General features: G+C 71.6%; 42 protein-coding genes and 4 pseudogenes (2 of these 46 running past the window's edge). 21 read left to right on the top strand and 25 right to left on the bottom strand.

All coding sequences use genetic code 11. From position 1 onward, the window contains the following. The 3 genes from M2271_RS17245 to M2271_RS17235 all read left to right on the top strand — a co-directional run. Positions 1 to 5,789: the 3' portion of a hypothetical protein gene (locus M2271_RS17245; protein ID WP_280888111.1), read on the top strand. Its footprint begins 3,703 nt before the window's first position; 5,789 of the gene's 9,492 nt are visible here — the last part of the coding sequence; its start codon lies off the left edge, out of view; the stop codon is at positions 5,787 to 5,789. Between the two features lie 198 nt (positions 5,790 to 5,987). After that, entirely contained in the window at positions 5,988 to 6,236 is a 249-nt protein-coding gene (locus M2271_RS17240; protein ID WP_280888109.1) for a Smr/MutS family protein, read from the top strand. After that, on the top strand, positions 6,233 to 6,376 hold the full coding sequence (locus tag M2271_RS17235; RefSeq protein WP_280888119.1) for a hypothetical protein: 144 nt from the start codon (positions 6,233 to 6,235) through the stop codon (positions 6,374 to 6,376). The genes M2271_RS17240 and M2271_RS17235 overlap by 4 nt, the downstream gene beginning before the upstream one ends. On the opposite strand, the pseudogene M2271_RS17230 reads toward M2271_RS17235, so the two are convergent. After that, positions 6,313 to 6,499: pseudogene (locus M2271_RS17230) on the bottom strand (hypothetical protein); the annotation flags it as partial. The gene M2271_RS17235 and the pseudogene M2271_RS17230 overlap by 64 nt on opposite strands. 908 nt (positions 6,500 to 7,407) lie before the next feature. On the opposite strand from M2271_RS17230, the gene M2271_RS17225 reads away from it, so the two are divergent. Next, positions 7,408 to 8,019, top strand: coding sequence for a hypothetical protein (locus M2271_RS17225; RefSeq protein WP_280888118.1), 612 nt, complete (start codon positions 7,408 to 7,410; stop codon positions 8,017 to 8,019). Between the two features lie 237 nt (positions 8,020 to 8,256). On the opposite strand, the pseudogene M2271_RS17220 reads toward M2271_RS17225, so the two are convergent. Continuing rightward, positions 8,257 to 8,385: pseudogene (locus M2271_RS17220) on the bottom strand (transposase); the annotation flags it as partial. Between the two features lie 583 nt (positions 8,386 to 8,968). Between M2271_RS17220 and M2271_RS17215 the strand changes: the two are divergent. After that, positions 8,969 to 9,238 (top strand): annotated as a pseudogene (locus M2271_RS17215) (helix-turn-helix domain-containing protein); the annotation flags it as partial. Positions 9,239 to 9,741: 503 nt separating this feature from the next. On the opposite strand, the gene M2271_RS17210 reads toward M2271_RS17215, so the two are convergent. Then, complete coding sequence (locus tag M2271_RS17210; RefSeq protein ID WP_280888108.1) at positions 9,742 to 10,560, bottom strand: rhomboid family intramembrane serine protease; 819 nt, start codon at positions 10,558 to 10,560, stop codon at positions 9,742 to 9,744. Between the two features lie 119 nt (positions 10,561 to 10,679). Here M2271_RS17210 and M2271_RS17205 point away from each other — a divergent pair, with 119 nt between their 5' ends. Further along, a complete protein-coding gene (locus M2271_RS17205) occupies positions 10,680 to 11,006 on the top strand; it encodes a hypothetical protein (protein ID WP_280888107.1) in 327 nt (108 codons plus the stop codon). Between the two features lie 189 nt (positions 11,007 to 11,195). Here M2271_RS17205 and M2271_RS17200 read toward each other — a convergent pair whose 3' ends face one another. Beyond that, positions 11,196 to 12,593, bottom strand: a complete 1,398-nt coding sequence (locus tag M2271_RS17200) for an FAD-dependent oxidoreductase (RefSeq protein ID WP_280888106.1) — start codon at positions 12,591 to 12,593, stop codon at positions 11,196 to 11,198. Between the two features lie 121 nt (positions 12,594 to 12,714). Beyond that, positions 12,715 to 13,722 carry a DUF4349 domain-containing protein gene (locus M2271_RS17195; protein ID WP_280888105.1) on the bottom strand — a complete coding sequence of 336 codons (1,008 nt, stop codon included), beginning with the start codon at positions 13,720 to 13,722 and terminating at the stop codon, positions 12,715 to 12,717. A 173-nt stretch (positions 13,723 to 13,895) separates the two neighbouring features. Here M2271_RS17195 and hemG point away from each other — a divergent pair, with 173 nt between their 5' ends. Together hemG and hemQ are read left to right on the top strand one after the other, a co-directional pair. Beyond that, positions 13,896 to 15,365: a protoporphyrinogen oxidase gene (gene hemG, locus M2271_RS17190; RefSeq protein ID WP_280888104.1), complete on the top strand. Its 1,470-nt coding sequence runs from the start codon at positions 13,896 to 13,898 to the stop codon at positions 15,363 to 15,365. Between the two features lie 5 nt (positions 15,366 to 15,370). Then, entirely contained in the window at positions 15,371 to 16,102 is a 732-nt protein-coding gene (gene hemQ / locus M2271_RS17185) for a hydrogen peroxide-dependent heme synthase (RefSeq protein ID WP_280888103.1), read from the top strand. Here the strand turns inward: hemQ and M2271_RS17180 are convergent, their stop codons facing one another. Next, on the bottom strand, positions 16,103 to 17,842 hold the full coding sequence (locus M2271_RS17180) for an alpha/beta fold hydrolase (protein ID WP_280888102.1): 1,740 nt from the start codon (positions 17,840 to 17,842) through the stop codon (positions 16,103 to 16,105). It abuts the gene before it with no gap. 402 nt (positions 17,843 to 18,244) lie between these two features. On the opposite strand from M2271_RS17180, the gene M2271_RS17175 reads away from it, so the two are divergent. Further along, positions 18,245 to 20,146: a fibronectin type III domain-containing protein gene (locus M2271_RS17175; protein ID WP_280888101.1), complete on the top strand. Its 1,902-nt coding sequence runs from the start codon at positions 18,245 to 18,247 to the stop codon at positions 20,144 to 20,146. Between the two features lie 217 nt (positions 20,147 to 20,363). On the opposite strand, the gene M2271_RS17170 is transcribed toward M2271_RS17175, so the two are convergent. After that, positions 20,364 to 21,098 carry a heparin lyase I family protein gene (locus M2271_RS17170; RefSeq protein ID WP_280888100.1) on the bottom strand — a complete coding sequence of 245 codons (735 nt, stop codon included), beginning with the start codon at positions 21,096 to 21,098 and terminating at the stop codon, positions 20,364 to 20,366. A 409-nt stretch (positions 21,099 to 21,507) separates the two neighbouring features. Between M2271_RS17170 and M2271_RS17165 the strand changes: the two are divergent. Then, positions 21,508 to 23,963 (top strand): annotated as a pseudogene (locus tag M2271_RS17165) (glycoside hydrolase family 2 TIM barrel-domain containing protein). Positions 23,964 to 24,054: 91 nt separating this feature from the next. Here the strand turns inward: M2271_RS17165 and M2271_RS17160 are convergent. The 3 genes from M2271_RS17160 to M2271_RS17150 form a co-directional block, all read right to left on the bottom strand. Continuing rightward, a complete protein-coding gene (locus M2271_RS17160) occupies positions 24,055 to 24,861 on the bottom strand; it encodes a DUF4142 domain-containing protein (protein ID WP_280888099.1) in 807 nt (268 codons plus the stop codon). A 231-nt stretch (positions 24,862 to 25,092) separates the two neighbouring features. After that, positions 25,093 to 26,637: a DUF692 domain-containing protein gene (locus M2271_RS17155; protein ID WP_280888098.1), complete on the bottom strand. Its 1,545-nt coding sequence runs from the start codon at positions 26,635 to 26,637 to the stop codon at positions 25,093 to 25,095. Positions 26,638 to 26,899: 262 nt separating this feature from the next. Next, the gene (locus M2271_RS17150; protein WP_280888097.1) at positions 26,900 to 27,619 is read right to left on the bottom strand and encodes a peptidyl-tRNA hydrolase; all 720 of its coding nucleotides are present in this window, start codon (positions 27,617 to 27,619) and stop codon (positions 26,900 to 26,902) included. 449 nt (positions 27,620 to 28,068) lie between these two features. On the opposite strand from M2271_RS17150, the gene M2271_RS17145 reads away from it, so the two are divergent. Next, positions 28,069 to 29,619 carry an IS200/IS605 family accessory protein TnpB-related protein gene (locus M2271_RS17145; protein WP_280888096.1) on the top strand — a complete coding sequence of 517 codons (1,551 nt, stop codon included), beginning with the start codon at positions 28,069 to 28,071 and terminating at the stop codon, positions 29,617 to 29,619. Positions 29,620 to 29,744: 125 nt separating this feature from the next. Here the strand turns inward: M2271_RS17145 and M2271_RS17140 are convergent, their stop codons facing one another. The 7 genes from M2271_RS17140 to zapE all read right to left on the bottom strand — a co-directional run bounded on the left by M2271_RS17140 (position 29,745) and on the right by zapE (position 37,404). Beyond that, positions 29,745 to 30,644 carry a polysaccharide deacetylase family protein gene (locus tag M2271_RS17140; protein WP_280888095.1) on the bottom strand — a complete coding sequence of 300 codons (900 nt, stop codon included), beginning with the start codon at positions 30,642 to 30,644 and terminating at the stop codon, positions 29,745 to 29,747. A gap of 63 nt (positions 30,645 to 30,707) precedes the next feature. Continuing rightward, positions 30,708 to 32,222 carry an FAD-dependent oxidoreductase gene (locus M2271_RS17135; RefSeq protein WP_280888094.1) on the bottom strand — a complete coding sequence of 505 codons (1,515 nt, stop codon included), beginning with the start codon at positions 32,220 to 32,222 and terminating at the stop codon, positions 30,708 to 30,710. A gap of 261 nt (positions 32,223 to 32,483) precedes the next feature. Beyond that, positions 32,484 to 33,260, bottom strand: coding sequence for a slipin family protein (locus M2271_RS17130; RefSeq protein ID WP_280888093.1), 777 nt, complete (start codon positions 33,258 to 33,260; stop codon positions 32,484 to 32,486). Between the two features lie 142 nt (positions 33,261 to 33,402). Beyond that, positions 33,403 to 34,911 (bottom strand): SulP family inorganic anion transporter, encoded by a 1,509-nt coding sequence (locus M2271_RS17125; protein ID WP_280888092.1) that lies wholly within the window; start codon positions 34,909 to 34,911, stop codon positions 33,403 to 33,405. An 8-nt stretch (positions 34,912 to 34,919) separates the two neighbouring features. Then, positions 34,920 to 35,498: a carbonic anhydrase gene (locus M2271_RS17120; protein ID WP_280888091.1), complete on the bottom strand. Its 579-nt coding sequence runs from the start codon at positions 35,496 to 35,498 to the stop codon at positions 34,920 to 34,922. A gap of 74 nt (positions 35,499 to 35,572) precedes the next feature. After that, on the bottom strand, positions 35,573 to 35,974 hold the full coding sequence (locus M2271_RS17115; RefSeq protein WP_280888090.1) for a hypothetical protein: 402 nt from the start codon (positions 35,972 to 35,974) through the stop codon (positions 35,573 to 35,575). Between the two features lie 314 nt (positions 35,975 to 36,288). Continuing rightward, positions 36,289 to 37,404 carry a cell division protein ZapE gene (gene zapE, locus M2271_RS17110; RefSeq protein WP_280888089.1) on the bottom strand — a complete coding sequence of 372 codons (1,116 nt, stop codon included), beginning with the start codon at positions 37,402 to 37,404 and terminating at the stop codon, positions 36,289 to 36,291. Between the two features lie 159 nt (positions 37,405 to 37,563). Between zapE and M2271_RS17105 the strand changes: the two genes are divergently transcribed. The 6 genes from M2271_RS17105 to M2271_RS17080 all read left to right on the top strand — a co-directional run bounded on the left by M2271_RS17105 (position 37,564) and on the right by M2271_RS17080 (position 42,061). Then, positions 37,564 to 38,352 (top strand): pyrimidine reductase family protein, encoded by a 789-nt coding sequence (locus M2271_RS17105; protein ID WP_280888088.1) that lies wholly within the window; start codon positions 37,564 to 37,566, stop codon positions 38,350 to 38,352. 253 nt (positions 38,353 to 38,605) lie between these two features. Continuing rightward, the gene (locus M2271_RS17100; protein WP_280888087.1) at positions 38,606 to 39,079 is read left to right on the top strand and encodes an indole-3-glycerol phosphate synthase; all 474 of its coding nucleotides are present in this window, start codon (positions 38,606 to 38,608) and stop codon (positions 39,077 to 39,079) included. Positions 39,080 to 39,195: 116 nt separating this feature from the next. Beyond that, complete coding sequence (murC, locus tag M2271_RS17095; RefSeq protein WP_280888086.1) at positions 39,196 to 40,623, top strand: UDP-N-acetylmuramate--L-alanine ligase; 1,428 nt, start codon at positions 39,196 to 39,198, stop codon at positions 40,621 to 40,623. 23 nt (positions 40,624 to 40,646) lie between these two features. Continuing rightward, positions 40,647 to 41,054, top strand: a complete 408-nt coding sequence (gene msrB / locus M2271_RS17090; RefSeq protein ID WP_280888085.1) for a peptide-methionine (R)-S-oxide reductase MsrB — start codon at positions 40,647 to 40,649, stop codon at positions 41,052 to 41,054. A gap of 198 nt (positions 41,055 to 41,252) precedes the next feature. Then, complete coding sequence (locus M2271_RS17085) at positions 41,253 to 41,579, top strand: ribbon-helix-helix protein, CopG family (RefSeq protein ID WP_280888084.1); 327 nt, start codon at positions 41,253 to 41,255, stop codon at positions 41,577 to 41,579. A 29-nt stretch (positions 41,580 to 41,608) separates the two neighbouring features. Further along, a complete protein-coding gene (locus M2271_RS17080; protein WP_280888083.1) occupies positions 41,609 to 42,061 on the top strand; it encodes a hypothetical protein in 453 nt (150 codons plus the stop codon). 103 nt (positions 42,062 to 42,164) lie between these two features. Here the strand turns inward: M2271_RS17080 and M2271_RS17075 are convergent, their stop codons facing one another. The 4 genes from M2271_RS17075 to M2271_RS17060 are packed head-to-tail and all read right to left on the bottom strand — an operon-like array spanning position 42,165 to position 45,993. Then, complete coding sequence (locus M2271_RS17075; protein ID WP_280888082.1) at positions 42,165 to 43,463, bottom strand: FAD-dependent oxidoreductase; 1,299 nt, start codon at positions 43,461 to 43,463, stop codon at positions 42,165 to 42,167. Continuing rightward, positions 43,460 to 44,254, bottom strand: coding sequence for an amino acid ABC transporter ATP-binding protein (locus M2271_RS17070; RefSeq protein ID WP_280888081.1), 795 nt, complete (start codon positions 44,252 to 44,254; stop codon positions 43,460 to 43,462). The genes M2271_RS17075 and M2271_RS17070 overlap by 4 nt, the downstream gene beginning before the upstream one ends. After that, positions 44,251 to 45,042, bottom strand: coding sequence for an amino acid ABC transporter permease (locus tag M2271_RS17065; RefSeq protein WP_280888080.1), 792 nt, complete (start codon positions 45,040 to 45,042; stop codon positions 44,251 to 44,253). The genes M2271_RS17070 and M2271_RS17065 overlap by 4 nt, the downstream gene beginning before the upstream one ends. A 9-nt stretch (positions 45,043 to 45,051) precedes the next feature. Beyond that, the gene (locus tag M2271_RS17060; protein WP_280888079.1) at positions 45,052 to 45,993 is read right to left on the bottom strand and encodes a transporter substrate-binding domain-containing protein; all 942 of its coding nucleotides are present in this window, start codon (positions 45,991 to 45,993) and stop codon (positions 45,052 to 45,054) included. Positions 45,994 to 46,209: 216 nt separating this feature from the next. On the opposite strand from M2271_RS17060, the gene M2271_RS17055 reads away from it, so the two are divergent. Beyond that, complete coding sequence (locus M2271_RS17055) at positions 46,210 to 47,562, top strand: sugar diacid recognition domain-containing protein (protein ID WP_280888078.1); 1,353 nt, start codon at positions 46,210 to 46,212, stop codon at positions 47,560 to 47,562. On the opposite strand, the gene M2271_RS17050 is transcribed toward M2271_RS17055, so the two are convergent. The 3 genes from M2271_RS17050 to M2271_RS17040 are packed head-to-tail and all read right to left on the bottom strand — an operon-like array spanning position 47,499 to position 52,455. After that, a complete protein-coding gene (locus M2271_RS17050; RefSeq protein WP_280888077.1) occupies positions 47,499 to 48,782 on the bottom strand; it encodes an extracellular solute-binding protein in 1,284 nt (427 codons plus the stop codon). The genes M2271_RS17055 and M2271_RS17050 overlap by 64 nt on opposite strands. After that, positions 48,779 to 50,020, bottom strand: a complete 1,242-nt coding sequence (locus M2271_RS17045) for a hypothetical protein (protein WP_280888076.1) — start codon at positions 50,018 to 50,020, stop codon at positions 48,779 to 48,781. The genes M2271_RS17050 and M2271_RS17045 overlap by 4 nt, the downstream gene beginning before the upstream one ends. Beyond that, positions 50,017 to 52,455 (bottom strand): serine/threonine protein kinase, encoded by a 2,439-nt coding sequence (locus M2271_RS17040; protein ID WP_280888075.1) that lies wholly within the window; start codon positions 52,453 to 52,455, stop codon positions 50,017 to 50,019. The genes M2271_RS17045 and M2271_RS17040 overlap by 4 nt, the downstream gene beginning before the upstream one ends. Positions 52,456 to 52,668: 213 nt before the next feature. Here M2271_RS17040 and M2271_RS17035 point away from each other — a divergent pair, with 213 nt between their 5' ends. Next, complete coding sequence (locus M2271_RS17035; RefSeq protein WP_280888074.1) at positions 52,669 to 54,141, top strand: glycoside hydrolase family 3 N-terminal domain-containing protein; 1,473 nt, start codon at positions 52,669 to 52,671, stop codon at positions 54,139 to 54,141. 125 nt (positions 54,142 to 54,266) lie between these two features. On the opposite strand, the gene M2271_RS17030 is transcribed toward M2271_RS17035, so the two are convergent. Next, positions 54,267 to 55,517: a cellulase family glycosylhydrolase gene (locus tag M2271_RS17030; RefSeq protein ID WP_280888073.1), complete on the bottom strand. Its 1,251-nt coding sequence runs from the start codon at positions 55,515 to 55,517 to the stop codon at positions 54,267 to 54,269. A 152-nt stretch (positions 55,518 to 55,669) separates the two neighbouring features. Between M2271_RS17030 and M2271_RS17025 the strand changes: the two genes are divergently transcribed. Both M2271_RS17025 and M2271_RS17020 read left to right on the top strand, forming a co-directional pair. Further along, on the top strand, positions 55,670 to 56,710 hold the full coding sequence (locus tag M2271_RS17025) for a BadF/BadG/BcrA/BcrD ATPase family protein (RefSeq protein WP_280888072.1): 1,041 nt from the start codon (positions 55,670 to 55,672) through the stop codon (positions 56,708 to 56,710). Between the two features lie 89 nt (positions 56,711 to 56,799). Further along, positions 56,800 to 57,671 carry the 5' end (the start) of a glycoside hydrolase family 3 N-terminal domain-containing protein gene (locus tag M2271_RS17020; protein ID WP_280888117.1) on the top strand. Its footprint extends 1,339 nt past the window's final position, so 872 of the gene's 2,211 nt are visible here — the first part of the coding sequence; the start codon lies at positions 56,800 to 56,802; the stop codon falls past the right edge of the window.

Raw genomic sequence — 57,671 nt, 5'->3', positions numbered from 1 at the left:
ACCATCCGCCCACGTTGGGCATGCACCGGGTGGAGGAGTTCTCGCATGACGACGGCCGGCGCGTCCGCGACATCGACGGCGGCGGCAGCACACTGCTGGACCACTTCGCCGACCGGGTGCTCGCGGCCGTCGCCGAGGCGTATCCGGGACTGGTGGCGCCCCTCGACCGGCTCGCCCCGCCGGCCACGGTGAACCTGGGCGGCCGCATCCGCGCCGCACTCGCGTCCGGCGTCCCGCGGCAGGCGGACGACGGCCCGGTGTCCTCGCCGTGGAGCGACGCGCAGGCGTACCAGACGGCGCTGTCGAACACGCTGGAGGTGCTGAGCGTCCTGTCGCACCAGAGCATGTCCGGCGCCCTGGAGGCGCTCACCACGACCGGCATCCGGATCCGGCTGAACGAACCGGGCACCATCGGCCAGGGCCACCGCTACGTCTGGCTGCACGGTGATCTGACCAACCGGAGCTACCGGGGTATACAGAAGGACGTCAAACTGCGGTACGGCGCCCCGGGCATCGAGCGTCGCGACGGGCAGACGGGCAGGAAGCGCGGGCTCGAATACGGCGTCGAGGGCTCGCTGATATTCCGCGACCCGAGCAAGGACGCCGTCCCGGCCATCGGCGCCCCGGACAACGCCGGGACACTGCTCGCGGGCTGGCGTTCGGGGCGGCAGACGGAGAACGAGTCCGGCTTCGGCCCGACCCTCGGCAACGAGCCGATGTCGGTGAGTCTCACGCCGTCCCACCTGTACCGCTACGACCTGTCCCTCACCGTCAGCACGGGTGGCTACTGGCGGTTCCGCGGCCTGGTGCGCGGCTTGGCCTCCGCCGGGCTGCTGGGCACCCAGCCCTTCGTCGTCAGCCGGCCCGAAGGGACGCTGATCGGCACCGGTCCGGACGGCAGGCCGGTGGGTCACGGCCCGGTGCTCGGCCGGGTGCTGATCAGCATCCCGGACCAGCACGCGCCGGCCGTCGATCCCCACCGGCCCGGGACGCCCAACCCTTATGCGGGCCTCCGCGACCGGATCGAGTCCGTGCCCATGGCGCCCGAGCAGGCCTTGGCGCTGGCGAAGGGCCACTTGTGGCGTCCAGGTGGCGCGGGAAGGCCTGGCGCGCGGCATGGGCAAGCCTTTCTCGACCTCCAGCAGCACCCGTTCGCGACCATCACCGTGGTGGCGACGCCCGGCCTCATCAAGGCCGCGAGCGAGGTGCTGCGCTCCGCGTCGGGCGGCGCCTGGCAGCTGACCGAGGAGGGCGCTCCCGCCCGGGAAGCCGTCTTGCGCGGCTTCCAGCCCCAGTATCTGACGGCCAACTTCGACCAGAGCTCCGGGCCGCTGGGCTGGAGCAGCACAGGGCTGTTGGGCAAGGGCCCCTACGCGTCACTGCGGGCGGACTTCCGGCACTTCACCACGGTGGACGGCCTCCAGGCGCTGACCGGTTCGGTGCCGATGGACAGCGAGCTGACGCTGGGCAGTACCCACCAGGCCGCCGGCAAGACGGGCAAGTCCACCACGCTCTTCTTCGGCGGACAGGTGTCCTACACCAAGCCCCAGCGGGTCGGGCCCGGGGTGATGGGCAACTACGGCGTCGTGATCAGCCCCTGGTCGAGTTCGGCGGCGAAGAGCCGGACCGTCGTCCGGACTGTCCAGGCGGACACGAACCGCAAGGAGTTCGGCAACCAGGTACTGGTCGGAGGCACGGCGGAGCACCGGATGGTGACGGTTTCCAGCCTTGTCGGGAGGCGGTTGGCAGGCCGGACGTTCATGCCGGCCGCACTCGCCGGAGCGGCCGGGCGGACCACCTCGGTGCCGGGCGGCTGGCTCGGGCACGTGCCGGAGAAGAGCGCCTACCGGCTGCGGTTGATCGACGACGCGATGGGGGAGGTGCCCCGCTACACGGGCCGCACCTGGCTGCCCCAGCCGTGGCTGAAACACAACAGGTTCGGCACCTACCCCGTCAACGTGCTGGACCCCACGGACGTGCTCGCCGCGTTCGAGCGTGCCGCGCAGCGCAGGCTGGGGCTGGACGAGGCGGGCCTGGAGAGCGTGCGCGCACTGGTGACGTCCCGCGCCCTGCGGGCCCTCAGCAAGGAGATGACCGGTGTCGGCTCGTCCACTCCGGTGCGGACCGGCGCCCTCGGCTGGGGGAGCGCACGGATCGGCGGCCGGACGGTCCGGGCGAGGGCCGAGCTGATCCCCGGAGACCCCGACTTCGAGATGCTCGACCACAGCACCGAGTTCGAGGAGAACCGGCGCGGCATGGAGACCGTCCACGAAGGCTCGGACTTCACCTCGGGCGCCGACCTGGGGGTCACCGTCAGCGAGGGCACGTCCACCCACGGCGCGGCGGTCGTGGCGGCCGGGCCGACGTACGGCGAGACCGGCTCAGCTCGCCGCACGCGTTCCTCCGGCCACACCAACACCAGCATCACCATCCACCGGGCCGCGTCCACCGAACCGTACGCCGAGGTCACCACCCCGTACCGGCTGCGCCTCACCCTGGAGGCGGACGACGACCCGGCGCCTCGGACGGGCCCGGCCGAGGCGGGCGCAGTAAGGGAGCGGCCGCCGCGCGGGCGGCTGGCCGAGGCGTGGCGAAACGCCGTCGGCAGGACGACGCTCACCGAGGAAGGCGACGTCGGCAGCGTGCGCGAGCACGTACCGCTCAGCCTCATGGCCCCGGTGCGCACCGCAGGCATGCCCGCCGCGGACCCCCGGCTGAGCCCGCCCCGGCTCCTCCCCGACCCTCGGCTGCGGCTGGACCGGACAGCGCTGGTGATGGACCAGGCCACCCGTCACGGGGACGGCACCCTGAAGCCGTTCACCTTCCCGGAGAACGGGTTCCAGGTCCGCAGGATCGTCGGGCAGGAGAACATCCAGGCGGCGAACAACGCGGCGATCGCCAGGTCCTACCAGCACGGATTCCACTGGGAGGAGCGGGACAGCCCGCACGACATCGTCCGGCGGGCGACGCACACCAGCCTCACCCGGCCGGGCTCCGGTTCCGCGCAGACGCTGGAGGACGGCACCGCCAACGCGTCGCTCACCACCTTCTGGGACCGCACCGTCACCAGCACCGGCTATGCGGTGCCGGGCCTCGCGGAGAAGCACCTGGCCGGTACGGACACCGCGGCGCTGGCGCTGTACTCCAAGCCCGACTTCGGCGGCGCCGTGCTGCTCACGGTGGCCGACGGCATGAAACTGGAGGCGCTCCACCGGGTCACCGAGGGCGGCGGCTCCTCGGTGGCGCACGAGAGCGTCCAGGACTCGGCGCTCGGCGGCGGGTTCCTCGTCGACTCCGCCCTCGGCCAGAACCAGTACAGCGCCACCACGACCGGCCCGTACACCTCGGACGGTGACGGGACCACGATCGGCGGGGAACACCTGGGCTCGATCAACGTCAAACCGGAAACCGGCCGGACGTTCCTGTTCGCCATCCCCACCACCTGGCTCAGCGTGGCCGATGTGCACCGCGGCATCAAGGACTCGGCGCTCGGCGCATGGGCCCAGGGCGTCTTCGGGCACGCCAGGCCGGGGCAGCAGGAGGTCGGCTCCCAGGCCTACACGGTCGCCTGGGTCCGGGAGGACATCGCCCGCGAACTGGGCATGGTGAGCGACAGGAACTTCCCCGGCCGGGTGGGGAAGGCATGGGACGCTGTCGCGGGCTCGGGCAAGGCCTGGGTCGACGCGGACAAGGCCTACTGGGCCAAGCGCCGCACCGCCGTCGGCCTGCGCGAGGCGGTCGACGCCGCCCTGCGCGGCGTGGCCGCGGCCCGGACCGCGGCCGACGCCACCTCCCGCTCCCTGAACCTTGCCCGGGACGCGGCCGCCGCGGCGGCCGACGGGGTGCGGCAGGCGGGGACCGCCGCGCCGGTGACCCGTCGGGATCCGGCCGACGACGCCGGACCCGGCCGGGACATAGGCCACGACCCGCACGCGGCCGCTGCCCGTCCGGACCGGCCCGCGCCCGGGGACAGTGGCCCGGCGCGGGACGGCCGTCCGGGCGCGGCGCCCGCCCCGCGGCGGGGCGCGGAGCAGGCGAAGGCCGCCGCGCGGCGTGACGCGGCCGACCTGTCCCACCGGGCCGCCACCCGGCGGCTCGACGCCGCGACCGCGCGACTGGACGCCGCCCGCCGGAACTTCCACGCGCGGAGTGTTGAGCTGACCGCGCTGCGCGGTACGGCGGACCGCGCCGCACACGAGTACCACCGGGTACGCGTCGGCGCGGACGAACTCACCCGATGGCATCAGCTGAACGCCACCGAGGAGGGCCGTCGGCAGCTCGACGGGCTCGCCGAGCCCCCCGAGGTCACCTTCACCCCGCCGCCCGAAGCCGTCGGCCCGGCCGTTTCGGCCCGGCCCGTCTACACGCGGAGCGGCGGCACCGGCCCCGGCGCCGGGCTCACCTCCCCGGACCACGTCACGTACACCCTGCACGACGTGGACAGGGACAAGTCCTTCTACCGCGCCCTCGCCGAGGGGCTGCGGCGTACGGCCCCACGGCTGCTGGTGGACGCGGGTGTGGACCTCGCCGACCCGGAAGCAGCCGTCGCCGGGCTGAGGCAGCTGATGGCCGCCAGGCTCACCGACCCGGCCGACGCCGACCTGCTGGCCTTCGCCGCCCCGGACGCCGCCGACACCTTCACCGCCGCCGAGATCGCTGAGGCGGGGCTCGATCTCGGCCGGGACACCCCGGCGCGCCGTGAGTTCGACGGGCTCGGCGGTCTGATCCCGCACGCGCTGAACCTGGCCGAGGACGTCCGCGCGGCCCTTGCCACCGCCCAACTCCGGCGCCCCGCCGACGCGGACGCCGACACCGGCTGGGACCACTCCGGCGCCGACCTGCTGCCCGTGCTGGCCGCCCGCGTCTTCGGCGCCCGGGTCACTGTGGTGCGTGACGACGGCAGCTTCCAGGACTTCGCCGGCTTCCGTGACGGTCCCGGAACCGGCGATACGTCCGGCACGCTCGCCGGCCTTCTCGACGGCGCCGAGCGACCGCGCCCGCACATCGTCCTCAGCCTCGCCGACCACCACTACCGGCTCGCCGTCCCGGACGGCGCCGCCGAGGACACCGCGTCGGGCACCGCGTCGGGCGGGCCGGACACACCGGTCGTGGTGGAGGGCGCGGACGTGGCCGCGGCGCACTCCTTCTCCTCGCGGACCGGTGAGCTCTACCGGCGGACCGGCGAGCGGACCGCGATGTTCGAGGAGGTCCCGCTCGACCTGCACCGGGTGGCCGACGGCGCGGACGGGCTCGGGTCCGCGCTGGTCCATGCGATGCGCAGCGGCGTCTTCGATCTGACGCGCCTGCCGGATGGCCTCCGTGGCCTGCTCGACGGCGGGTCTGACCCGGCCACGGCGGTGGACGCCCTGCACCGTTGGATCGCCGAGCGGGCGACGCGGGACGATCTGTCCGCCGGCTCACCGCTGATCGACGGTGAGCGGCCCGTGCCCATCCGGGCGTTCGCACGGGCCGGGGTCGTCCTGACGGACACACAGTCGATGCGGGCGATCATCGAGGGCGGTGCGCTGCCGGCCGGGGAGGTGGATCTCACTTCGGTGCAGCGACTCCGATTGGCTCTGGCGCTCACCCCCCGCGCGGCATCGTCCATGGCCCTGGCCGCGACGGTGGTCGCCCGGGAACTGGACGAAGTCGTGGTGCTCATCGGACCGGAGGGCAAGGCCCACTGCTTCGGTCCGGGTGACACGCCGCCGGTGGTCGTGGTTCAGGAGAACGGGGACTTCCTCTTCGGTGTTCCGCGCACCAGAGAGTTGCCCGTCCTCGGCCGGTGAGCACCTCCGTGGCGCGGTACGCGTCCTGCCCTTCCGTACGTTGCCGACTGTCCGTAGGTACGAGTTTCCGGCTTTTCCGGCCCCCAGTGCCCGCTGGGCTGCCGACTGGACACGAGGCATACGGTATTTTCGGCCGCGCCACTGCGCTGTGCCACAGTGCTGCGGCTTAGGTGGGAAACGCCTGGACGGGAGACACTCGTGACGCTCACGCTCGATCTGCATCCGCTGTTCCGCAACGAACGCGACATTGACCGCGCCGTTCGCGAGATCATCTTCAAGGCGGCGGCGACAAAGGCGGATCTGGTGGAGATCATCCCGGGGAAGGGCGCCGGCAAGCTCAAGGCACGCGTGCTGGCGATGCTGGGCCAGCCCCATCTGAAGAAGCTCTACGAGCGGTACGAGGTGGATCCCTCCAACGAGGGCCGCGTCTTCGTCCACTTCAAGTGAGCCGCGGACAACCTCCACGACGGCTCGTACCGCCCGGGGGCCGCGGCGAGGCCGACGAGGCCGACGAGGCCGACGACTACATGGACATCGCCCGCCTCAACCAGGGCAAGATGCAGCGGACGTGTGGTCCGCCGAAGTAGCCGCGTACGATGTGCGGCTGGCGTTGGCGGCGGTGGAAGAACCTGCGGGTCTCGGCGGCGAGTTGGGACTGGGGCGCGGGCCCGGCTGTGCATCGGAAGGCTCCGTTTGAGGTTGGCGTTGACCGCACAGAATCTGACCAACCATCACCAAACGGACAGAGCGGAAAAAGTCGGGGCCGTGTACTACAGCCTCAGATCTTGATGTTGTGATTGGTTCTGCTCGGGTTGTCGCCAGGGGCGGAGGCGGGCGGGCAGAGGGCCGCCGCGCCGTTTGTAGTGCCTGACGGTGGCCCGGGTCTGGTGCAGGGTTCGCGCTTTTCCCTCGTCTGCCGGGTCCGGGCCGGTGGGCTGCCCAGGGAAGCCAGTTCCTCCGCCCAACCCTCAAGGTTCTGCGGACTCACATTCATCAGCATGACCGGACAACGGTCAGCACCGATCATCGGTCACAAGATCTGAGGCTGTAGTACTCGTCCGCCTCGCCATGAAAGGACGCGGTCCTATCCGCCCTCGTGGCCGCCGGGCGCCATCCCGCCTCATGTCACAGCATCAGGTCGAAATCACCGGCGGCGACACGTGCAAGGGCACCGGTCCGTACGAACAGGACGACGCAGGTGCCCTTGCGTGCAGCTCTTGCTCTGCGCCAGCCCGGTTCGGCAAGCCATTCCTATACTCGTCGAAGGCGCCACCAGCGCAGTGCTCCTGCCGTGCGCGCTCCCACCCCCGGCTTTCCATGGAGAAGCGACGCCATGAGCGCACTCGGCGAGTCCGTCGGCACGGGCCCCGATCCCGGCTCGGAATTCTTTTCGCGGCGGACGCGGCGAGGTCCCGATATTAAGGTGCAATCAGTCCCGCGCGCTGCCGCCCGGATCATATCGACGGGTGGACGAGGCGTCGCCCGAGACCGGCTCTGGCTACGGATGATGTACGGCTGGCGATACCGGCAGGCGATGGCGGTCATGACACGAGCACTGCCGGAATCCCAAAGTCCTCGGGGTGGTCCTCGTCGCGATCGTGTCAGTGCGCTTGCCGACTTGGCTGCCGTGTACCTGTACCTGGACCGGGAATGGGAATGGCTCGATCCGGCAATACTCGAAGGGACGGTGGGTGCGCATTTACCGCTTGCCCGTTGCGCGGCGTCGGGCCTACGAAGACTGCCGTCCTATCGCGGCCCCGCAATTGTGCACACGAGCAGTGTCGGGATGGTGGCGGATTGGTACCGCGAGAACCAATTCGTCGTCGACCACGGCTTCTGGACCGCTTCTACGTCGGCCTCCGCGCTGAGCGAGGGTGGTCCTGGGTTCTTGGTGTGGTCGCTGACCGGGCGTCTTACGAGAGCGGTAGATCCGTACGCTCCTGGGCGTCTGGTCTTCTCTCCCCGCACCCGTTTCAAAGTACTGCAGGTCAACGCAGGTCGGCAGCCCCGCGTGCTGATGCGGGAGTTGTTTCCGCTGGAGCCCTCTGAGCACCCTGTGGGCTCCGGCGGCGAGCACACCGAATGGCTGGACGAGGGCACGGTGACAGAGCTGGAACGGGCGGCGGCGGAGAGCTCAGGACGAGACGCCGTCGATATCATCACGGGGCCGCGCGAGCGACTTCCCGGAATGATCGTCACGACCAAGTCGGCTAGGCAAGCCGGACGATAAAACCCCGTTCGACCAGCTCAAAAGCCCTGTGGCCAGCGCTGATTGCGCTGGTTCCTGGTGGGCGGGGCTACGCACGGCGGCCTGCGACGGCACCGGCTGCAGATCGGGGACACCGCGGAGACCGCCCGCTTCTTCGGCCGCAAGGTCAGCTGCCACGGACCCGACGACGCCTGAGGCTTCCTCAACCGTGTCACCGCGGCTCTCTCGGGCTTCTCGACTTGGGGGGTAGGCGGCGGTCACCACGCTGATGAGGGCCTGTTCTGCACGACGGCGCTCCAGCAGCCATAGTAGGAAGTAATTGACGGTCCGAAGCCTGGGAATGGCAAGTTCGATCGTTGTCGCACGGGCGTCCCCCTCTCGGGGGCGGAGCCGTTGTGGTGGTTGGTTCTCTCGTCGTTGACATGGCCGTATTCGGGTTTGCGGGCATGCAAAAATAGACGAAATGCAAATTCCTCCCTCCGCGGATATGTTCACGAGATGTGAGTCCTGCCTGCCCGTTAAGGAAAGGGGTTGTCATGCCGTCAAGGTTCACCGCCAAACAAAAGATAGGTCACCTGCTCGAATGGGCGACCGAGTGGAGTGGAGGCGGTCAGGGGAGAAGTATGTGGCTTTACTCGCTAAACCTAGGGGGTTCTCATGCCCTTCTGAATGATTGGATCAAAAATCAAAGAATTCTCAACACTCTCACCCGAGAAGAGAAGGACATTATAGATGCGGCGCGTAAAAGGTCATCAGAGTCCCCGCGTCAAATGAGACCTGTCAAATATTTCGGTTCCCGTGAGGTCGACTCAAGGGGCTAGTGTGATGCGCCAGAAATTTCGGGCTCAAGTCTGTAGTGTGTGTGGCCATGTCGCCGGGACCTCGTGGTGTTGAAGTCAGGCTGTCCGGTGGGGAGTTCGCCGAGTTGTCGCGCTGGGTGGACGGGGCGGTGGAGCCGCGTCTTGCGGAGCGGGCCCGCATCGTTCTGGCGTGTGCGGCCGGGGTGCCGAATTCGCGGGCGGCGGCGGACCTCAAGGTGACCGCGGGCACGGTACGCAAGTGGCGTTCGCGGTTCGTGGCCCGGCGGGTGGCGGGCTTGGTGGACGAGCCGCAGCCGGGTCGGCGCAAGCCGGAGCTGGTGCTCTCCGAGGCTGAGCGTGCGGAGCTGACACGCTGGGCGCGGCGGGCGAAGACCGTGCAGTTACTGGCACTGCGGGCGAGGATCGTGCTGCGGTGCGCGAAGGCGGGACGAACAAGGAGATCGCCGCGGAACTCAGTGCTGTGGATCCCCGGTTCTGCTGACCGAGGATGCTCCGCTATGTTCCGCGCCGCGGGTCTGCTCTCTGTGGACATGCGCCCTTGAGAGGGGTACATGGTCGGACTGGTAGGTCCGAACCATCGCTGGGGACCCTGGTGGCTGAGTGGTGCCGACGTTGGTGGGTGCCGTTGTGTCGTCCGGGGCGAGCTGGCGAGTGCGTCGACATGGCCCCGTGTTGCTTGACGGCGAGTCGGATAACTCAGCGCTGGGTCAGCATGAGCTCTGCTGAAGGCGGGGAAAGGCGATCGAACATGCGACTGATCGCGCGGGTGACGTGTCGCTCGATGGTCTGCTGCTGCAAAGGTTGATAATGCAAATATATGTGCGATCGGCTGAGTTCTCCGCCCCGCGCTGATCCTGCCCTGCGTCCTCCCGCTCGTCGGGAGGCGTGAATCTCTCGCTGCGCTGGAACGGCACTGTCGCGCTCACCAGCCCGGTCGCGCCCGCCTGCCGAACAGCAGGCCTCGCGGCTCCGGTGGCGGCGGGGTGCCGGGGCGCAGTGGCCAGGCGAGCAGCATGCCGGTCAGGAAGCCGACGACGTGCGCCATGTATGCCACGGTGCCCGCGTGGGAGACGCCCTGGCCGGAGGAGTACAGCGCCTGGAGCGCGAACCAGAAGCCCAGGACGATCCAGGCAGGCAGTCGCACGGGCAGGAAGAGCAGGAACGGGACCAGGATCCAGACTCTGACTCTCGGGTACAGGACCAGATATGCGCCGAGGACGCCGGCGATCGCCCCGGAGGCGCCGATCAGCGGGTCGCCCGAGGTGGGGTTCGCGAGGGCGAAGCCGTATGCGGCCGCGTAGCCGCAAGCGACGTAGAACAGCGTGAAACGGATGTGCCCCAGACGGTCCTCGATGTTGTTGCCGAAGATCAGCAGGAACAGCATGTTGCCCAGCAGGTGCAGCCAGCCGCCGTGCAGGAACATCGCGGTGAACACGGACAGTGCGGGGGACTTGTCGTAGCCCGGCGGTCCGACCACGCAGCCCGCGCCCCGGGCGCCCACACCGACGTCGCCCGTCGGGACCAGCCGCGGCATCTGATGGTGGATCAACTCCTGTGGAACGGCCGCGTAGTGGTCCAGGAACGCCTGGAGGTGGCAGAGCTGGGACAGGCTGCTGTCCCCGGCCACGGAACCGGCGATTCCGGGCGTGAACAGGAAGACGAGGACGTTCGCGGCGATCAGCGCGTAAGTCACCACGGGGGTGCGGCGCACGGGGTTCACGTCATGGACGGGGATGACCACAAGGAAGTACTGCCCCCGATGCGGGCGCCGAACCGGTGAACGCCGCCGTCCACGCGTGCGTATGTCTCCTCAACCGCCCGCGGCACGGCGGGTCGCGGGGACGACGTGAGGAACAGGCGATGAACGACCGAGGTACTCCTCCGATGCACGCTCTGCCCGACGGGGAAGCGGAGATCTCCCTGGTGGTGCGACTGCCCTGGGAGGACGTGGCCCGGCTGGGTCAGGAGGCCGGGCGGCTGGCCTCGCAGATGCAGCGGCCGGTGACGCTGGACGAGGCGGTGAGTAACCGGCTGCGCTCCGCACGGTCCGCCGCTCATGCCAAGCCGCCGGGGGAGCAGCCGGTGCCGACGCCGCTGGGGGGCAGCGCGTCGGTGTCGTCGTTGCCGCCGCGGCCTCCGGCGGATCAGGCTCGGCAGGCCATCGAGCGGATCAACGGCAGCGCGTGACGCCGTAGAGGTGCGGGGCGCGTGACGCTGTAGAGGTGCGGGGCGCGTAGTGCTGTAGGGGTGTGGAGGCGCGTAACGCTGTACGGGTGCGGGCTGACTGCGGGGTGCGGGCTCGTTGCGGCTGGTCGCCCGCGCGGCGAAGCCGGCCCCCAGCCCCCGGCCCTTTGTCGATACCGCCCCGCACCCCTTCTAGGCCAGTTGGTCCACTGCTTTCGCGGCCTTCCTGGCGGCTACCAGCACCGGGTCCCACACGGGGGAGAACGGGGGCGCGTAGCCCAGGTCCAGGGCTGTCATCTGTTCCACCGTCATTCCGGCCGTCAGGGCCACGGCGGCGATGTCGACCCTCTTGCCCGCGCCCTCCCTGCCCACGATCTGCACGCCGAGCAGCCGTCCCGTGCGGCGCTCGGCGAGCATTTTCACCGTCATGGAAGAGGGATCGGGGTAGTACCCCGCGCGGCTGGTGGACTCGATCGTGACCGCCACGAACCGCAGACCGACCCGGTGGGCGTCCTTCTCGCGCAGGCCGGTGCGGGCGATCTCCAGGTCGCACACCTTGCTGACCGCCGTGCCGACCACCCCCGGGAAGGTGGCGTATCCGCCGCCGACGTTCGTGCCGATGATCTGTCCGTGCTTGTTGGCGTGCGTGCCCAGCGCGATGTGCCGTAGCTGGCCCGAGACCAGGTCGAGGACCTCCACGCAGTCGCCGCCGGCCCAGATGTTCTCGTGCCCGCGCACCCGCATCGCCAGGTCGGTCAGCAGGCCCCCGTGGACGCCGAGCGGCAGCCCCGCGGCCCGCGCGAGCGCCGTCTCGGGATGTACGCCGATGCCGAGCACGACCACGTCCGCCGGGTACTCGGCGTCCTGAGTGGCCACCGCCCGCACCCGGCCGCCGTCGTCCGTGAGCACCTTGGTGACCTCGGCGTCGTCGACCATGGTGATGCCCATGCCCTCCATCGCCTCGTGCACCAGTCGGCCCATGTCCGGGTCGAGCGTGGACATCGGCTCCTTGCCCCGGTTGACGACCGTCACCTCGTAGCCGCGTCTGATGAGCGCCTCGGCCATCTCCACACCGATGTATCCCGCACCGACGACCACCGCGCGGCGGCCACGCGTGCGTGCCAGCGTGTCCAGGAGCGCCTGGCCGTCGTCGAGTGTCTGCACACCGTGGACGCCGGGCGCGTCCACCCCCGGCAGGTCCGGCCGGAACGGGCGGGCACCGGTTGCGATGACGAGTTTGTCGTACGACGTCCAGGACTCGGCTCCGGAATCCACGTCACGCGCGCGTACCCGCCCGCCGGCCACGTCGATCTCCGTGACCTCGGTTCTCATACGCAGGTCGATGCCGCGGGCCCGGTGCTCCTCGGGCGTACGGGCGATCAGCTGGTCCCGCTCGGCGACGTCACCGCCGACCCAGTACGGGATGCCGCAGGCCGAGTAGGAGGTGAAGTGGCCCCGGTCGAACGCCACGATCTCCAGCTCGTCCGGGCCCTTCAGACGACGTGCCTGTGACGCCGCGGACATCCCCGCGGCGTCACCGCCGATCACGACCAGACGCTCCGACCCACGCTTCGTACGGCTCATGCTCATGCGAACACGCTACGGGGGCAGGGCATTTCGGTGCTGTTGCCCGTCGCCGAGCGCCTGCCGCCTATCGCCCATCTCTTATCGCCGATCCCCTGTCGCCGCACCGGTCCCTTCCGGCAGTGGCTCAGTCCTGCTCGCCACCCTGCTGCGGGCGGGTGGACTCCGGGGCGGGCCTGGCCGTCGGAAGCGGGCCCAGGGCGGTCGACGTGGGCGTGGTGGCCGGCCCGCGCGGCAGGCGGGGCCGGACGATCCGCAGCCACACCAGGACGATCAGCGCGGCCACCGCCACGAACGGCAGCACCGCCCCGATGACCACGGCGAGCCAGCGCAGCATCGTCACGAACGCGCCCCAGCCGCCCGCCAGCGCGTCCACGAAACCTGGGTCGTCGTCGGCGTCGTCTTCCTTCGCCGCCTTCTTCACCGGAGTCCCGGACAGGGACAGGGTGATGGTGGCCAGGCTGGTGCGGTCCTTCAGGGACGACTGCTGGGCCAGCAGCGCCTCCAGGTCGGACTCCCGCCGGCTCAGCTCGCCCTCCAGCGTCACCACGTCACTGAGCTTGGTCGCCTGGTCCATCAGCTCGCGCACCCGGGCCACACTGGCGCGCTGCGACGTGATCCGGCTGTCCACGTCGACGACCTGGTCGGTGACATCCTGAGCCTTCGCGGTGCGCTCCAGGAGCTTGCCCGCGCCCTGGAGGTCGGCGAGGACCGCGTCGTACTGGTCGACGGGCACCCGCAGTACGACCCGGGTGCGCTCACGGCCGTCCCCGTCGCGGCTGGTGGACTCGTCACCGACATAGCCGCCCGCGGTCTCGACGGTGGAGCGGGCGTCGTCGAGGGCCTTCGGGACATCCTTGACCTGCACGGTCAGGGCCGCCGTGCGGATGATGTGGCTGGTGACCCTGGGCGGCGCGGTCGCCTTGGCGCCGCCCGCCCCGCTGTCGCTGCCCGCCGCGCCGCCGGGCGCGACCCCCTTCGCGTCGCTCTGCGCGGCGGCCCCGTCGTTGGCCGGCTTGCTGCCGGCACCACCGGAATCGTCGCTGCCGGCGCTGCAGCCGGACAGCGCGAGGGCCGCCGCCAGCAGCAGCCCGGCCAGGCCTTGGACGGGCCGTACGGAACGTCGTGTGCGCATATGGGCCTACCCTCGATGGTCGTGACGGCTGACACTTTTCGACGAACACTCCTTCGACGCCGGACCGGGACCGAACGTTGGGGCCCCGCGGTCCCGATGGGGTCACGATCGGGACTCGTGACGGACACCGGGGTCTCGGGCGGAGTGTCAGTGGGGTCTGAGAAGGTGGGGTCATGAGCGCAACGGGTGCAGGTCGGGCCAAGGTCACCCAGACCCGGGTCGTGGTCGTCGGAGCCGGAATCGCGGGGCTGGCCGCCGCCCACCGGCTGCTGCGACGCGGGGTCGGCGTGACCGTGCTGGAGGCAGCGGACCGCGTCGGCGGCAAGCTGCTCCCCGGCGAGATCGCGGGCGCCCGCGTCGACTTCGGTGCCGAGTCGATGCTCGCCCGCCGCCCCGAGGCCGTTGCCCTGGCCCGTGAGGTGGGCCTGACCGACCGTCTCCAGCCGCCCGCCACCGCGACCGCCTCCCTGTGGACCCGCGGCGCCCTGCGCCCCATGCCCAAGGGCCATGTGATGGGCGTCCCCGGCACCGCCTCCGCCCTGGCCGGAGTGCTGTCCGAAGAGGGCCTCGCCCGTATCGAACGCGACGCCGACCTGCCTCGTACCGAGGTCGGCGACGACGTCGCGGTCGGGGAGTACGTGGCGGCGCGGCTCGGCCGCGAGGTCGTCGATCGCCTCGTCGAGCCGCTGCTGGGCGGGGTGTACGCGGGCGACGCGTACCGCATCTCCCTGCGCTCGGCGGTCCCGCAGCTCTACCAGGCCGCACTGACGCACGACTCCCTGACCCGGGCGGTGCGGGAGATCCAGGCGAAGGCCGCGGCCAACCAGCAGACCGGGCCGGTGTTCATGGGCATCGAGGGCGGGGTGGGGAGCCTGCCGCTCGCGGTGGCGGAATCGGTGCGGGAGCGCGGGGGCGAGATCCTGACCGGTGCGGCGGTGACGGAGCTGCGCCGTGAGCCGTCCGCCGGGTGGCGGGTGGTCGCCGGGGGCCGGGTCCTGCACGCCGACGCGGTCGTCGTCGCCGTCCCCGCCCCGGCCGCCGCCGCGCTGCTGCGTACGGAGGCCCCGGGGGCGGCCGCCGAGCTCACCGGCATCGAGTACGCCTCCATGGCCCTGGTCACCCTCGCCTACCGCCGCGCGGACGTCACGCTTCCCGAGGGCAGCGGCTTCCTCGTCCCGCCGGTCGACGGACGCAGCATCAAGGCGTCCACCTTCGCCTCCCGGAAGTGGGGGTGGATCGCCGACGAGAACCCGGACCTCCTGGTCCTGCGCACCTCCGTCGGACGCCACGGCGAGATGGAGATCCTCCAGCGGGAGGACGCCGGACTCGTCGAGGTCTCGCGCCACGACCTCCGGGAGGCCACCGGTCTCGACGCCACCCCGCTCGAGACCCGCGTCACTCGCTGGACCGACGGCCTGCCCCAGTACCCCGTCGGCCACCACGCGCGCGTGGCCCGCATCCGCGAACACGTCGGCAGACTGCCGGGCCTCGCCGTGTGCGGCGCCCCGTACGACGGCGTCGGCATCCCGGCGTGCATCGCGAGCGCCTACGCGGCGGTGGACCAGCTCGGCGGCGACCTGAGCGCCGTACCGGAGCTCACCGCCAACCCGGTGCAGAGTCTGCATGGCGGAGCGGGAGAATAAGGACCATGAGTGACGACGCCCCCACCCCCGAGGCCGGCCGCATCCCGAACAAGGGCAAGCTGGCCAAGGACCTCAACGAGGTCATCCGCTACACCCTCTGGTCGGTCTTCAAACTGAAGGACGTCCTGCCCGAGGACCGCGCGGGCTACGCCGACGAGGTCCAGGAGCTGTTCGACCAGCTCGCCGCCAAGGACGTGACGATCCGTGGCACCTACGACGTGTCCGGCCTGCGCGCCGATGCCGACCTCATGATCTGGTGGCACGCGGAGACCAGCGACCAGCTCCAGGAGGCGTACAACCTCTTCCGCCGCACCAGGCTCGGTCGCGCGCTGGAGCCGGTCTGGTCGAACATGGCGCTGCACCGCCCCGCCGAGTTCAACCGCGCGCACATCCCGGCGTTCCTCGCCGACGAGACGCCCCGCGACTACGTCAGCGTCTACCCCTTCGTGCGCTCCTACGACTGGTACCTGCTGCCCGACGAGGACCGTCGCCGTATGCTCGCCGACCACGGCAAGATGGCCCGCGGCTACCCAGACGTGCGCGCCAACACGGTCGCCTCGTTCTCTCTCGGCGACTACGAGTGGATCCTCGCCTTCGAGGCCGACGAGCTGTACCGCATTGTCGACCTCATGCGCCTCCTGCGCGCCTCGGAGGCCCGGATGCACGTCCGCGAGGAGGTCCCCTTCTACACCGGGCGCCGCAAGTCCGTCGCCGAGCTGGTCGAGGGCCTCGCCTGATCAGCGCGCGGACCGGGTGGCCGGCGCCTTCGGGGGCTCGGTCACCGGCTTGAGCCCGGCGACCGGGCTGGGCTCGGCGACCGGGCTGGGCTCGGTCACCGGGCTGGGGTTGGCGACCGGGCTGGGGTTGGCGACCGGCCCGGGCTCGGTCACCGGCCCGGGCTCGGTCACCGGGCTGGGCTCCGGGTGCGGGGCGCAGGCCGTGCGCCGTGCCGGGAGTGCGCCCTCCAGCAGATACGCGTCCACGTGGCTGTTGACGCACGGGTTCGGCCCGTACGCGATGCCGTGCGTGCCCGCGTCCCGCTCGGTCACCAGCACCGAGCCCGACAGCCGCCGCCGCAGTTCCAGGGCTCCTTCATACGGCGCGGCAGCATCCCGCTCGGCCGCCAGGACGAGCGTGGGAGGCAGCTCACCGGGCCCCGTCCGCACATCGAGGGGCTGCTGACGGGGCGCCGGCCAGAAGGCACACGGCAGGTTCGTCCACACGTTGCCCCAGGTCTCGAAGGGCGCCACGCGCGCGAGCCGGGTGTTGTCCCGGTCCCACACAGTCCACTCCGTCGGCCAAGGCGCGTCGTTGCACTCGACGGCCGTGTAGACCGCGTGCGAGTTCTCCGCCTCGGCCGCCGCCTCCGGATACGGTCCGGCCTGCTCGATCAGCGGCTGCGGGTCACCCTTCAGATATGCCGACAGCGCCCGCGCGCGATGCGGCCAGTAGTCGTCGTAGTACCCGGCCGACAGAAACGCCCCCTGCAGCTCCCCGGGCCCCACCGTCCCGCCCGCGGGCTTCCGCGCGAGCAGCGCCGCCGCCTTCTCGTAGCTGCGCAGCACCTTGTCCGCCGTGTCACCCAGCCCGTACACGTCGTCGTGCCGCGCGATCCAGTCCCGGAAGTCCTGCCAGCGCTCCTCGAACACGGCCGACTGCTTGAGGTTGTTGCGGTACCAGACCTGCTCGGGGTCCGGGTCCACGGCCGCGTCGAACACCATCCGCCGTACGTGCGAGGGGAACAGGGTCGCGTACAGCGCCCCGAAGTACGTGCCGTACGACGCGCCCATGAACGTCAGCCTCTGCTCGCCCAGCGCGGCGCGCAGGATGTCCAGGTCACGGGCGTTGTTGAGCGAGGTGTAGTGCCGCAGCGTGTCGCCCGCCCGCGTCGCACAGCCGCGCGCGTACGCCTTCGCCTGCGCGACGCGCTCCTTCTTGTACGACTCCGAGGGGTACGTCGGCGCCTGCGAAGGAGTACGGAAGAACGTCTTGGGGTCCTGGCAGGACAGCGGCGCGGAACGGCCCACTCCGCGCGGGGCGTAGCCGACGAGGTCGTACGCCGCCGCGACCCGCTTCCACTCGGGGAGCGCGCCGATCAACGGGAAGTACATGCCGGAGGCGCCCGGTCCGCCGGGGTTGAAGACCAGGGCGCCCTGCCGGGGCACCCGGCGCTTGCTGTTGTACGGGTCCTTCTGGGTGGCCGGCACCCGGCTGACGGTCAGTCTGATCTGCCGACCGTCGGGATGGGCGTAGTCGAGCGGGACCGACACGGTGCCGCACCGCACCGGGACCGGCAGGTCCTCCTCGGCGGGGCAGGCGCCGAAGACGACGCCCGCCGCCCGGGCCCGCGTGGCGGCCACCGCCGTGCCGCGCAGCTCGGCCGAGCCCGGGACCGCCGGAGCGCCGTCCGCCGGGGCGGCGACCAGCGCGGTCAGGAGCAAGGACCCGGCGGCCGAGTACAGGGCGGGGGCTCTCATCGCGTATCCCTTCGATGCACGGTAGCGACAGAAGGGATGTTTCGTTCGGGCGTCGGTGAAGGCAAGTACCGACCGCCGGTGTCGGCCCCAATGCCTCCGCACGCCCCCCGGGCGAGCGGATCCCGCCGTCCCGCTCTGCGCGCCGGTTCTGCGGCTCGCGGTGGGTGAAGGCCGGCGCCGACGCACAGGCCGCCAAGGTGACAGGAGCAATTGGTCCGATGTTTCCTCGTCGCGGCCATTGAAATCTCCCCCTGCTGCCCCTACTTTCCCCGCATGTTTTCCACAAGAGACCAGGCGCACGTCACGAGACCCGCTGGAGTGCTCCACTTATTCATCGGGTCTTATCGTGTCATTGCGGCCTTCCTTTGCGCGCTCCTGTCCGTCGGAGCGCTCGCCCTGCCCGTGCACGCGGCGACCGCGATCACCTACTTCGTCTCGCCCAGCGGCAGCGACAGCAACGCTGGAACCAGCGTCGGCGCCCCCTTCCGCACGCTCACCAAGGCGCAGACCGCAGTCCGGGCGATCGACAAATCGACGTCCGGCCCGATCACCGTGACCTTGGCCGGTGGCGTCTACCGGATGACCAAGACGCTGACCTTCACCGCTGCGGACTCCGGCGGCGGTACGGCCGGTACCGTCTGGTGGAAGGCGGCGTCCGGACAGACCCCGGTCATCAGCGGTGGTGCCCGCATCACCGGCTGGGCAAAGACCGGCACGGGCAGCATCTGGTCCGCCCCGGCCCCCAGCGGCCTGGACACCCGGCAGCTCTACGTGGGCGGCGTACGCGCCCAGCGCGCCAACGGCTCCCTGCCGGTGTCGGTGACCCAGACGGTGACCGGATACAAAACCGCGTCCGGCGACCCGATGGCCGGCTGGCGTAATCCGTCGGCGATCGAGTTCGTCTATCGGGGCGGCCTCGGGCTGTGGACCGAGCCGCGCTGTCCGGTCGCCGCGGTCACCGGTACCGCCATCGCCATGGCCCAGCCCTGCTGGAACAACTCCACCCAGCGCGTCATGCGTACCGACGACTCGGGCCGCACCTACAACCTGGTCGGCCGCAAGTCGATCACCGAGGCGCCGACGGCGGTGGAGAACGCCTACGAACTCCTCGACAAGCCGGGTGAGTTCTACCTGGACAAGAGCGAGCACCGGTTCTACTACATTCCGCGTTCCGGGGAGAACCTGACCACCGCGGACGTGGAGGCGCCCTCGCTCGACACCCTGGTGGCGTCCTCCGGCAAGGCCTCGGACGAGCCCAGTCATGTCGGCTTCCAGGGCATCCAGTTCAGCTACGCGAACTACACGACCTCGAACACCGGCACCGGCTTCTCCGAGATCCAGGCCACGTACCAGGTCACCGGTGCGTCGGGCTACGCCACCCAGGGACTGTGCGACTTCGTGTCAGGCGGCACCTGCCCGTACGGCAACTGGACGAAGATGCCCGGCGCGGTACGGTTCACCTACGACAAGAGCATCCACTTCGACCACGACTACTTCGTCCATCTCGGCGCGGCCGGACTGGACCTCGGCAACGGCTCGCAGAACGCCACGGTCACCGCCTGCGTGTTCACCGACATCTCCGGCAACGGCCTCGACCTGGGCGGCGTGGACATCCCGCAGCCCAGCAGCGCGGCCCAGCACACCAGCGGGATCACCGTCAAAGACAGCCACTTCTACGACACCGCCGCCGAATACCACGGCGGGGTCGCCATCGACGCCGGATATGTCGAGACATCGACCATCACCCACAATCAGATCGACCATGTGCCCTACACGGCGATCTCCATCGGCTGGGGCGGCTGGCCCGACAAGGTGAGTCTGCCCGCACAGCCGAACTACTCGAACAACAACACGATCTCGAACAACCTGATCTACGACCACATGTCGCTGCTCGGCGACGGCGGTGCCGTCTACACGAACGGGATCACCGGCACCTCGATGGCGAGCGGTGAGCGTGTGACCGGCAACCTGGTCCACGACCAGCTCAACACCTCCGGCGGCCACGTCCTGTACACCGACAACGGCGCCACCTACGTGTCGATCCTCGGCAACGCGGTGTGGAACATCAATGTCTCGCCGTGGGGGAGCAAACACGGGAACTACACCGCGGGCGACGGGACGTACGACCCGACGGACATCGAGGGCAACTACTGGCCGAACGGTCCGGCCGACTACGACGACAAGGGCGTCCTGATCAAGGACAACCACAACATCACCGGGGCGTCCCAGGTTCCGTCCGCCGTCATCGCGGCCGGCGGCATCGAGTCGCAGTACCAGGCGATCCTGTCCTGGCAGCCGGCCTGACCCGAAGGCGTCAGGGCGTGCGGCGTCCACCGCGGTCGGCCGCCCGGCCGACCGCGGTGGACGCCGGCGGCACGGGTTGGTGAGGGGGCGGAGGCCGGGAGGCCGGGATCGGCGGCCCGGTGCGTGGGACCGGCCGCCGCCGTGGTGCGGTACGAGACTTCCGGCCGCCCGCCGAGAGCACGGCTGGAGGTCAGCGATCGTGAGTCATGGTCGGGGATCAGTCCACGTCGCTGTATGCGGTTCCGGCCTTGAGGTCGTCGACGTAGTTGACGACGCTGCTTCCCTCGGCCCCGTAGGTGCCCCACTTCGGGTCGTTGCTGCTGTCGAAGGTGCGGCAGGCCCACTGTGTGGTGCCGTCGCTGAACGTCTGGTGTTTGCCGTTGAAATAGAGCTCGACCCATCCGCCCTTGGTGGCGTCGGACAGATGAAGCCCGATCGCGTAGCGGTTCCACTGGCCGGCCGAGACGGGCGCTGACCAGATCGTGTAGACCTTGTTGTCGGGCTGACGCTGGATCACCGTGGCGCGGCCGCCGATCATCTTCAGCACGACCGGCCAGTTCTGGATGTGGTCGCCGTAGGACTTCCACTGGAAGTTGGCGTTGTTGTCCACGGTGCTGGACAGCTTGCTCGACCAGCCGAACCAGTAGGTCTTGCCGTTCTGGAAGGTGTACTTCGCGCCGTCGACCGTGATGCCGTGGCTCTCGCAGCGGTTGCTGCCGCTCGGCTTGCTGTACTTCCAGACCTTGCCCCGCTCCGCGTCGTTCGCGGTGGTGATGCTGCCGGGGGCGTCACAGTTCAGCAGCCCGAACACCTTGGTGCCGCCGGAGGCGTCGCCGGTCCAGATGGAAGCGGCCTGGGCCGGCCACGCGAGCGCGAGCACGCAGGCGGCGGCGCCGACGGGTAAGGCTGAAAACAGCGTCCTCGTACGAGGTGTCATGGGTCGAACGGGCATCTCGGCTCCTTGTGGGGGGTCCTCCTGAGGCGGTTGGGACCGTAACCGATCGGCATGAGCAGGTCCATACTTTTGACGTGACCGCGTCCCCGCATCTCGGGCACATTGATCCGATGTATCGCCGTCGAAGTCATTGACGCTTCGTCGGCTACCTCTACGTTTCTTGTGTGCCCTTACCTCAGAGTGCGTGCGCCAGGAGATCGAGTACAGGGCCAGAGGTCGTGGACTGCCAAGTCATCGGACCTCATCGGACCTCATCGGGTCATGGGCCTCCCTTTGGGCCCGAGGAGGCGTCCGGGACAGAAGGGGCTTCCCGCACCCTTGACGGGACCGTGTGGCGCGTCATCAGATGCTGTTTGTTCCCGATGAGTTGTGAGCACTTCTGGTCTCTTGGAGAGGGAGAGCCGCGATGACGGTCACTCGCAGATCGGTCCTGATCGCCAGCACGGCCGTACCGACGGCAGGAGCAATTCTCGGCACCCCGGCCGCGCAGGCTGCCACGGCCTCCACCGGTGCCACGGGTCGCCACACCGTCGCCTTGCGTGACGGCTGGCGCTTCGCGCTGGTCAACCCCGGCGGGATCACCGACCCGACCGGCGCGTACGCCGACGCGGCCGACCCCGGCCACGACGACTCGGCGTGGCGCGAGGTCGCCGTCCCGCACGACTGGAGCATCGAGCAGACCCCCACCACGGACAACGGCACCACCAGCGGCACCGGTTTCCTGCCGGGCGGCCTCGGCTGGTACCGCATCGGGTTCACGCTGCCGCCCGCCTGTGCCGGCAAGCGGATCTCCGTCGAGTTCGACGGGATCTACATGGACTCGTACGTCTACTGCAACGGCGAGGAGGCGGGCCGGCACCCGTACGGGTACACGGGGTTCGCCTTCGACCTCACCGACATGCTGCACACCGACGGCACCACCGAGAACGTCATCGCCGTCAAGGTGCAGAACCAGCTCCCCAGCAGCCGCTGGTACTCCGGCAGCGGCATCTACCGCGAGGCCCGCCTCGTGGTCACCGAGGCGGTGCACGTCGAGCGCTGGGGGACGTATGTCACGACGCCGGACATCACCGGGAAGCGTGCCGTCGTCCGGGTGGGTACCTCCGTGGTGAACGAGTCCGGAGCGGCGAGCGAGGTCGAGATCAGATCGACAGTCGTCGATCCCGACGGCCTCACGGTCGCCCGCACGGCCTCCACCGTCACCGTCGCCGTCGGCGACAAGACCTCCGAGACCCATGAACTGACCGTCCCCAGACCGCGGTTGTGGGACATCGAGACCCCGCAGCGCTACACCCTGGAAACCGAACTCCGTGTCGGCGGCAAGGCGACCGACACCTACCGCACCCCCTTCGGCATCCGCACCTTCCGCTTCGACCCGGACGAGGGCTTCCACCTCAACGGCGCCCATACCAAGATCAAGGGCGTCGACCTGCACCACGACCAGGGCGCGCTCGGATCCGCCGTCAGCATCGACGCCGTACGCCGGCAGATGACCATCATGAAGTCGATGGGTGTCAACGCCTTCCGCACCTCCCACAACCCGCCCTCGCCGCAGGTGATCCAGGTCTGCGAGGAGCTCGGCATCGTCATGATGGTGGAGGCCTTCGACTGCTGGCAGACCGGCAAGACGCGGTACGACTACGGCCGGTTCTTCGACGAGTGGTGCGAGCGGGACGCGACCGAGATGGGGCTCGCGGCCCGCAACTCGCCCGCCGTGGTGCTGTGGTCCATCGGAAACGAGATCACCGACTCGACCGCCACCGCCGGGCTCGCCATGGCAGACCGCGTCATCGCCGCGATCAAGGCGGCGGACGACACCCGCCCGCTGGTCATCGGCTCGAACAAGTACCGCGGGGGCGTCCCTGCCAAGGGCTCCGCGGCCGACCTCATGCTCGCCAAACTCGACGGGCTCGGTCTCAACTACAACACCGCGAAGTCCGCGGACGCCCTGCACGCCGCCTACCCGCACCTCTTCCTCTTCGTGTCCGAGTCGTCGTCCCAGACCTCCAGTCGCGGCACGTATCAGGAGCCCGAGCACCTCAACACGGGTGAGAACCACACCCCCGGCAAGCGCGCGACCTCGTCGTACGACAACAACCTCGCCGGCTGGACGCTGAGCGGCGAGTACGAGCACAAGAGGGACAGGGACCGGAAGTGGTTGGCCGGGCAGTTCCTGTGGTCGGGCATCGACTACATAGGCGAGCCCACGCCGTACAAGGTCTTCCCGGTGAAGGCCTCCTTCTTCGGCGCGGTCGACACGGCCGGCTTCCCCAAGGACATGTACCACCTGTTCCGGAGCCAGTGGACGGATGAGCCCATGGTCCATCTGCTTCCGATGACCTGGAACCACGACAAGGGCGACACGGTCGAGGTCTGGGCGTACGCCAACGTCGACACCGTCGAGCTGTTCCTGAACGGGACCTCCCTGGGCACCCGGACGTTCGACACCAAGAAGACACCCTGCCGGCCGCCATGCTCGACGGCGACCCGGCGACCGGCTGGTCCAACGCGTTCTCCAAGTCCGCGACGTCCCTGCTGCCCGCGTTCGACGGCGCCCGCCCGAAGGACTGGGTCTGCGTGGACTGGGGGCGGGCCAGGACCTTCGACCAGGTGGAGGTCTCCTTCACCGTGGACGGCACCCATGCCCTGCCCGCGTCGGTCGAGGTCGCGGTGTGGGACGGCCGCCGGTTCGTGCCGGTGACGGGCACCACGGTGGAGTGGGCCACCGCCTCGGACACGCCTACCGTGCTCACCTTCGACCAGGTTCGCGGCTCCCGGCTGCGGCTCACACTGACCAGCAGCCGACCGGGAGAGGTCCAGGGGGCGGTACGGATCAGCAAGCTGGAGGCCCCGACCGGCTGAGCGAAGCGCGGCGCCATGCCTTGTTCGCCGTCGTGGATGGAGCGCTGTCGGTATGTGACGTTCCGGTGAGCGCCGGGGGCAGGAGGTCTCGTCAGGAGATCTCGGGTGCCTGCGGGGGCGGGCTGGACGCGGGCGGCGGGAGCGTATAGCTCGGGGACGGGGAGGGTGTCACCGGGAACGTCGGGAACGCCGGGAACGCCGGGCTCGGGTCCGTCGTCGGGCCTGCCGGGGCTGGGGAGTTGGTGATCGGGGGCGTGCTGCCGGCGACCATGTCCCGGGCCAGTGCGTCGAAGTCGACGTACCCCGTGGCCTCCAGGACCTTGATGTGGTCCAGCACGGTCGTGTTGGCGTCGTCCGCGAGGGCGCGAACGAGGGAGTTGCGGGTGCCGGCCCGCACCTGGGCGACGACCGAGAACACCCTGCCGTGGGCCAGCCGCAGGATGTTGGCGAACTGGCGGTCGTAGTCCGCTCCTTGGGTCGAGTTCAGCGTCGCGAGCCACTGCTTCTGCTGGTCGTTCGGCTCGTCGGGCAGCTCCAGGCCCAGTTCGGCGGCCACGCCACGGACCCGTTCGTCCAGGAAGGTGTGCCCCTCGACGAGGTGCTGCCCCGCCGTCCGTACGGCCCCCGTCGTCCCCTTCTGCTGCGCCTGCCGGCCGGCGGGCAGCTCCCACAGGCCGGCCAGCCGGACCTTGGTGACGAAGTCCCGGTCGAGGCCGGACAGCGGTCCGTACCTCGTCGACACGGTCTGCGCGTTCAGCACGTCCACGCTGGTGCCGGACCGGTCGGCGTACGACCAGATCGGGAAGATCAACGCCACGAAAGTCGCCAGCAGACCGGTGATGATGATCCCGGTGCCGGTGAAGATGCCTCTGCCGTTGACGGGGGGTCGCGGTCGCATGGTGCCTCCTGTTGCGGCACCGCACGCTAGTGGGTTTCAGGTGCGGGGTTGACATGTTACTTCGGGGTCTACGTCAACCGCCGTACGCGGGTGAAAGGTTGCAACGTGGGTGAGGTGGGGCGAATGGGGGAGCGGGAGAGGAGGGCAGACCGGAACAAAGGAGAGGAAAAACGGTTGCGGAGAGCAGGTCGGATGGCCTGGTGTTAATCCCCGCACAGTCGAGGGCGGGCCTCAGCGGCGCAGCAGGACCCGGCGGGTGGCGCGGGCCAGCCGTACCGTCGGCCGCTGCGAGCGGGGCGCCGGGCCCGAGCGCTCCAGCCACCACTCCCGCAGCCGCCTCCGGGCCGCAGCGTCCTCCAGATGCCCGGCGAGGAGAACCTGCTCGGCGAAGTTCAGCGCGTCGCGGCGGTAGCCGTCCGGCATCGGGTGGCCGTGGGCATAGGCGAGGAAGGCGGCGCGGTAGGCGGGGCCGAGGATCACCGGGAGGTCGGGAGCGACCTTGGCGACGACGTCCGCCCGCTTCGCGGCGAGGGCCCGGGTCTGAACGCCCACCCGTACCCGGTCGAAGCCCTCAGGCACGGGGGTCCCGGCGACCAGCGCGGACAGCAGCGCGGTCTGCGCGAGGGCGAGGCGCTGACGGGGGAGATCGTCGGCCGGGGCTGCGGCGGTGGTCGGGTCCGGGTCGGAACCCGCGTCAGGGGCCGGGGCAGAGTCCGCGTCCGCGTCCGGGGCCTTCTGCGGACGGGCCGTCGAGTCGGGAGTCGGAGCCGCGTCCGGGGCTGTCTGCTGATGTGCCGCGGAGTCCGCGTCCGGAGCCGGGGCCGGGGCCGGGGCCGGGGCCGAGCCCGTGTCCGGGGCCGGAGTCGCGTTCGGGGCCGGAGCCGACGGGGTCTCGGTCGCCACGGTCACCGAGGTCGCCACGGTCACCGAGGGTGTCGAAGCGCGCGCGCCGCCGCCCTTCTCCACCGCCTCCCCGATCGCCGCCAACTCGCTTTCCAGCTCGGCCGGTTCGGGGAAGTTCTCGTCCCGCTCCAGCAGGACTCCCGGCGGGGAGACCCGGGACGCGAGGTCGGTCAGGATGTCGAGGACCGGGCGGGGGACCGGGTGGGCGTGGCTGTCGTGCCAGACGCCGTCGCGTTCGAAGCCGCCCGCGACATGGACGTACGCGATGGCCTCCAGGGGAAGCCCGGCCAGCGCCTCGGCCGGGTCCTCGCCGCGGTTGACGTGGTTGGTGTGCAGGTTCGCCACGTCGATGAGCAGGCGCACTCCGGTGCGGTCGGCCAGTTCGTACAGGAACTGTCCCTCGGTCATCTCCTCGCCGGGCCAGGCGATCAGCGCGGCGATGTTCTCCACGGCGAGCGGCACCGGCAGCGCGTCCTGCGCGATGCGGACGTTCTCGCACAGCACGGCGAGGGAGTCGCGGGTGCGCGGCACCGGCAGCAGGTGGCCGGCTTCCAGGCGGGGGGAGGCGGTCAGCGGGCCGCCTGCCCGGACGAACGCGATGTGCTCGGTGACCAGCGGAGCGCCCAGTACCTGAGCGCGCTCGGCGAGGGCGGTCAGCCGTCCCTCGTCGGGGCGGTCCGCGCCGCCGAGGCCGAGGGAGACGCCGTGCGGGACCACGGTGACCCCGCGCTCGCGCAGCCGCAGCAGGGACTGCGGGAGGTGTCCGGGGCAGGTGTTCTCCGCCACGACCTCGAGCCAGTCGATGCCCGGCATGCGCTCCACGGCGTCCGCGATCTCCGGCCGCCACCCGATGCCGGTCCCCAGTCGCTCCATGGTCCCCTCCTTCGCACAGCCCCACGGCGTGACGTGGGTATGGCCCCGGCCGGCGGACCTGAACCGCTCGGTGGACGCGTTCAGAGCAACATTTGAGGTTCGGGCCCCGGGCGCCCGCGGCGGGCGTCAGGAGGTACGCGCGGGACGGCCACGGTGTTCAGCGACCGCCGGCGACGGTCTTCAGCGCCCTCCGGCCACGGTGTTCAGACGACCGCCGGCCACCGCCGCGGCAGCCGGAACGTCTCCGTGACGTCCAGGCGGATCACCGCAGCGCCGGATGGTCGGCGACCACCGTGCAGGACCCGGGCGCGATCTCGGTGAACCCGGCGTCCCGCACCAACGGCAGCCCGCTCGTGTGCAGTTCGCCCCAGCGGGCCGGGTCCGCGGTGCGTACGGCGAGCGGGAAACCCGCGTCGCGCCACTCGGCCCGCTCCTCCTCCGAAAGCTCCCACCAGGCGAGTTGGGCCCCATGACCGGCCTGCGCCATCGCCTTGCCGGCCGACATGTCCAGGTCCGGGTTCAGCCACAGCACGGGAGCCGAGGCGTCCGCCTCGACGGGCGGCTCCGGATCGTCGAGGTCGGTGCCGGAGACCTGGAGCCGGGCCAGGTCCTTGGGCCAGCCGTCCAGGGGGACGGGCGGGAAGACGCGTACCTCTGCCGCCTTGCCCGCGACCGTGATCCCGGGCAACGCCTCGGCCCGCCGCCACTCGGCCCCCCGGGCCCGCCGCACGACCTTCCGGATGCGCGTGTCCTGCCAGTCCCGCATCGCCTGCGCCCACTCGCCGTCCCCGACCGACCGCTCATCGCTGAGCATCACGAGAACGGCTCGGGCGGCGGTCTCCAGCGCGTCGGTACGGGCCGGGGGAGCGGCCCGCTCGATCCGGACGACCAGGGGCAGCACGAACTGCGGCGCCTCGTCGCGTGCGTGGGGCTCGGACCCAAAGGGGCTGTCAGGAACGGGTGTCGGCTGCTCTTGGCTCACGGAGCCAAGTCTGCCAGGCCGGAGACCGGTGCTGATCGCCTGCCTCCCCGGTGACTACCCGGAGCGCTCCGCCCGCTGATCACCCGGAGCACGCCGTCCGCTGCGCTTCCTGCCACTCGCACACCGGACACAGCGTGATCCCCTTGTACGACTCGGGGTTGCAACTGCTGCCAATGGAGCACGATCGGGTGCGTTTGGGTGAGCGCCAGTGAGTTCTGGTGTCCCTGAGTTGGGTGGCACAGGGGGTGGTCGAGTGTGGTGGAACGGAGGTTCTTGCATCGAATGCGTGACCTCTGCCGGGGGTGTTCGTTGGATGCGGTGATGGGTTCTTCGGACGGTCTGGGCCGGGAGCGGGGGTGGTGGGGTTGGGCGGGTTGCGTGAGGTGGCGGCGTCGTTCGTGGTGCCCGCTCCTGCGGGTGTGGCGGTCCGGGCGCGGTTGCGGGTGTCGATGGTGGATGCGGCGGTGCTGGCCGAGGTGGGGATGTTCCTCGGTTCGCTGGCCGCGGGTGATCTCGCGGTGCGTTCCCGCCAGGGTTTGGAGCACGATGCCACCGCGTGGGCGGTGCGCAAGCGGGAGTTGACGGGGGTCTGCTCGGCGCGGTGGGCGGGCAGTATCACCAAGGCCACGCATGATCAGTGGGCGCTGGCCCGGCGTGGGCAGGCGGCCGAGCTGGCCTGGCTGCGTGGGCAGATCGCAGCGGTCGAGGCGCGGCTGGCGCGTGCGCTGGGGGCGAAGGCGGACAAGCGGGCAGGACTGGCACGCGGGTACGACTCGCGGGCCGAGTGGCATGCCAAGTCCCGGCGCCTGCACGCCCTCCAGTCCCGCCTGGCGAGGGTGGAAGCGGACTGGGCGGCGGGCCGGGTGCGGGTGGTGCGCGGCGGGAAGAAACTCGCACACCTGCGCCATCACCTGGATGCGGCGGGCTTGGATGAGCAGGCGTGGCGGGAACGGTGGCGGGCAGCGCGGATGTTCCTGACCGCGGACGGGGAGTCCGGCAAACGCTTCGGCAACGAGACCATCCGCGTCACCGACACCGGACAGCTCTCCCTCAAGCTGCCCGCCGCGCTGGCCCGCCTGGCGAACGCCCCGCACGGCCGGTACCAGCTGGACACGGCTGTCGCCTTCCAGCATCGGGGTACGGAGTGGCTGGACCGGATCACGAACAATCGGGCGGTGGCCTACCGTATCCACCACGATGTGGTGCGGGACCGCTGGTATGTGACCGCCTCCTGGCAGCGCACCCCCGCCCCCGTCCTGCCCCTGTCCGCGGCCCTTGCCCGGGGCGTGGTCGCCGTCGACATGAACGACGACCATCTCGCCGCCTGGCGCCTGGACATCCACGGCAACCCGGTCGGTGAACCCCGCCGTTTCTGCTACGACCTGTCCGGCTCCGCCGCGCACCGCGACGCGCAGATCCGCCACGCCCTCACCCGGCTGCTGCATCACACCCGCCACACCGGTGCGGTGGCGGTCGCGGTCGAGGACCTCGCCTTCAGCGACGGTACAAGCCGGGAGAAGCACGGCCGTAACAAACGTTTCCGCCGGCTCATCTCCCGTTTTCCCACCGCGAAGCTGAAGGCGCGGCTGGCGGCGATGGCCGCCGAGCAGGGTGTCGCGGTCGTGGCGGTGGATCCGGCGTACACCTCCCGGTGGGGTGCCCAGCACTGGCAGCAGCCCCTGACCAGCAGTACCCGTAAGGTTTCCCGGCACGATGCAGCCTGCATCGCGATCGGGCGACGCGCCCTCGGGCACCCGATCCGGCGTCGGACGGCACCGCCCCCGCACGACCAGAGTGATCGTGCGGGGCATCGGACCGTCCAGGCCCGATGGGAGGCCCAAGGACGTGAGGGATCCCGCCCCCGCATCCCCGGACCACGCACCAGAGGCGTGCCCCCGGACAGCGGAGCGAAAGCGGGCGACCAGCGTGCCCAACACCGTTCGGGGCACACGGCCGAGCAGCAGACCTGGCAACAGGACTCACTCCCGCTCAGTCTCTAGGAACGGTACTCCGTCGGTTTCCGGCACTGCACGCACTCCGCGTACGGCGGCCCGTCTGCTGCGGGGGGCCTGGTCGCGTCGATCAGGCAGTGGTCGTCCTCGCTCATACGCCCAGCGTAGATCGGTCACCGCGGGACGGCCGAGGCCCCGATCAGCTCGGACACCTTCACGAACCGGAAGCCCTGCCGGCGCAGTTCCGGCACGACCGTCCGTACCGCCTCCTCGGTCGCGGGCGCGGCACTCGTCGTGCAGTGCATGACGACCACGGAACCGGGTCGCACCTTCTCCAGTACCTGCCGGGCCACGGCGTCCGCATCCGTCGCGAAGGCGTCCCCGCTCACCACGTCCCACTGCACGGCGGTCACGTCGGCCGGGGCGAGGGCCTTGAGGGCCCGCTGGTCGTAGCAGCCGCCGGGGAAGCGGAAGTAGGGCATCGGCTCTTGGACCCCTGCCCTGCGTAAGGCGGCGTACGCCCGCTCCACGTCCGCGCGCATCCGGTCCTGGGAGATGGTGGGCAGGCCGTAGCAGTCACCGGTGAAGGCGTAGTGGCTGTAGGAGTGGTTGGCGATCTCGAAGAGCGGGTCCCGGCCGATGGACCGGGCCTGCGCCGGGTACTGCTCGGCCCACCGGCCCGTCATGAACACCGTGGCCGGGACCTTCAGCGCCCGCAGGGTCGCGATGAGCCGCGGGTTGTCGAACCGTTCGCCCGCCGCCGCCCGCGGCCCCTGGTCGGCGGTCATGTCGGCGTCGAAGGTGAGCGCGACGGTCCTGCCGTGCGTCCGGGAGCCGTGCTCGAAGACGGGGGTCAGACCGGTGGGGCCGGGGGCGAGCGTGGGCGGGCGGGACGACGGGGCCGTCGGGCGGGGCGTGGGCGGGCGGGACGACGGGGCCGTGGGGCGGGGCGTGGACAGGGCCGGGTGGGCGGCCGGAGGGGCCTGGGCGGTGCCGCAGGCGGTGAGGGAGGTGAGGGAGGCGAGGGTCGCGCCGACACAGGCGAGGGTGACGCGGCGTACGGAACGGATCACCGTACGAAGATATGATGATCGGCTTCCCGTCGGAGCCGATGCGGCGGAATGTCACCCCTTCGGTCAGATGTCCCGCTGCTCCAGGGGCCGGATCGCCGGGCCTTGGACCACCTTGCCGTCCGTGTCGAAGCGGGAGCCATGGCAGGGGCACTCCCAGGCCCGTTCGGCGGCGTTGAAGGAGACCAGACAGCCCAGGTGGGTACAGCGCGCGGAGAGGGCGTGCAGGTGGCCGGCCTCGTCCCGGTAGACGGCGAGGCGGCCGGCGTCGGTGCGGACGACGGCGCCCTCGCCGGGCGGCAGGGACTCGACCGGCGGCGAGGGGCGCAGCCGGTCACCGACGAAGTGGCGGGCGACCTCTGCCTGCGTCTTCAGGAACGACGGGGCCTCACGCACGGTCGAGCGCAGTCGGCGCGGGTCGTACAGCTCGCTCCACGCGCACTCCGCGCCGGTGATCAGCGCTGTGAGCAGCCGGCCCGCCATGATCCCGCCGCTCATGCCCCAGCCGCCGAAGCCGGTGGCGACGTACGTGTGCTGCGCGCCCGGGTGCAGCGGGCCGACCAGCGGGACGGTGTCCGTGGGGTCGTTGTCCTGGGTGGCCCAGGCGTGGGTGAGGGTGACGTCCGGGAAGTGCTCGGCGGCCCAGTCGGACAGGTGCTGGAAGCGGGCCCGGGTGTCGCCGGTGCCGGGCGTGAAGTGCTCCCCGGTGACGACCAGGAGACGTTGGTCGCCGTGCGGTGCCGTGCGGACCGAGCGGGTGCCTTCGTCCGGGGTGATGTACATGCCCTCCGGATCCCGGTCGGCGCTCATCGTCCCGGCCACGACCAGTTCGCGGCGCGGATGGAGCCGGGTGAACAGCAGCGCCCGGTCGAAGACGGGGTAGTGAGTGGCGACGACGACGTCCTGGGCGGTCACCGTGGCCCCGGTGTCGGTGGTGAGCCGGCTCGGCTCGCCTTCCTCCAGACCGACGACCGTGGTGTGCTCGTGCACGTGCGCGCCCTGCCGGACCAGGTCGTCGGCGAGGGCCAGCAGGTACTTGCGCGGATGGAACTGCGCCTGCCCGGTCACCTGCACCGCGCCCGCCACCGGGAACGGCAGTCCGGTCTCCGTCACGAACGACGCCGGCAGCCCCGCCTCGTGCGCGGCCCGCGCCTCCGCCCGCAGTTCCTCGACCCGGCCCGCGTCACAGGCGTACGTGTACGCGCTGCGTCGCTCCCAGTCGCAGTCGATGTCCAGTTCGCCCGCGATCTCCGCGGCCCGCTCGATCGCCTCGGTCTGCGAGCGGGCGTACAGCCGCGCTCCCTCAGGCCCGCGGGTGCGGCGCAGTTTGTCGTAGACCAGGGTGTGCAGCGCGGTGAGCTTGGCGGTGGTGTGTCCGGTGACGCCGGCCGCGACCCGGTCGGCCTCCAGCACCGCCACCCGGCGCCCGGCCCGCGTCAGCTCCCAGGCCGTGCTCAGCCCGGCGATCCCGCCGCCGATGACGGCGACGTCCACCGTGAGGTCGTCCACGAGCGCGGGCCGGTCCGGGCCGGGTGCGGTCTCCAGCCAGTACGAGCCGCTGACGTGCGGGTTCTGGATCATACGGGCCGGGTACCCCGACCAGGCCGGTTCACTGCGCGGGGAGTTGCCCGCGGCTGTCGGCGATGGCAGCGATGTCGGCGATGCCGAAACCGGCCTTCGGTTACTGCGGGTCCAGCGGCCTGAGGTGTTCCAGGAGGGCCGGCTCACCGCGCGCGGGTTCCGGGAACCACGCGAGGAGTGCGTCACCGCCCGCGGGTTCCGGGAACCACGCGAGGAGTCGGCCCACCGCTCACGGGCCCCGGGAACCACGCGCCGCGTGTGTCACCCCTCGGCCGGGTGCTCCTTTGCCCGCTCCAGGAAGCGCAACAGCTCCACCGGGAACGGCAGGACCAGCGTCGAGTTCTTCTCGGCGGCGACCGCGACGATCGTCTGCAGCAGCCGCAACTGGAGCGCCGCGGGCGTGTCCTCCATCTGCTGGGCGGCCTCGGCGAGCTTCTTCGACGCCTGGAACTCGGCGTCCGCGTTGATGATCCGGGCCCGCCGCTCACGGTCCGCCTCGGCCTGCCGGGCCATGGAACGCTTCATCGTGTCCGGCAGCGAGACGTCCTTGATCTCGACCCGGTCGATCTGCACGCCCCAGCCGACGGCCGGGCTGTCGATCATCAGCTCCAGGCCCTGGTTGAGCTTCTCGCGGTTGGAGAGGAGGTCGTCCAGATCGCTCTTGCCGATGATCGAACGCAGCGAGGTCTGCGCCATCTGCGAGACCGCGAACTTGTAGTCCTCGACCCGGACGAGCGCGTTCGCCGCGTCGACCACCTTGAAGTACACGACGGCGTCCACGCGTACGGTCACGTTGTCGCGGGTGATGCCCTCCTGGGCCGGCACCGGCATCGTGACGATCTGCAGGTTCACCTTGTGCAGCCGGTCGACGAACGGGACCACCATCGTGAATCCCGGCGACCGTACGTCCCCGGCGAGCCGCCCGAGCCGGAAGACCACCCCCCGCTCGTACTGCTTGACGACCCGTGCCGCCGATGCGACGTACACGACCCCGGCGCAAGCGGCCGCCACGGCCGCCGTCAACAGCTCCTGGAGCATCCCGGCCTCCCACTCAGGGGTCCGCTATGTCTGCTCCTGTAACGATATGCCCGATGCCGGGTCCGGAGCCACGATCGGGCTCCGGACCCGGCGCGGTGTGCTTACCGAGATGGGCTCACCGAGACGGGTTCACCGAGGTGGGCTACCGAGCGGTGGTGGCCTTCGCCGGCTCCGACTCGGTGGCCCGGACCGGCTCGGTGACCCTGACCGGCTCCGTGCCGACCGCGCTGTGCCGCTCGGCCCAGTTCTCCAGGGCCGTACGGCAGGCGTGGTCCAGGTGGTGCAGCCCGGACAGGTCCAGCTCGACCGGGCGGTCCTGGGGCAGCGCCTCCAGACTGTCGAGGATCTTCGGCAGCCTGAGGAAGGTCGCGTTGCCCGACAGGTACGCCTGGACGGGGCCGGCACCCTTGTCGATGATCTCCATCTTGAGGTGCGAAGCCTCCCAGGCGGTCTTGACCACGGACAGAGCCAGACCGATCAGTACGCCCTCGAACATGTTCACGGCGACGATGGACACGGCCGTGACCACCAGGATCAACGCCTCACCGCGGTGGCCCCGCCACAGCGTCACGACCTCGCGGAAGGGGATCAGCTTCCAGCCCGCGTGGACCAGGATGCCGGCGAGGGCGGGCAGCGGGATCAGCGCCAGGGTCGACGGCAGCAGCGCCGCGAACAGCAGCAGCCACACGCCGTGCAGCACCCGGGACGCCTTGGTCTTCGCGCCCGCCTGCACGTTGGCGGAGCTGCGCACGATGACCGCGGTCATCGGCAGCGCGCCGAGTGCGCCGCACACCGCGTTGCCCGCGCCCTGGGCCATGAGCTCCTTGTCGTACGCGGTACGCGGACCGTCGTGCAGCCGGTCCACCGCGGCGGCGCTGAACAGGCTCTCGGCGGAGGCGATCAGGGTGAAGGCGAGGATCGTGCCGAAGATGGCCGGGTCGGCCAGCTCTCCGAAGGCGTCCAGGCCCGGCGGCTGGACCGAGTCCAGCAGCCCGTTCACCTCGACGGTGGCGACCGGCAGGCTGAACGCCAGGGTGACCACCGTGGCCAGGACGACGGCGGCGAGCGCGCCCGGCACCGTCCGGACCTGCTTCGGCAGCCGTTTCCACAACACCATCACCGCGATGGTGCCCGCGCCGATGGCGAGCGAGGCGAGCGCCTCGGTGCTGCCGAGCGCGTCGGCGGCGGCCCCGGGCAGGCCCAGGATCTTGTCGATGCCGGAGGTGGGAGCCTTCAGCCCCGCCGCCGAGTACAGCTGGCCCGCGATGATCACGAGTCCGATACCGGCCAGCATGCCCTCGACGACGGAGACGGATATCGCCCGGAACCAGCGCCCCAGCTTCAGGGCGCCCATGGCGAGCTGGATCAGTCCGGCGGCCAGCACGATCACACCGAGTGCGGGCAGTCCGTACTCGGTGACCGCCTCGAAGACCAGCACCGTCAGCCCCGCGGCCGGTCCGGACACCTGGAGGCTGCTGCCCCGCATCAGGCCGGTGACGATGCCGCCGACGATGCCGGTGATCAGGCCGAGCTCCGCCGGAACCCCGGAGGCGACGGCCACGCCCACGCACAGCGGCAGGGCGACCAGGAAGACGACGAGCGAAGCGGCGAAATCCTGCTTCAGATAAGGGAACTTTATTCGATTCTCCATGGCCGCCCTCACAGTGCCCGGAAGCTGTCGGAGGATGGGTCGTGGGTCAGCACCGACCCCGTGTGTACCTCGTAGTACCAGGCGTGCAGGGTCAGTTGACCTTCCGCCAGTTTCTTGTCGACGTACGGGTACGAGCGCAGGCGCAGTACCTGCGCGAGGGCGTGGTTCTGCACGCCGTCGGCCACGGCCGGGTCCTCGGCCGCGCCCACGGGGCGCGGGGTGGCGTGCGTGAGCCAGTCGCGTACGGCCGGTACGGCGGTCAGGTCGTCGCCGCGCACCAGGGCGCCGACGGCGCCGCAGTGCGAGTGTCCGCAGACCACGATGTCGCGGACGCCCAGCACCTCCACGGCGTACTCGATGGTGGCCGCCTCGCTGGTGGGGTGCTCGGAGGCGTACGGGGGGACGATGTTGCCCGCGGTGCGCAGCTCGAAGAGCTCGCCGGGGCGGGCGCCCGTGATGAGGGCCGGGACGACCCGGGAATCCGAGCAGGTGATGAACAGGACCTGCGGGGACTGGCCTTCGGCCAGCTTGGCGAACTCCTCAGGGCGCTGTCCGAACATGCGGGCGTTGTCGATGAGGGGCTGCATATCGGTGACTCCTCCTGGCGCGCCGCAATGGCGCGTCGGACGTACATGACAGAGGTGGGGAAACAGCTCTGCTGTCAGCAGCGGAAGACCTGGAGCGCGGCCGGGGAGTGGGCCGCCGAGGGTCTCGGCTGTGGGAACGCACCGGTCGGCACCTGGGTGCCCGTGTGCGCCGGTTCCTCGGTCAGGGCTGGGCGGTCGGGCCGCTCAGGGGTGAGGTCGACGGGGCGGTGCCGGTCGCGGGTGCGCAGGGGACCGGTCGGGTTTCCCGTGGGATCGCAGTTGCGGTGCGTGGCGGTCTCGTCGCGCGGTGCCTTGCCGGCGGGGCCGGCGGGCTTGATTCCGGGCTGAGCGTTGGCCTCTGCATGACGGGCCGTGTGCGCGGTTGCGAAGGACGCGGTGGGTGCGAAGAACTGGAGGGCGAGGAGGGTGGTGGTGAGGAGAGCCAACGTGGTCCGCACCGTCGTACCTCGGAACATGCGCCCCCCTCCAGATGATTCGCCTTTGGCCCGCGTCTAGTCCAGACCAATAGTTGGTCAACGACTGGTCAAGAAACACATTAGCCCTGCAAAGTTGTTTGCAGGGTTAACATAACGTTTCGAGCTGAAGAGAGGCTGAAACGCGCGGAGTTTCGTGACGCGAACCGGCTCTTGATCTTGGTGGAGTTGCTCGTTGGGAGACCGGTCGGAGGCCGGTTGAAAGCCGGCGGGAGGCGGGGTTGAAGGCAGCGACAGACCGGCTGGAAACCGCTTGGAGACCGGTTGGGCCCGGTTGGAGACCGCTTGGAGGGCCGTCAGTTCGGCTCGACCAGTCCCTTGGCGTCCCGTGCCAGGGCGGTGAGGCGGGAGATCGCCCGGAAGTACTTCTTGCGGTAGCCGCCGTTCAGCATCTCCTCGCTGAACAGCTGGTCGAAGGGCAGCCCCGAGGCCAGGACCGGTACTTCACGGTCGTAGAGCCGGTCCGCGAGCACGACCAGCCTCAGGGCCGTCGACTGGTCGGGCACGGCCCGGACGTCGGTGAGGCAGACCGCCCGCAGGTCGTCGGTCAGGGCGCCGTAGCGGCTGGGGTGGACGCGGGCGAGATGGTCCAGCAGTTGCGGGAAGGCGTCCAGGGAGGCGTCCGGGGTGGCATACGCGGCCTTGGTGACCTGCTCCTCACTGAACGGCGCCGGAGCCGCGGGCAGCCCGCGGTGGCGGTAGTCCTCGCCGTCGATGCGCAGGGCGCGGAAGTGGGCGGACAGGCTCTGGATCTCCCGCAGGAAGTCGGCCGCCGCGAAGCGGCCCTCGCCGAGCTTGCCCGGCAGGGTGTTGGAGGTGGCGGCGACCGCGACGCCCGCGTCGACGAGCTTGCCGAGCAGCGTCGACACGAGGACGGTGTCGCCGGGGTCGTCCAGTTCGAACTCGTCGATGCACAGCAGACGGTGGCCGGAGAGGGTCTGGACGGTCTTCTGGAAGCCCAGGGCGCCGACGAGGTTGGTGAGCTCGACGAAGGTGCCGAAGGCCTTGAGCGCGGGCTCGGCCGGGGTGGCGTGCCAGAGGGATGCCAGCAGGTGGGTCTTGCCGACGCCGTATCCGCCGTCCAGGTAGACACCGCGGGGGCCGGCCGGGGTCTTGGGCGCCTTGCTCCGTGCCTTCCCGAAGCCGAGGAAGCCGCCGCGCCTGCCGGTGCCGGTGGCGTGCGCCCCGTCGAGTCCGGCGGCGAAGGACTCCAGAACCCGGACCGCGGCGGTCTGGCTCGGCTGGTTCGGGTCCGGAATGTACGTCCCGAACCGCACCGAGTCGAACCGCGGCGGCGGCACCATCTCGGCGACCAGCCGGTCCGCGGGGACATGCGGCTCACGGGTGCACAGGGACAGCGGGGTGACCCCGGCTATGGGGCCGGATCCGGACGCGGAGGTGGAGGTAGACACGGTTACCCATGCTAGGCCCTGCGGGGACGGGCAAGGGGAGTGGCGTGGGTGGCGGGGCGGGCGGTGGAGGTGGCCTCGGGAAGCCCTCGGGGGCATTACGGACCACCCGGCCCCTGTCCAGGACGTGACGTTTCGCTTCTGCGTGGAACACTGCACGACATGCGACGCCTCTTCCCTGTGACCGACGAGACAGCCGCCCAGACCCGGGGGGACGCCGAGTGGAGCCTCGCGGAACTGGCCGACGCGTACGCCTATCCCGAGCCGGAGGCCGGCGGCGGTGGGCCGGGGGTCTGGCTGCGGGCCAACATGGTGTCCACGCTGGACGGGGCCGGTCAGCACGACGGCCGTTCGCAGCCCATCTCCAGCGCCGCCGACATGCGGATCTTCGGCACGCTGCGGGCCCTGGCGGACGTGGTCGTCGTCGGCGCGGAGACCGTACGCCAGGAGGGGTACCGCCCGGCACGCGCGCGTGCGGAGTTCGCCGGGATGCGGGAGGCCGCGAGGCAGGGCCCCGTACCCGCGATCGCGGTGGTCAGCGCGAGCCTGGACCTGGACTTCTCGCTCCCACTGTTCACCGCGCCCCTGGTCCCCACTCTGATCCTCACGGGCGCCGCGGCCGCCCCTGACCGGACCGCCGCGGCCGAGAAGGCGGGCGCCCGGGTGGTGGTCGCCGGTGACGGCGTCGGCGTGGAGCCCGCGCGAGCCGTACAGGCCCTCGCCGGCCTCGGCCACACCCGGCTGCTGACCGAGGGCGGCCCGCGACTGCTCGGCCAGCTGGTGGCGGCCGGGGTGCTCGACGAGCTGTGTCTGACCGTCGCCCCGATGCTCACCGCCGGGGACGCGCAGCGCATCGCCGGGGGACCGTCGGTCGGGGTGCCGCAGCGGTTCGGCCTGGTGTCGCTGCTCGAGGAGGAGGGGTTCCTGTTCAGCCGGTACGGGCGGTCCTGAGCCCGGTCCGGCCGTGCCGCCCGGCCATGAACGCGTACGGCCGTACCGCCCGGCCGAAAATGGGTAAGACCGTACCCCCCGGCGGAAACAGGCCTGGCCGGTACCGATATCGACAGAACCCGCCATTCCGGTTGGCTTCCGACGGGCACACTGAATCCGGCAGTACCCGTGCGGTCACGGGGCAGGATGGTTTCCGCAGAGCCCGGCGCGGCCCGCCGGGTCTTCGAAGGATTCGAAGGAGAAGGGGCGCCTGGTGTTCACAAGCGTATTGATGATCGAGAAGGCCCTGACGTCCGCCGACGTGGAGTTCGTCACCACCTTGCACGGGGACGAGCAGATCGCCTTCCATGTGCTGCTGCAGGCGCGCGGCGATCAGGCGGACCGCCTGCTGCGCGCCATCGACGACGTCGCGCTCGGCGAGATCGACGAGGCCGCCCGGGAGCGGGAGACGCCGGAGGGTCAGGAGGCGAGAGGGCCCGCGGAGCTGGCGCTCGAGGTGTCGCTCCGGGCGCTGCGGGTCTCCGGCAGCGAGGCGGACGGACGGCTGATCGAGGATCATCCGCTGGACGCCCTGAAGTCCCTGGTGGACGAGATCCGGGCGGACGAGGTGATCGTGCTGACGGATCCCCACTACGTGGAGGAGTTCTTCCACCGGGACTGGGCGTCCCGGGCGCGGCACAAGGTGGGGGTACCGGTGCTGAAGCTGTTCTCGCACAGCAAGGCCTGAGGATCCGCCACCCTCGCCGGTGGCTCATCCGTGGCTCACCTGTCGGCCACGGCAGTGCGATGGTGTCAGTAGTGTGGTCGCCGAACCTTCACCCCAGCACGTACAGGGAGACACGCATGGCACCCGGCCTTCCCACCGCCATGGACCGACCGCACTTCATCGGCATCGGCGGGGCCGGGATGTCCGGGATCGCGAAGATCCTCGCCCAGCGGGGAGCGCGGGTGGCCGGCAGCGATGCCAAGGAGTCCGAGACCGCCGAGGCGCTGCGCGCGCTGGGCGCGACGGTGCACATCGGGCACGCCGCGGAGCACCTCGCCGACGACGCCTCCTGTGTCGTCGTCTCGTCGGCGATCCGGGCCGACAACCCGGAGCTGGCGCGGGCCGCCGAGCTGGGTATCCCGGTGGTCCACCGTTCGGACGCGCTCGCCCGGCTGATGGACGGCCTGCGTCCGATCGCGGTCGCCGGCACCCACGGCAAGACCACGACCACGTCGATGCTGGCCGTCTCGCTGAGCGAACTGGGCCTGATGCCCTCGTACGCCATCGGCGGCGATCTGGACGCCCCCGGCTCCAACGCCCTGCACGGCGAGGGCGAGATCTTCGTCGCCGAGGCGGACGAATCGGACCGCAGCTTCCACAAGTACGCGCCCGAGGTCGCGATCGTCCTCAACGTGGAGCTGGACCACCACGCCAACTACGCGTCGATGGACGAGATCTACGAGTCCTTCGAGACGTTCACGGGCCGGGTCGTCGAGGGCGGCACGCTGGTGATCGCCGCGGACCAGGCGGGGGCGCGGGAGCTGACCCGCCGGGTCGCGGCGAGCGGCGTACGGGTGGTGACGTACGGCGAGTCCGAGGACGCCGACGTACGGATCCTGTCCGTGGTGGCCCAGGGCCTGAAGAGCGAGGTCACCGTCCTGCTGGGCGGTGAGGGCGGTACGAACGGCAAGGGCGGTGACAAGCGCACCTTCACCTTCACCGTCTCCGTCCCCGGCCGTCACTACGCGCACAACGCGGTCGCCGCGTTGGCCGCCGGTGTGGCGCTGGGTGTCCCGGCCGCCGAGCTGGCCCCGGCGCTGGCCGCGTACACGGGCGTGAAGCGGCGGCTGCAGCTGAAGGGCGAGGAGGCGGGGGTGCAGGTCATCGACTCGTACGCGCACCACCCGACCGAGATGACGGCGGACCTGGAGGCGATGCGCGCGGCCGCCGGTGACGCCCGGATCCTGGTCGTCTACCAGCCGCACCTGTTCTCCCGCACCCAGGAGCTGGGCAAGGAGATGGGCCAGGCGCTGACCCTGGCGGACGCCTCGCTCGTCCTCGACATCTACCCGGCCCGTGAGGACCCGATCCCCGGCATCACCAGCGAACTGATCATGGAGGCGGCGCGGGCCGCCGGCGCCGATGTGACGGCCGTCCACGACAAGGCCGAGGTGCCGGCGCTCGTCGCGGGAATGGCGAAGCCCGGTGATCTCGTTCTCACCATGGGCGCGGGTGACGTGACGGACCTCGGCCCGCGGATCCTGGACCGTCTCGCACAGAAGTAAACAGCAGTAAGGGGTTGGCCTTCATGTCGTACGACGTCGACAAGCCGGACGAGCAGTGGCGCGCGGAACTGACTCCGTCCGAATACGCAGTGCTTCGCCAGGCGGCGACCGAACCGGCCTTCACCGGTGAGTACACGGACACCAAAACGACGGGCGTCTACTCCTGTCGTGCCTGCGGCGCCGAACTGTTCACCTCCACCACAAAGTTCGAGTCCCACTGCGGCTGGCCGTCCTTCTACGATCCGAAGGACACCGACGCGGTCGAGCTGGTCGAGGACCGGGCCCACGGGATGGTGCGGACCGAGGTGCGGTGCGCCCGGTGCGGGTCGCATCTCGGGCATGTCTTCGAGGGCGAGGGGTATCCGACGCCGACGGATCAGCGGTACTGCATCAACTCGATCTCGTTGCGGCTGACGACGGACGAGAACTGACCGGAACCAGCTGACGACGGACCGGATGATGCCCGCACAGGGAGTTCTGTGCGGGCGTCATCACGTTTCACCGGACCCGGGTGCGTCAGGGTGTCCGGAGATACGGCGCCACCGTCGCGGCCACCGCGGCGGACCGCAGACCGGGAGCGTAGGGTATCGCCGCTTGCGCCTCCGTAATACGCGTCATACGGTTGTTGTATGGCGAAGACCCGGATCAGCATCAGCCTGGATCAGGCGCAGGCCGAGCGCATCAGACAGCACGCGGAGCGGTCGGGCATGGATGTCTCGGCGTACCTGGTGCATGCGGCGACGCGCCAGATGGCTGAGAGTGACGCCATAGAGGAACAGTTCGCCGGGGTGGATGCGCTGATCGTCCGGGCGGAGCGGGAAGCGGTCGATCTGCCCGAAGAGCCCGCCGCGGCGTCGGTGGAGCTGACGGAGCAGGAGCGCTGCGAGGTCGAGGAGGCCCTCGGGCTCGTTCACGGCCGGGACCGGCAGAGCCGGCGGCCGGGGCATGCCGCGTGAGCGCTCGAGTGCCGGTCTATGACAGTGGCATGCTCATCGCGCTCGCCGATCGCAAGGCGAAGGCGATGGCGCTCCATGAAGGACTGCGGGCGGCCCCGCACCGAGCGTTGGTGCTTGGCCCGGTTCTTGCCCAGGTGTGGCGCCCCCGTCCGGCGCTGGTGCACTCCCTGTCCGGGGCGCTCAAGGACTGCACCGTCCGTCAGGCCCGTACGTCCGAGCCGCCGATGCGGGAGACGAAGGCGGGCCGCCCGGAGTGCCTGGCCTGCGCCACGGGCCCGGACCTGGTCGACTGGCGGCGCATCGGCACGGCGCTGGGGCAGGCGGCCCTCCCGACGAAGAAGCGGCCGGACGCCGTCGACGCCTGGGTGGCCCTCGCCGCCGCCCGGCACGGCAGCGCGGTCATCTTCACCAGCGACCCGGACGACATGCGCGCGTACCTGACGGTGTTGGCTCCGCCGGACGTGCATGTGGTTGCTGTCTGACGGTGGTTTGCCGCATGAGGTCGGTGCGCGTCGGAGCGATTGATGGGGCTCATGGGGTTGAAGGGGGTGCGGATTGCCGTCCTTCTACGACCTACGACTGAGCTCAGCCGCGCAGCCGGCCGAAACGGAAGGGGCCGAGGGCCTCGGGTCGGCGGCCGGTGCGGATGAACTCGGCGAGTCGGTGGCCGGTGACCGGGCCCAGGGTGACGCCCAGCATGCCGTGGCCGGTGGCCGCGAAGGCGTTGTCGTGGCCCGGTACACGGTCGATGACCGGGAGCCCGTCGGGGAGGAAGGGCCGGCCGCCGACCCAGGGGTCGCGGATCAGGGTGACCAGGTCGTCCGGATCGTCGAACCAGGGGCCCAGGTAGTGCCGGCTGGCGAGGGCGACGGCGACGACCCGGCGCCAGTCGAGTCGGTTGTTGTTGCCGCTGAGTTCCATCGTGCCGCCGATCCGCGTGGTGGTGCCGATCGGTGAGGCGACGGCCCGGCGCTCCCCGAAGTACAGGGTGTGCCGGGGGGCCGGGTCCAGGTCGACCGAGAAGCTGTAGCCCTTGCCCGCCTGGAGCGGCAGCGGCTGTCCGAGGTCGCTCAGCAGGCGCGAGGAGCGCATCCCGGCGGCGATGACGACGGCCGCGCAGGGAATGTCGCCCTGGGTGGTGCGCAACCCGGTGACGCGTCCGGCCGGGGACCGGAACCCGGTGACTTCGGCATGCTCGTGGACCTTCACCCCCGACGCGGTGAGCGCCTCGCCGAGCCCCTGGGCGAAGGCCTCCGGGTCCACCACGCCCTCTCCCGCGACCAGGTACGCGGCGCGTACCCCGCTCGACAACGCGTCGTCCAGCAGCCGGGCGTCGTCGCCGGTGGTGACGGCGTCGGGCAGCGGATAGCGGCCGTCCGCCATCTCCCGCTGGACGGCGAGGTGGCGACGGGCCTCGGCCGCGGAGAGGAAGGCGTGCACCATGCCGGGCCGGGTCAGGGTCGTCTCGACGCCGGCCGCGCGCAGGCCGTCGAAGAGGTCGAAGGTGGTGCGGTTCAACTCGGCGATCGCCGTGTATCCGCGCCGGAAGGCGTCCGGGGTGCTGCTGCGCCAGAACCGCCACAACCACCGTACGAACGCGGGGTCGGGGAGGGGGCGCAGGTACAGCGGCGAGTCCGGGCGGCCCAGCGAGCGGAGCGCGAAGCGCACCACGCCGGGGGCCGGGACGGGCGTCGAATGGCTGAGGCAGACCCAGCCCGCGTTGCCCCGGGAGGCCCCGGAGCCCAGGCCGCGCCGTTCGACGACCTCGACGGGCAGCCCGGCCGCGGCCAGGTAGTACGCCGTGCACAGCCCGACGACCCCGCCGCCGACCACCACCACCGGGTCACCGCTGCCGAGTGCGGGGGTGCCGAGTGCGGCGGTCACGACGGGGATCCGTACGCGGCGAGGAACTCCCGGGTGCGGGCCCGGGCCGGGTGGTCGAGGACCTCCCGGGGACCGCCCTCCTCCACGATCCGGCCGCCGTCGACGAACACGACATGATCGGACACCTCGCGGGCGAACGGGAGTTCATGGGTGACCAGCAGCATCGTCATGCCGTCCGCGGCCAGTTCGCGCATCACGCTCAGCACCTCCCGGGTGGCCTCCGGGTCCAGGGAGGAGGTGGGTTCGTCGAAGAGCAGTACCTCGGGCCGGAGCGCGAGGGCCCGGGCGATGGCGACGCGCTGCTGTTCACCGCCGGACAACTGCTCGGGCTGGGCGAGGCCGCGGTGGGCCACGCCGACCCGGCGCAGCAGCGCGACGGCACGCTCCAGCGCCTCCTGCTCCGGGATGCCCGCCCGGCGCTGGGCGAGGACGACGTTCTCCACCGCGGTGAGGTGCGGGAACAGATGGAACCGCTGGAAGACCATGCCGACGGTGCGACGCAGCCGCGGCAGGTCACGGCAGACCGTCCGGCCGCCGCGGTGCACCACGTCGCCGGCCACCTCGACCGTGCCCCGGTCGGGGCGTTCCAGCAGGTTGACGCAGCGCATCAGGGTCGTCTTGCCGCCACCGCTCTGCCCGATGACGCTCACGATGCGGCCCCGGCCGACCTCCAGGTTCACCTCGTCGAGAACCAGCCGTCCGTCGAAGGACTTGCTCAGGCCCTCGATCCGTACGACCGCCTCGGCGCGGGCCGGTGGGACGGTCTTCGCCGTGGTGACGGGCTCGGTCATGCGGCCGTCTCCTTCCGGTTGAGGTCGGTTCCGCGGTCGCTGTGGAGGTCGGTGCCGCGGACGATGCCGAGGTCGGCGGCGAGCAGGGCCCGGGCGGCCCGCACCCGACGCCGCCGCCACGGCGACAGGGGGACGCCGGCCCGCACCTTCCGCTCGAGCAGCAGAAGGAGCTGGGAGAGCGGGTAGCACAGGGCGAAGTACAGGGCGGAGATGACCAGGTACACCTCCAGCGCCCGGAAGGTGGCCGAGGTGATGAGCCGCCCCTCGGACATCAGCTCCGCCGCGGAGACCGTGACGAGCAGGGAGGTGGACTTCAGCAGGTCGACCAGCATGGTGTTGGTGCCGGGCAGCGCCTGACGGACCGCCTGGGGCAGGACGACCTGGCCGAAGATGCCGGCCTTGCTCAGTCCCAGGGCCTCGCCCGCCTCCGTCTGTCCGGCGTGCACCCCGCCGATCGCGGAGCGGAAGATCTCTGAGAGGTAGGCCGCGTAGAAGACGACGAGGCTGAGGCAGCCGGCCGTGAACACGTCCAGCCGGATCCCGGCCGAGGCCAGACCGAAGTAGGTCAGGAAGATGATGGCCAGCAGCGGGACGTTCTTGAACACCTCGGTGTAGACGGCGGCCACGGCCCGCGCGGGCCAGGCCTTGCTCAGCCGCAGCAGCGCCACCGCCAGACCGAGCGCCACCGCGCCGACGAAGCTGACCGCCGTGTACGAGACGGTGCGCACCAGCGCGTCGAGCAGGTCCGACCGGTAGTCGGACCAGGGGACCTGGAAGAGAGCGGACATGTCATCCCCTCACTGGCCGGACCGACCGACGGACGGCGGTGTCCAGTCGTCGGGCCGGTCCACGCCGCGGCGGGCGGTGGCGATGCCGGCGGCGGGCTTGAGGAACTGCTCCGGGTCACCGCCGTACTTCTTGACGAGCTTGGCCATCTCGCCGTCGGTGTACATGGCGTCGATCCGCGCGGAGATCGCCTTCTCCAGCCCGGTGGCCTGCTTGGGGAGGTAGAAGCCGGTCTGGTACTGCTGGAAGTACTGGTACGAGGGTTTGGCCTTGACCTCGGCGGCGGTCGGCGGTGTCAGGTACTGCGTGGCGATCTTCAGGTCGGGGCGCTGTTTCTGTGCCGCGATGATGATCAGCGGGTCGAGGAAGCCGACGTCGACGCGGCCCGCGCCGAGATCGTCGAAGACCCCGTTGGCGTCCGGGTAGGCGTGCAGCTTGGCGCCGGGCACGGACTGGATCGACTTGACCCAGACATAGCCCTCGACCGTGCCCAGGTTCAGGCCCAACAGGTCGTCGACCGTCTTGTACGTCTTCCCGTCGCGCACGGCCATCGCGGGCGGCGAGTAGTAGGGCGGGTCCGTGAACAGGCCCTGTTTCTGCCGGTCCGCGGACCAGGCGACACCGCCGATGGTGATGTCCACCCGGTGGGACTGCACTCCGGCGAGCATGCCGGCGAAGTCGGTGACCTGTGGCTTGATCTGGAGGCCCAGCTTCTTGGCCACGGAGGCGAGGATGTCGCCGTCCAGTCCGACGATCTTGCCGCCCTGCACGCTGGTGTAGGGCGCGTACGGCTCGACGGCGACCTTGAGGACGCCGGGCGTGAGCGTGCCCAGCGAGGCGGCCTTCGCGGAGACGTTCTTCGGAGCGTCGTCGCCCCCGGAGCCACAGGCGGCGACGGTGGACAACGTCAGCAGGGCGGACAGGGAGACGGCGAGAGAGCGCGTACGGATCATCGGTATGGGCCTTCCGCTCGGGCACTGGAGGAACCCGCCGTTCACTGCGCTGTGCCCCCGGCGGGGAAGTGAGGGGGAGGGAGATGATGTGCCCATACGGTAGGTTTCAGCCCGTCGCGCGTCACCGGTCACTTCGTACGAAGTTATGGCCGAAATCGCTCGATCTCCTGTACGGTGCGTCCAGTCCCGGCAGGTCCCGCGACGGGAGGAACGCCCGTGCTGAGTCCCTCGCTCGCCCAGGAGATCGCCTCGGACACCTCCGCCGTCATCGGCTTCAACGTGCTGATCACCGACGCGGAGGGTGTGGTCATCGGCAGCGGTGACAGCAGCCGGGTCGGCACCTTCCACGAGGCGTCCGTCGAGGTCGTGCGCAGCAAGGAGCCCGCCACGCACAGCGCCTCGCAGGCGCAGGAGCTGCGCGGGGTGCGCCCCGGGGTGACCCTGCCGCTGGTCACCGGCGGGCAGGCGGTGGGAACCGTCGGCATCACCGGCACGCCCGCCCAGGTACGCCGCTTCGGACTGCTGGTGAAACGCCAGACGGAGATTCTGCTGCGGGAGTCGGTGATGCTGCGCTCCCGGCTGCTCGCGGAACGGGCGACCGAGACGCTGCTCGCCGACATCGCCTCGTACGACCCCCAGGTCGTCGAGGGTGACTTCCTCGGGTACCGGGCCGCGGAACTCGGCTTCGACCTGAGGCTGCGCCGGGTCGCGGTGGCGTTCGAGGTGACCGTGCCCGACGCGGCCGCCCGACGCCAGGGCACCCCCACCCGGGACATGGCACTGGTCCGTTCGGAACTGCTGCGCACGGTCCGCGACGTGTTCGCCGACCCCCAGGACATCGTGGCCGGCACCGCCCCCGGCTGGATCGGCGTCCTGCACCGGCTCCCGGCCCGGGGCCCCACGGCCTCCCTGGTCGCCGGCTGCCGGCGGGTCATCGACGTCATCGCGGCGCAGGACGGCCTCGCCGCCCGGGCCGGAATCGGCGAGCCGGCCGCCACCGCGGGCGGTCTGCACGACTCCTACCAGGACGCGTGCGACGCGCTCCGCCTGGGCGCCCGGCTCACGGACGGCTCACCCGTCCACCTGGTCACCGATCTGCGGGTCCACCAGGTCCTGGCGGCGGCGAGCCAGTCCGCCCGCAACCGGCTGCTCGACCTCACCGCCGCGGACCTGCGGGCCCAGCCGGACTGGCCGGTGCTGCGGGACACGATCACCGCCTGGTGCGAGAGCGGCTTCAACCTGGTCCGGGCCTCCGCCGCCCTGCACATCCACCGCAACACGGTCGTCTACCGGATGCACAAGATCGAGCAGCTCACCGGCCGTCCGCTGCGGGAACACCGCACCACCATGGCCCTCTACCTCGCCTGTCTGGCGGATCACCTGGGCGGCGGCACCGAGCCGGCCGGGCGGCGCGGGACGGGGTCACTGAACGACCGGTCACCGAGCGACCGGTCACCGAGCGACGGCCCCCTGAACGACGGCACGCGCTCGAACCGCCGCTCCGCTCACCCGCCCGGGCTCGCGCACAGGTCCTCCGGTGGCCGGAACGAGCGGTCGGCGGGGGACTGATCGGTCACCTGGGCGCGTACCGTCTCCAACTGCCGCAGCAGCGAGTCGAGATGCTGCTCGGCGGGGTCCCGGAAGAACTCGAGGACCGCGCGGTGGAAGGCGTCCCGCAGTTCGGGCGGCATGGCGTCCGAGGCGTCGAAGCAGAGGGTGCGGGCGCCCGAGGTGAGCAGGGTGTCGATCGTCCGCTCGGTGGGGTTCGTGGGCGTGGGCCCCGTGCTGCTCGGGAACAGCGGGCGCACCGCCGGGTCCGCCTTCGCCCGCCAGAGGGCCCGCCCGTGCGGGTTCGACAGCCGCTCCACCAGTTCCTGGGCGGCCGGGTCGTCACTGAAGACGGCGGCCATGTCGCCGGACACCTCGTAGGCGCCGCGGTACTCGGCCCGCCCCTCCAGGAAGGGGGCCGACGGTTCCACGCCGATGCCGGTGCCCGCGTAGACGTATCGGATGAAGGCGCTCTGGTGCTCGTGCGTGCAGGCGGGACCGGGGGAGCCGAGCAGGCCGCGGGGGCGGCCGTGGGGGCCCGCGGTGCCCTCGTACGACGTGGTGAGGGAGCGTTCGACCGACGCGGGGGAGCGCTTGCCGAGCAGCCGGGACCAGGTCGTCCAGGCCCGGTGGACGGCCGGATCGCGCCAGCTGAGCCGGCTCGTGGCCCACTCCGTGTACAGCGCCGGGCCGGCCTGGTGGAGCAGGATGTCCTCGATCCAGTCGGTGCCGGGCCAGCCCGAGGTGGCCTGCGAGGCCAGGCCCACGCACCAGGCCGGATCGTCGTCCGAGGCGCCCTTCCGGCTCCACACCAGGCTCTTCAGGTCGACTTTCAGCGGCACCCAGTACGTACGGCGCCTGCCGTCCACGAGCAGGGTCTGCGCCCACGGCGGGGACGCGCGCTCGGCCGTCTCCTCGGCGAGGGGCCTGAGCCGGCCGCGGCGGGCGTACTCGGTGAGTTCGCCCATGCTGTTGAGGATCGCCACGTCCGGCGGGTCGCCGGCCTCCAACTGCGAGACGAGCGTCTCGCGGAGCGAGCTGGTGCCCTCGTAGGTGTACGTCCGTCCCGTCCCGTCGTCGAGCCGCTCCAGGGCCGCTTCGAAGGCGTCGCCCTCCGCACCGGTCCACGGGCCCAGCACGACGAGGGGCGCGGGGGCGGACGTACCGCAGCCGGGGGCGAGGGCGAGCAGACAGGCCGCCGTGAGGAGGGTGCGCAGCAGCCGCCGCGGGACTCGACTCATGCGGCGGCTCCCCGTCGGGTCACCACGAGGTACTCCCGGCGGTATGCGTGCAGGGCGCCGCCGATCAGGCCGGCGGCGGCCAGGCCGACCGGGAACACGAACGGGGCGGTCCCGTCCAGGAAGGGGAGCCGCCCGGCGGCGAGAGAGCCGTCGATGCGGCCGGTCAGCGTCTCGACGGCCTGGGGGACGGGGGCGCCGAAGGGGTGTTCCTCGGCGACCGTCTCCGTCTCGGGCGAGGTGGCCTCGGCGAGCGTGTCCGCCAGGGGGAGGGTCTCCCGCTGCGCGTGCTGCGCGAGCAGCGCGTCGGCCGTGAGCAGCGGGACGGCGAGCAGCGGGAGGGCGGCCGCCGCCAGCGGGAGGCTGAGCCGGATCCGGAAGCGGCGGCGCAGGAAGACCACGGTCCGCCCGAGGCCGACGGCGAACAGCGCCAGGGCGAGCCCGCAGACCACGGCCGCGGCGAGCACGCCCGAGCCCCAGCCCGCCCGCTCGGCGAGCCGTTCCCGCAGCTGCCGTTCCAGACCGGAGACCCGGTCCACGATCGCGGTCGCCCCCGAGCCGGTCGACGGCGGGCACGACGGGTATCGGCCGCCGCTCTCCGGCGCGGCGACCGGGGCCGAGCAGAGCATGCTGCGCGCGTACGTCAGCTCGGCCTTCCGCAGGAGCGGGTCCCTGGCGTGCGCCTGGGCCCGGCCGATCCAGCCCGTGTAGTCCACGACCAGCGCGGACACCACCCGCAGCTCCTGCTCCTCGGCCACGGTCAGCGCCCCGCTGCGGGTGACCTGGTTCAGGCTCTGCGTGGCCCGCGCGACCCGGGTCCGGTAGCGCTCGCTGAGCCCGCCGATCTCCGCCGCCCGGCCCTCGGCCAGGTTCTCCTCGGCCTCGCCCTGGGCGATGAACAGCGAGGCCCTGGCGTCCGCGAGCCCGACCAGAGCGGGCGCCAGCCGGTCCCGTAGGTACACCGAGTCGTCCCGGACGCCGGCGTAGGCCCAGCCGAACGCGCCGAACCCCACGACGGCGAGCAGCGGCAGTGCGACCAGCCGATCGCGCAGGAAGACGCGGTTGGGGGTGCCGGCCGCCGTCGGCCATGCGTAACGCCGCACGCGGCGGGCGAGTTCGACGGCGACCGCGCGCAGCGCCCGGGCCCGGGCCCCCGCGCCCGAGGCCCGGGCGCTGCGCGGCAGGCGTAAGGCGGGCGAGGGGCCGGCCTCCGGTTGCCGCGGCCGTCCGATCCGGGTCACTCGCGGACCCTCCCCGCGCGGTCGCCTGGCGGCAGGACCGTCCCGGCACTGTCGCCCGGCGGCAGGACCGCCCTGGCGCGGTCGCTCGGCGACGGTGGGTGGGCGATCGTCCGGAGCCAGGTGGTGAGTCTCGTTCCGAGCCATGGGCTGTCCCTGTGGTGTCGGAAGGCGAGCGGGCGTACCTCGTAGGCACGGTCGAGCAGGATCTCGGCGACGGCCGCGTCCTCGGGGGCCGCGGACCGGGCGGCCTGGTGCGCGAGGGCGACGTAGCGGCGGGACAGCTCCCTGCGCAGCCCCGGTTCGTCGGACGGCAGACCGAGCCGCCTGCCTGCGCCCGCGGCCAGTGCGGCCAGGCCCGGCGCGTCGAGGAGACCCCGGGCGAGCGCACCCCGTACGGCCTCCCACACCTCCGCCGTCATCCGGACCCTGGCCTCCTCGTCCGTCAGCCCGTGCGCGTGGAAGAGCCGGGTCAGCCGCTCCAGCACCTCGCTCAGCCGCTCGGCCGCCTCCGCGGGGCGCCCGGCGGTCCGCACATGCTCGACTCCGACCCGAACGGCGGCCGTGCGGGCGGCAGTTCGATGCCGTGAGTGCTGCGGTACGGCGTCCAGCACCCGTACGGTTTCGTCCCGCGCGTGTTCGCCGCCCAGGGCGAGGCGGGCCCGCACCGCGCCGAACGCGGCGCTGCCCAGGGACGGGTTGCGCAGCCGGACCGCCTCGTAGAAGGTCCCTGCCTCCTGCCAGCGGCCGAGGCGTTCGGCGCAGTAGCCGAGCGCGAGCTTGGGCGCGTACTCACCCGGGATCGCCGCGTACACCCGGTCGAAGTGCCGCCGTGCGGTGTCCACGTGGCCGCGGCCGAGCGCGAGCAGCCCGCGGTGCCACTCCAGCCGCCAGTCGTACGGGGCGCGCTCGGGGCCGATCAGCGCCTCGGCGGACCTCAACTCCCGTTCCACGCCCTCGGTCCGGCCGCCGGGCACCCGCAACCGTACGCGGCAGCGCAGCAGATGGACCTCGGGGGACTCCGGCCAGTCCGCGGTGTGCTGGAGCAGCGCCTCCGGAGCGGCGTCGGCGAGCCGGCTCACCTCGGCGTGGCGGGCGTCGTGCGGGTCGGGCCGGGGGACGGGCAGTCGTTGCGCGACCTCGGCGGGCGACGGCGGTGCGTAGGCCACCGGCGCGTCCGGCGCGGCCCAGCGGGTCAGGGGTGGGGCGGAGCCGAGCTCACCGTCGAGGGCGTACGGCGACTGGAGGAACAGCGGCGACGGCTCGAAAGTCTCCATACCGGTGCGGAGGGAACGCAACTCCCTGAAGACGCCGCGCAGTTGCTCCTCCATCTCGCGTGCGGTGGCGAAGCGCTCGGCGCCCTCGCCGCGGGTCGCGCGGTGCAGGACGCGGGCGAGCGAGAGGAGACCGAGGCCCTGCGGCGGGGGGGCCGTCGTACGAGAGAGTTCCGGGGCGGTGTCTGTTCCGGTCGGCTGGTCGAGGGTGTCCAGGGAACCCAGGTCCGCCAGGTCCTTCGGTGACTGGCCGAGGCCGCTCAGCCGGCGCAGGGTCTCGCCGAGGCTGAACAGGTCGTCCCGGCGGGTGGATTGGCCGTGCGGGCCGACGGTCGGGGCCCGGAACCCGTCCGTGGTGAGGCCGGGACGGCCGGCCGCGCGGACGCTGCCCACGTCGACGATCTTCGTCGTGGTGCCGTCGTGCATGACGTTGTCCGGTTTCAGGTCGCCGTAGACCTTGCCGAGCCGGTCCAGGTACCCGAGAGCGGCGAGGATGCGCACTCCGTACGCCAGCACGAACTCGTGGAAGCGGCTGCCGCCGAACTCGTCCGGGTTCATCTGGGCCCGGGCCCGTACCTCCTCCAGGGTGAGCCCGTCCACGTACTGCAGCACGAGGAAGTCGCCGACCTCGGGATGACGGCCGTAGTTGAAGACGCGGATGATGTCTCCGTGGCTCAGGTCGACCAGCGCCCGCCGCTCCCGGACCAGGGCGCCCGCGGCGGCCACTGCCTGGTCCGGGTGGAGGATCTTGATGGCGACCTCGCGGTCGTCGACGTTGGTGTCGAGCGCCAGGTAGACCTCGCCCATCCAGCCGTAGCCGAGCGGGCGGATCAGCCGGTACTGCCCGGCCAGGAGCTCGTCCGGCGGCAGCGGCAGCCCGCCCGGGTCGGCACCGCGCGACGCCGCGCGCTCCAGCAGGGTGATCGTGGGCAGCAGGCCCGGGTCGGGACTCTCCTCCGGGAGCCGCACCTGCGCGGCCCGCAGATAGGTCGCGGGAGCGACGACGAACGGCCCGAACGACCCGGACGACAGCGACGACCCGGACGACAGCGGCGACCCGGACGACAGCGGCGACCCGGACGACAGCGGCGACCCGGACGACAGCGGCGACCCGTCGGTGTCCGGCGGTCCCCCTGGCGCACCCGTACCCGAAGCCCCCTCCATGCGTCCTCAGAATAGACGCGCGGGCCGGGAATGCCCCCGGTGGCGCATGGGGAGGTCATGTGTCCGAGTCGTCCCCGGGGGCGGCGCGGCGATGCGGGCCTGTCCGAGCCGCCGCGACGGCGGCCGTACCGGCGGGCTTCCGGGCCCGTCTCCTGAATAAACGAATCGTCGAGCTGTTGACTTCCGGCTGAACAAGCCAGAAGAATGTGCGAAATGACCCTCTTCGAGCAGACCCTCGGTGCCGCTCCTCCCGTCGACCTCGACGAGGCCGCGCACCGCTGTCTCGTCGCCGGGTTCGAGGGGACCTCCGTGGTCCCCGACACCCTGAAGCGGCTGGTCGACCGCGGTCTGGGCGGGGTCATCCTGTTCACCCGGAACGTGCGGGACGCCGAGCAGGTGCGCCGGCTCACCGACACCCTGCGGGCCCTGCGCCCCGACCTGCTGGTGGGGATCGACAACGAGGGCGGCGGCATCGGCCACCTGGTCGGCGCGGGCGCACCGGACGTCCCCGGCTCCTACGCCCTCGGCGTCGTCGACGACCCCACGCTGACCGCCCGCTGCGCCGACGCGCTCGCCGGGCACCTGGCCGGGCTCGGCATCACCGCCTCCTACGCCCCCGTCGCCGACATCCAGCATCAGCCGGACAACCCGATCGTGCGCACCCGCGCCTTCGGCACCGACCCCGAGTTGGTCTCCCGCCATGTGCGGGCCTGGATCGACGCCACCGAGGCCCGCGGCATCGCCTCCTGCGCCAAGCACTTCCCCGGGCACGGCGGCACCCTCACCGACAGCCACCACGAACTGGCCGTCGACCCGCGCCCGTACGAGGAACTCGACCTGGCCCCCTTCCGGGCCGCCGTCGCCGCGGGCGTACCGATGCTGATGAGCGCCCATGTCGTGTTCCCGGCGCTCGACGCCGACCGGCCGGCCACCCTCAGCCGCCGCATCCTGGGCGACCTGCTGCGGACCGACCTCGGCTTCGACGGGGTGCTGGTCACCGACGCCCTGGAGATGAAGGCGATAGCCGACCGGTACGGCGAGGCCGCCGGGGCGCGGATCGCGCTCGCCGCCGGAGCGGACCAGGTCATCGTCGCCGTACCGGATCTGGAGGTCACCCTGTCCTGCCGGGACACGGTGCTCGACGCGCTGCAGTCCCGGCTGCTGACCGAGGAGCGCCTGATGGAGGCCGCGGGTCGGGTGCGGCGGCTCGCCGCGCGGTACGCGGCCCCCGCGCCCGCCGTCGCCGCGTGGGACGCGGGAGCCGGGCTGGAGGCCGCGCGCCGCGCCGTCCGCGGCCAGGGGACGGGCGAGCCCGTGCGCGGCGCCCACGTCGTCGACCTGTTCCCGCCGCCGCATCCGGCGCTCAACTGGGGCGGCGAGGACCTGCTGAGCGAGCTGCGGGCGGTCGACCCGACGGCCACGGGGACGACGGTCACCGGCGAGGCCGCGGATCCGGCCTCCCTCGTCGACGGGATCGCGCGCCTCGCGGAAGGGGCCCCGCTGATCGTCGCCACCTGCGACGCCGGACTGCACCCCTGGCAGCGGCACCTTCGGGACGCCCTGCTGGCCAGGCGTCCGGACGCGGTGCCCGTGGCCACCGGACTGCCGGACGGCGACGCCCTGTGCTCGTACGGACGGGCGCGGGTGAACCTGCGGGCGACGGCCGAGATCCTGACCGGCGCCTGAACGCTCCACCGGGAGTTCGGAGTCCGGAGTCCGGAGTCCGGGCGTCCGGGCGTCCGGGCGTCCGGAGTCCGGCACGGTACCGGGCTTCGCCGGGCCCGCTCCGGACCGCGGACCGGGCCAGGCCCTCAGGCCAGTCGTACGAGCTCCTTGATCCCGCGCGCCGCCAGGTACTCCACGTCGTCCGTCCGCCCGGCCAGGACCACCGCAGGGCGGCCGCCCTCCGTGCGCAGCCGCATCCACTCCTCGAAGAACGCGCCGCCCGGACCGGACACGGAACGGGTGGCCGGGGTGCAGTCCAGGACCAGGGCGGTCTCGCGGGCGAGGGGCGCGGGCGGTGCGGCGCGCAGGTCGGCGACGGTGGCGGCCAGGGCGTCCGCGATCGGCTTGGCGCGGCCCGCCGAGTCGAACAGGCCCAGCGTGTACTCCAGTTCCGGATAGTCGGCCAGCGCGCGGTCCACGTCGTGGGAACACCACCAGGTCACCCCCCACAGAGCCGTGCACTCGGCCGCGTTGCGTACGGTCGCCCGCGCGAACCCGGGTGCGTCGGCGGCCGGGATGTGCGGCTCGGGCGCGCCGGTCTCCTGGACCCAGACGGGCCGGGCCGGGTCCTCGGCGTACGCGACGGCCAGTTCCGTGCCGTACTCGGCGAGGTGCAGCACCTGCGGGGAACGCGGACCGTAGCGGCGGGCGCAGTCGCCGGAGAACACCCACGGGTGGACGGTGGTCAGAGCGCCCTTGCGGGCCGAGGCCTCGGGGGTGAAGGGGTGGTCGTCGCCGTACCAGGCGGCGTCGTACGCGGAGTGGGTGGCCAGCTGGCCCGGGCGCAGGCTCTCGCGGGCGGCGGCCAGCAGGGTGTCGAGGTAGTGGTCGACCTCCTCCACCGTCACCGGGTTGTGCTCGACCATGTTGTTGAGCTCGTTGCCCAGTTGGAGGCCGAGCAGGTTCGGCCGGCCGGCCAGGGCGTGCCCGAGGGTGCGCAGCAGCTCGGCCTGCGCCTCGATCACCTCCGGGTCCGTGAACACGTTGCGGTGGTGCCAGCTGCGGGTCCACTCCGGGTAGAAGTCGAAGCTCGACAGATGACCCTGCACGCCGTCCACGAGGACGTCGAGGCCGGCCTCGCCCGCCAGGTCGACGAGGTGCGCCAGCTGCTCCACGGCGGCCGGGCGGATGAACGTGCGGTTCGGCTGGAGGAGCGGCCAGAGGTGGAAGACCCGGACGTGGTCGAGGCCCAGCCCGGCTATCTGCTCCAGATCCTCGCGCGCGTGCGCCGGGTCGAAGTCGTGCCAGGAGTGGAACCAGCCGCGGCGGGGCGTGTAGTTGACGCCGAAGCGGAGTGTACGGATGGGATCCTCCTCGTGTCCGGGCCTGCGCCGCACTTGTGCCACCGGGCCGCACTTGTCCTGCGTCGCACTCGTACCGCGCCGCACTTGTTCTACGTCGCACTCGTACCGCGCCGCACTTGTTCTACGTCGCACTCGTACCGCGCCGCACTTGTCCTGCGCGAATGTATCAACCACCATAGTCAGTGATGAGCAACGATTTGAACCAGGATCTGGATCTGGTCATCGGCCTCGACGCCGGTGGCACGCGCACCCGTGTCGTGCTCGCAGCCGCCCACGACGGCCGTCCGCTCGGCGAGGGTGCCGCCGGGCCGGGCAACGCCCTGACCGTGCCGGTGCCGCGGCTCACCGCGCACCTGGCCGAGGCCATCGCCACGGCGGTGCCGGAGCGGGCCCGCGGGAACGTGGTGGCCGTCGCCGGCGGTTTCGCGGGCGCCACCGCCGCCTCCCCGGACGACCCCGGGCACGTCAACGCCCGGTCCGCTCTCACGGCGGCCCTGGCCCGGCTGGGTGTCCCGCCCGGACCGGTCACCGTCTGCAGCGACATCGAGGCCGCCTTCGCCGCCGCGCCGGGCACCCCGGCCGACGGTCTCGCCCTGGTGGCCGGCACCGGCGCGGTCGCGCTGCGCGTCGCCGACCGGCGCGCGACGGTCACCGTCGACGGCGACGGCTGGCTGCTCGGCGACGACGGCAGCGGATTCTGGATCGGCCGGTCGGCGGTACGGGCCGGGCTGCGGATGGCGGACGGGCGGGGCCCGGCGACGGCACTCGCGGCGGCGGTCGGACGGGCCCTGGGCCTGCCGGGCGAGGTCCTGCCGTACGCCACCGCCACCGCCACCGCCACCGCCACCGACGGTGCCGCCTGGGCTCGGCCGCACCGCGAGGCCTACCGCAGGCACCTGCTCCCCGCCGTCATGGCCGACGCCCCGATCCGGCTCGCCCGCCTCGCCCCGCTGGTGGCCGAGGCGGCCGCGGAGCGGGATGCCGTGGCGGAGGCGATCCTGGACGAGGCGGCCAATCAACTGGCCGACACCGTCCGGGCGTTGGAGCCCAGGCCCGGTGAACGGATCGTCGCCACCGGCGGCCTCCTCGGTCCCGACGGCCCGCTCACCACCCGCCTCACCCCCCGCCTGAAGGCGTTCGGCGCCACCCTCGACTGGGTCGCCGACGGCTCCCGGGGCGCAGTGGCCCTCGCCCGGCTCCTCGCACACGGTGGCGAAGCCCGTTGAACGATCCGGAGCCCAGCCACCGCCCCGGCGCGCTCTACCGCGACCCCGCCGCCCCCGTCGACGCCCGCGTCCGTGACCTGCTCTCCCGGATGACGCTGCGGGAGAAGGTCGGCCAGCTCAACCAGCGGATGTACGGCTGGGACGCCTACCGTCGCACCTCCCGGGGCTTCGAGCTGACCGACGCCCTGTACGCCGAGACCGAGCGGTTCGCCGGACTCGGCGCCCTGTACGGACTCCAGCGCGCCGACGCCTGGTCCGGCGTCGACCACGGCGACGGGCCCGGCGCACAGGACGGCGCCGCGCTCGCCGACCTGGTGCAGCGGCATGTCGTCGAGCGCAGCCGGCTCGGCATCCCGGCGCTGTTCGTCGAGGAGGTGCCGCACGGCCACATGGCCCTCGACGGCACGGTCCTGCCCGTCAACCTGGCCGTCGGCGCCACCTGGGACCCCGGGCTGTACGAGGACGCCGCCGCCCACGCCGCCGCCGAACTGCGCGCCCGCGGCGGGCATGTCGCTCTCGTCTCCGCCCTGGACATCGCCCGGGACCCGCGCTGGGGCCGCACCGAGGAGTGCTTCGGCGAGGACCCGTACCTGGCGGCCCGTCTCACCGAGTCGCTGGTGAAGGGAATGCAGGGCACGGGCGACCGCTTCGCCGCCGACAAGGCCGCCGTCGTCCTCAAGCACTTCGCCGGACAGGGCGCCACCGTCGGCGGCCGCAACTCGGCCGAGGCCGAGCTCGGACCCCGTGAACTCCACGAGATCCACCTCCCCGCCGCCCACGCCGGCGTCCGCGCCGGAGCCGCCGCCGTCATGGCCGCGTACAACGAGGTCGACGGGATGCCCTGCGCCGGCAACCGGGACCTGCTCACCGGGCTGTTGCGGGAGCGCTGGGGCTTCGACGGGCTGGTCATGGCCGACGGGCTGGCCGTGGACCGGCTGGCCCGGATCACCGGCGACAAGAC

It is taken from the genome of Streptomyces sp. LBL (assembly GCF_029893585.1).
GTDB lineage: Bacteria > Actinomycetota > Actinomycetes > Streptomycetales > Streptomycetaceae > Streptomyces.
Note: the sequence above shows the minus strand (reverse complement) of the source record. Positions and strands in the feature narration are given on the sequence as shown.

Excerpts from the sequence above, each read along its gene's own strand:
- M2271_RS17205 (WP_280888107.1), top strand. The coding sequence starts at position 10,680 with ATGAACGACCGAGGTACTCCTCCGATGCACGCTCTGCCCGACGGGGAA.
- M2271_RS17200 (WP_280888106.1), bottom strand. The coding sequence starts at position 12,593 with ATGAGCATGAGCCGTACGAAGCGTGGGTCGGAGCGTCTGGTCGTGATC.
- M2271_RS17195 (WP_280888105.1), bottom strand. The coding sequence starts at position 13,722 with ATGCGCACACGACGTTCCGTACGGCCCGTCCAAGGCCTGGCCGGGCTG.
- hemG (WP_280888104.1), top strand. The coding sequence starts at position 13,896 with ATGAGCGCAACGGGTGCAGGTCGGGCCAAGGTCACCCAGACCCGGGTC.
- hemQ (WP_280888103.1), top strand. The coding sequence starts at position 15,371 with ATGAGTGACGACGCCCCCACCCCCGAGGCCGGCCGCATCCCGAACAAG.
- M2271_RS17180 (WP_280888102.1), bottom strand. The coding sequence starts at position 17,842 with ATGAGAGCCCCCGCCCTGTACTCGGCCGCCGGGTCCTTGCTCCTGACC.
- M2271_RS17170 (WP_280888100.1), bottom strand. The coding sequence starts at position 21,098 with ATGCCCGTTCGACCCATGACACCTCGTACGAGGACGCTGTTTTCAGCC.
- M2271_RS17160 (WP_280888099.1), bottom strand. The coding sequence starts at position 24,861 with ATGCGACCGCGACCCCCCGTCAACGGCAGAGGCATCTTCACCGGCACC.
- M2271_RS17155 (WP_280888098.1), bottom strand. The coding sequence starts at position 26,637 with ATGGAGCGACTGGGGACCGGCATCGGGTGGCGGCCGGAGATCGCGGAC.
- M2271_RS17145 (WP_280888096.1), top strand. The coding sequence starts at position 28,069 with ATGGTGGATGCGGCGGTGCTGGCCGAGGTGGGGATGTTCCTCGGTTCG.
- M2271_RS17135 (WP_280888094.1), bottom strand. The coding sequence starts at position 32,222 with ATGATCCAGAACCCGCACGTCAGCGGCTCGTACTGGCTGGAGACCGCA.
- M2271_RS17130 (WP_280888093.1), bottom strand. The coding sequence starts at position 33,260 with ATGCTCCAGGAGCTGTTGACGGCGGCCGTGGCGGCCGCTTGCGCCGGG.
- M2271_RS17125 (WP_280888092.1), bottom strand. The coding sequence starts at position 34,911 with ATGGAGAATCGAATAAAGTTCCCTTATCTGAAGCAGGATTTCGCCGCT.
- M2271_RS17120 (WP_280888091.1), bottom strand. The coding sequence starts at position 35,498 with ATGCAGCCCCTCATCGACAACGCCCGCATGTTCGGACAGCGCCCTGAG.
- M2271_RS17115 (WP_280888090.1), bottom strand. The coding sequence starts at position 35,974 with ATGTTCCGAGGTACGACGGTGCGGACCACGTTGGCTCTCCTCACCACC.
- M2271_RS17105 (WP_280888088.1), top strand. The coding sequence starts at position 37,564 with ATGCGACGCCTCTTCCCTGTGACCGACGAGACAGCCGCCCAGACCCGG.
- murC (WP_280888086.1), top strand. The coding sequence starts at position 39,196 with ATGGCACCCGGCCTTCCCACCGCCATGGACCGACCGCACTTCATCGGC.
- msrB (WP_280888085.1), top strand. The coding sequence starts at position 40,647 with ATGTCGTACGACGTCGACAAGCCGGACGAGCAGTGGCGCGCGGAACTG.
- M2271_RS17085 (WP_280888084.1), top strand. The coding sequence starts at position 41,253 with ATGGCGAAGACCCGGATCAGCATCAGCCTGGATCAGGCGCAGGCCGAG.
- M2271_RS17080 (WP_280888083.1), top strand. The coding sequence starts at position 41,609 with ATGCTCATCGCGCTCGCCGATCGCAAGGCGAAGGCGATGGCGCTCCAT.
- M2271_RS17070 (WP_280888081.1), bottom strand. The coding sequence starts at position 44,254 with ATGACCGAGCCCGTCACCACGGCGAAGACCGTCCCACCGGCCCGCGCC.
- M2271_RS17065 (WP_280888080.1), bottom strand. The coding sequence starts at position 45,042 with ATGTCCGCTCTCTTCCAGGTCCCCTGGTCCGACTACCGGTCGGACCTG.
- M2271_RS17060 (WP_280888079.1), bottom strand. The coding sequence starts at position 45,993 with ATGATCCGTACGCGCTCTCTCGCCGTCTCCCTGTCCGCCCTGCTGACG.
- M2271_RS17050 (WP_280888077.1), bottom strand. The coding sequence starts at position 48,782 with ATGAGTCGAGTCCCGCGGCGGCTGCTGCGCACCCTCCTCACGGCGGCC.
- M2271_RS17040 (WP_280888075.1), bottom strand. The coding sequence starts at position 52,455 with ATGGAGGGGGCTTCGGGTACGGGTGCGCCAGGGGGACCGCCGGACACC.
- M2271_RS17035 (WP_280888074.1), top strand. The coding sequence starts at position 52,669 with ATGACCCTCTTCGAGCAGACCCTCGGTGCCGCTCCTCCCGTCGACCTC.
- M2271_RS17025 (WP_280888072.1), top strand. The coding sequence starts at position 55,670 with ATGAGCAACGATTTGAACCAGGATCTGGATCTGGTCATCGGCCTCGAC.